The 50,936-nt window shown below is 44.3% G+C and carries 43 protein-coding genes, 1 tRNA gene and 1 riboswitch; of the genes, 29 read left to right on the forward strand and 15 right to left on the reverse strand.

Annotation, left to right across the window (positions count from 1 at the left end; translation table 11 throughout):
- Window positions 1-22 precede the first annotated feature (22 nt).
- The 4 genes from ACUB3H_RS06185 (at window position 23) to ACUB3H_RS06200 (ending at window position 3,690) form a co-directional block, all read left to right on the forward strand.
- The gene (locus ACUB3H_RS06185) at window positions 23-1,300 is read left to right on the forward strand and encodes a Y-family DNA polymerase (protein WP_459129794.1); all 1,278 of its coding nucleotides are present in this window, start codon (window positions 23-25) and stop codon (window positions 1,298-1,300) included.
- Window positions 1,293-1,649 (forward strand): hypothetical protein, encoded by a 357-nt coding sequence (locus ACUB3H_RS06190; protein WP_459129795.1) that lies wholly within the window; start codon window positions 1,293-1,295, stop codon window positions 1,647-1,649. The genes ACUB3H_RS06185 and ACUB3H_RS06190 overlap by 8 nt, the downstream gene beginning before the upstream one ends.
- A 44-nt stretch (window positions 1,650-1,693) precedes the next feature.
- Window positions 1,694-2,902 carry an MFS transporter gene (locus ACUB3H_RS06195; RefSeq protein WP_459129796.1) on the forward strand — a complete coding sequence of 403 codons (1,209 nt, stop codon included), beginning with the start codon at window positions 1,694-1,696 and terminating at the stop codon, window positions 2,900-2,902.
- Window positions 2,903-3,162: 260 nt separating this feature from the next.
- Complete coding sequence (locus ACUB3H_RS06200; protein ID WP_459129797.1) at window positions 3,163-3,690, forward strand: hypothetical protein; 528 nt, start codon at window positions 3,163-3,165, stop codon at window positions 3,688-3,690.
- 25 nt (window positions 3,691-3,715) lie between these two features.
- On the opposite strand, the gene ACUB3H_RS06205 is transcribed toward ACUB3H_RS06200, so the two are convergent.
- The 3 genes from ACUB3H_RS06205 to ACUB3H_RS06215 form a co-directional block, all read right to left on the reverse strand.
- Window positions 3,716-4,093 (reverse strand): FMN-binding protein, encoded by a 378-nt coding sequence (locus ACUB3H_RS06205; RefSeq protein ID WP_459129798.1) that lies wholly within the window; start codon window positions 4,091-4,093, stop codon window positions 3,716-3,718.
- A complete protein-coding gene (locus ACUB3H_RS06210) occupies window positions 4,080-4,532 on the reverse strand; it encodes a MarR family winged helix-turn-helix transcriptional regulator (RefSeq protein WP_459129799.1) in 453 nt (150 codons plus the stop codon). Before ACUB3H_RS06210 ends, ACUB3H_RS06205 begins: the two co-directional genes overlap by 14 nt.
- An 84-nt stretch (window positions 4,533-4,616) precedes the next feature.
- The gene (locus ACUB3H_RS06215) at window positions 4,617-6,197 is read right to left on the reverse strand and encodes a putative polysaccharide biosynthesis protein (protein ID WP_459129800.1); all 1,581 of its coding nucleotides are present in this window, start codon (window positions 6,195-6,197) and stop codon (window positions 4,617-4,619) included.
- Between the two features lie 50 nt (window positions 6,198-6,247).
- Between ACUB3H_RS06215 and ACUB3H_RS06220 the strand changes: the two genes are divergently transcribed.
- From ACUB3H_RS06220 to ACUB3H_RS06240, 5 genes are all read left to right on the forward strand, one after another.
- The gene (locus ACUB3H_RS06220) at window positions 6,248-6,901 is read left to right on the forward strand and encodes a beta-phosphoglucomutase family hydrolase (protein WP_459129801.1); all 654 of its coding nucleotides are present in this window, start codon (window positions 6,248-6,250) and stop codon (window positions 6,899-6,901) included.
- Between the two features lie 126 nt (window positions 6,902-7,027).
- On the forward strand, window positions 7,028-8,167 hold the full coding sequence (locus ACUB3H_RS06225; protein WP_459129802.1) for an acyl-CoA dehydrogenase: 1,140 nt from the start codon (window positions 7,028-7,030) through the stop codon (window positions 8,165-8,167).
- Window positions 8,168-8,175: 8 nt separating this feature from the next.
- On the forward strand, window positions 8,176-8,961 hold the full coding sequence (locus ACUB3H_RS06230) for an electron transfer flavoprotein subunit beta (protein WP_459129803.1): 786 nt from the start codon (window positions 8,176-8,178) through the stop codon (window positions 8,959-8,961).
- A 10-nt stretch (window positions 8,962-8,971) separates the two neighbouring features.
- Window positions 8,972-9,976, forward strand: a complete 1,005-nt coding sequence (locus tag ACUB3H_RS06235; RefSeq protein WP_459129804.1) for an electron transfer flavoprotein subunit alpha/FixB family protein — start codon at window positions 8,972-8,974, stop codon at window positions 9,974-9,976.
- A gap of 41 nt (window positions 9,977-10,017) precedes the next feature.
- Complete coding sequence (locus ACUB3H_RS06240; protein ID WP_459129805.1) at window positions 10,018-10,254, forward strand: thioredoxin family protein; 237 nt, start codon at window positions 10,018-10,020, stop codon at window positions 10,252-10,254.
- A 17-nt stretch (window positions 10,255-10,271) separates the two neighbouring features.
- Here ACUB3H_RS06240 and ACUB3H_RS06245 read toward each other — a convergent pair whose 3' ends face one another.
- Complete coding sequence (locus tag ACUB3H_RS06245) at window positions 10,272-10,661, reverse strand: hypothetical protein (protein WP_459129806.1); 390 nt, start codon at window positions 10,659-10,661, stop codon at window positions 10,272-10,274.
- Between the two features lie 156 nt (window positions 10,662-10,817).
- On the opposite strand from ACUB3H_RS06245, the gene ACUB3H_RS06250 reads away from it, so the two are divergent.
- The 6 genes from ACUB3H_RS06250 to ACUB3H_RS06275 all read left to right on the forward strand — a co-directional run bounded on the left by ACUB3H_RS06250 (window position 10,818) and on the right by ACUB3H_RS06275 (window position 16,488).
- On the forward strand, window positions 10,818-12,044 hold the full coding sequence (locus ACUB3H_RS06250) for a glycosyltransferase family 2 protein (protein WP_459129807.1): 1,227 nt from the start codon (window positions 10,818-10,820) through the stop codon (window positions 12,042-12,044).
- A gap of 8 nt (window positions 12,045-12,052) precedes the next feature.
- Window positions 12,053-12,155: riboswitch (TPP riboswitch) on the forward strand.
- 37 nt (window positions 12,156-12,192) lie between these two features.
- Window positions 12,193-12,666, forward strand: a complete 474-nt coding sequence (gene thiW / locus ACUB3H_RS06255; RefSeq protein ID WP_459129808.1) for an energy coupling factor transporter S component ThiW — start codon at window positions 12,193-12,195, stop codon at window positions 12,664-12,666.
- Window positions 12,667-13,407, forward strand: a complete 741-nt coding sequence (gene thiD / locus ACUB3H_RS06260) for a bifunctional hydroxymethylpyrimidine kinase/phosphomethylpyrimidine kinase (protein WP_459129809.1) — start codon at window positions 12,667-12,669, stop codon at window positions 13,405-13,407.
- On the forward strand, window positions 13,404-14,093 hold the full coding sequence (locus tag ACUB3H_RS06265) for a hydroxyethylthiazole kinase (RefSeq protein WP_459129810.1): 690 nt from the start codon (window positions 13,404-13,406) through the stop codon (window positions 14,091-14,093). The genes thiD and ACUB3H_RS06265 overlap by 4 nt, the downstream gene beginning before the upstream one ends.
- The gene (gene thiC / locus ACUB3H_RS06270; protein WP_459129811.1) at window positions 14,086-15,387 is read left to right on the forward strand and encodes a phosphomethylpyrimidine synthase ThiC; all 1,302 of its coding nucleotides are present in this window, start codon (window positions 14,086-14,088) and stop codon (window positions 15,385-15,387) included. Before ACUB3H_RS06265 ends, thiC begins: the two co-directional genes overlap by 8 nt.
- Before the next feature lie 51 nt (window positions 15,388-15,438).
- Complete coding sequence (locus ACUB3H_RS06275) at window positions 15,439-16,488, forward strand: hypothetical protein (protein WP_459129812.1); 1,050 nt, start codon at window positions 15,439-15,441, stop codon at window positions 16,486-16,488.
- Here ACUB3H_RS06275 and ACUB3H_RS06280 read toward each other — a convergent pair.
- Complete coding sequence (locus ACUB3H_RS06280; protein ID WP_459129813.1) at window positions 16,485-16,874, reverse strand: DUF6892 domain-containing protein; 390 nt, start codon at window positions 16,872-16,874, stop codon at window positions 16,485-16,487. The genes ACUB3H_RS06275 and ACUB3H_RS06280 overlap by 4 nt on opposite strands.
- 45 nt (window positions 16,875-16,919) lie before the next feature.
- Here ACUB3H_RS06280 and ACUB3H_RS06285 point away from each other — a divergent pair, with 45 nt between their 5' ends.
- From ACUB3H_RS06285 to ACUB3H_RS06295, 3 genes are read left to right on the forward strand one after another with little or no spacing between them, the layout of a single operon-like run.
- Window positions 16,920-17,522: an HAD family hydrolase gene (locus ACUB3H_RS06285; protein WP_459129814.1), complete on the forward strand. Its 603-nt coding sequence runs from the start codon at window positions 16,920-16,922 to the stop codon at window positions 17,520-17,522.
- Window positions 17,519-18,262 (forward strand): hypothetical protein, encoded by a 744-nt coding sequence (locus ACUB3H_RS06290; RefSeq protein ID WP_459129815.1) that lies wholly within the window; start codon window positions 17,519-17,521, stop codon window positions 18,260-18,262. The genes ACUB3H_RS06285 and ACUB3H_RS06290 overlap by 4 nt, the downstream gene beginning before the upstream one ends.
- Window positions 18,263-19,069, forward strand: a complete 807-nt coding sequence (locus ACUB3H_RS06295) for an undecaprenyl-diphosphate phosphatase (RefSeq protein WP_459129816.1) — start codon at window positions 18,263-18,265, stop codon at window positions 19,067-19,069.
- A gap of 8 nt (window positions 19,070-19,077) precedes the next feature.
- On the opposite strand, the gene ACUB3H_RS06300 is transcribed toward ACUB3H_RS06295, so the two are convergent.
- Both ACUB3H_RS06300 and ACUB3H_RS06305 read right to left on the reverse strand, forming a co-directional pair.
- Window positions 19,078-19,593, reverse strand: a complete 516-nt coding sequence (locus ACUB3H_RS06300; protein ID WP_459129817.1) for a barstar family protein — start codon at window positions 19,591-19,593, stop codon at window positions 19,078-19,080.
- Window positions 19,590-20,072 (reverse strand): ribonuclease domain-containing protein, encoded by a 483-nt coding sequence (locus ACUB3H_RS06305; protein ID WP_459129818.1) that lies wholly within the window; start codon window positions 20,070-20,072, stop codon window positions 19,590-19,592. Before ACUB3H_RS06305 ends, ACUB3H_RS06300 begins: the two co-directional genes overlap by 4 nt.
- Before the next feature lie 62 nt (window positions 20,073-20,134).
- Here ACUB3H_RS06305 and upp point away from each other — a divergent pair, with 62 nt between their 5' ends.
- Window positions 20,135-20,773, forward strand: coding sequence for a uracil phosphoribosyltransferase (gene upp, locus ACUB3H_RS06310; RefSeq protein ID WP_459129819.1), 639 nt, complete (start codon window positions 20,135-20,137; stop codon window positions 20,771-20,773).
- A gap of 22 nt (window positions 20,774-20,795) precedes the next feature.
- Here the strand turns inward: upp and ACUB3H_RS06315 are convergent, their stop codons facing one another.
- From ACUB3H_RS06315 to ACUB3H_RS06335, 5 genes are all read right to left on the reverse strand, one after another.
- The gene (locus ACUB3H_RS06315; RefSeq protein ID WP_459129820.1) at window positions 20,796-21,260 is read right to left on the reverse strand and encodes a GNAT family N-acetyltransferase; all 465 of its coding nucleotides are present in this window, start codon (window positions 21,258-21,260) and stop codon (window positions 20,796-20,798) included.
- Window positions 21,261-21,364: 104 nt separating this feature from the next.
- A tRNA-Pro gene (locus tag ACUB3H_RS06320) sits at window positions 21,365-21,441 on the reverse strand.
- A 293-nt stretch (window positions 21,442-21,734) separates the two neighbouring features.
- On the reverse strand, window positions 21,735-21,998 hold the full coding sequence (locus ACUB3H_RS06325; RefSeq protein ID WP_459129821.1) for a hypothetical protein: 264 nt from the start codon (window positions 21,996-21,998) through the stop codon (window positions 21,735-21,737).
- 123 nt (window positions 21,999-22,121) lie between these two features.
- Window positions 22,122-22,493, reverse strand: a complete 372-nt coding sequence (locus ACUB3H_RS06330; RefSeq protein ID WP_459129822.1) for a PH domain-containing protein — start codon at window positions 22,491-22,493, stop codon at window positions 22,122-22,124.
- Window positions 22,494-22,500: 7 nt separating this feature from the next.
- Window positions 22,501-23,799: a CCA tRNA nucleotidyltransferase gene (locus tag ACUB3H_RS06335; protein ID WP_459129823.1), complete on the reverse strand. Its 1,299-nt coding sequence runs from the start codon at window positions 23,797-23,799 to the stop codon at window positions 22,501-22,503.
- Between the two features lie 65 nt (window positions 23,800-23,864).
- Between ACUB3H_RS06335 and ACUB3H_RS06340 the strand changes: the two genes are divergently transcribed.
- The 7 genes from ACUB3H_RS06340 (at window position 23,865) to ACUB3H_RS06370 (ending at window position 31,481) form a co-directional block, all read left to right on the forward strand.
- Window positions 23,865-25,481, forward strand: a complete 1,617-nt coding sequence (locus ACUB3H_RS06340; RefSeq protein ID WP_459129824.1) for a putative manganese-dependent inorganic diphosphatase — start codon at window positions 23,865-23,867, stop codon at window positions 25,479-25,481.
- 9 nt (window positions 25,482-25,490) lie between these two features.
- Window positions 25,491-27,266 (forward strand): M3 family oligoendopeptidase, encoded by a 1,776-nt coding sequence (locus ACUB3H_RS06345; RefSeq protein ID WP_459129825.1) that lies wholly within the window; start codon window positions 25,491-25,493, stop codon window positions 27,264-27,266.
- Window positions 27,238-28,038 carry a pyrroline-5-carboxylate reductase gene (gene proC / locus ACUB3H_RS06350; protein ID WP_459129826.1) on the forward strand — a complete coding sequence of 267 codons (801 nt, stop codon included), beginning with the start codon at window positions 27,238-27,240 and terminating at the stop codon, window positions 28,036-28,038. Before ACUB3H_RS06345 ends, proC begins: the two co-directional genes overlap by 29 nt.
- Window positions 28,035-29,054 carry an aldo/keto reductase gene (locus ACUB3H_RS06355; RefSeq protein ID WP_459129827.1) on the forward strand — a complete coding sequence of 340 codons (1,020 nt, stop codon included), beginning with the start codon at window positions 28,035-28,037 and terminating at the stop codon, window positions 29,052-29,054. Before proC ends, ACUB3H_RS06355 begins: the two co-directional genes overlap by 4 nt.
- Complete coding sequence (locus ACUB3H_RS06360) at window positions 29,054-30,031, forward strand: phosphotransferase (protein ID WP_459129828.1); 978 nt, start codon at window positions 29,054-29,056, stop codon at window positions 30,029-30,031. The genes ACUB3H_RS06355 and ACUB3H_RS06360 overlap by 1 nt, the downstream gene beginning before the upstream one ends.
- A 68-nt stretch (window positions 30,032-30,099) precedes the next feature.
- Window positions 30,100-30,603, forward strand: coding sequence for a M15 family metallopeptidase (locus ACUB3H_RS06365; RefSeq protein WP_459129829.1), 504 nt, complete (start codon window positions 30,100-30,102; stop codon window positions 30,601-30,603).
- Between the two features lie 2 nt (window positions 30,604-30,605).
- Window positions 30,606-31,481 carry a C39 family peptidase gene (locus tag ACUB3H_RS06370; RefSeq protein WP_459129830.1) on the forward strand — a complete coding sequence of 292 codons (876 nt, stop codon included), beginning with the start codon at window positions 30,606-30,608 and terminating at the stop codon, window positions 31,479-31,481.
- Between the two features lie 20 nt (window positions 31,482-31,501).
- On the opposite strand, the gene ACUB3H_RS06375 is transcribed toward ACUB3H_RS06370, so the two are convergent.
- The 3 genes from ACUB3H_RS06375 to ACUB3H_RS06385 form a co-directional block, all read right to left on the reverse strand.
- The gene (locus ACUB3H_RS06375; protein ID WP_459129831.1) at window positions 31,502-33,295 is read right to left on the reverse strand and encodes a phosphoenolpyruvate carboxykinase (GTP); all 1,794 of its coding nucleotides are present in this window, start codon (window positions 33,293-33,295) and stop codon (window positions 31,502-31,504) included.
- Window positions 33,296-33,386: 91 nt separating this feature from the next.
- Complete coding sequence (locus ACUB3H_RS06380) at window positions 33,387-34,046, reverse strand: YjjG family noncanonical pyrimidine nucleotidase (RefSeq protein WP_459129832.1); 660 nt, start codon at window positions 34,044-34,046, stop codon at window positions 33,387-33,389.
- Between the two features lie 9 nt (window positions 34,047-34,055).
- Entirely contained in the window at window positions 34,056-35,240 is a 1,185-nt protein-coding gene (locus ACUB3H_RS06385) for a serpin family protein (protein WP_459129833.1), read from the reverse strand.
- Between the two features lie 75 nt (window positions 35,241-35,315).
- Between ACUB3H_RS06385 and ACUB3H_RS06390 the strand changes: the two genes are divergently transcribed.
- The 3 genes from ACUB3H_RS06390 to ACUB3H_RS06400 form a co-directional block, all read left to right on the forward strand.
- Window positions 35,316-36,431, forward strand: coding sequence for an aldo/keto reductase (locus ACUB3H_RS06390; protein ID WP_459129834.1), 1,116 nt, complete (start codon window positions 35,316-35,318; stop codon window positions 36,429-36,431).
- A 676-nt stretch (window positions 36,432-37,107) separates the two neighbouring features.
- A complete protein-coding gene (locus tag ACUB3H_RS06395) occupies window positions 37,108-37,734 on the forward strand; it encodes a TlpA family protein disulfide reductase (protein WP_459129835.1) in 627 nt (208 codons plus the stop codon).
- Between the two features lie 75 nt (window positions 37,735-37,809).
- A partial coding sequence (locus ACUB3H_RS06400; RefSeq protein WP_459129836.1) for an isopeptide-forming domain-containing fimbrial protein occupies window positions 37,810-50,936 on the forward strand: 13,127 nt, incomplete at its 3' end.

Raw genomic sequence — 50,936 nt, forward strand, 5'->3', positions numbered from 1 at the left:
AAATGTTCTATAGGAGGTTTTCATGATCGATTATAATAAGCTCCCCATCCGTTCGATTTTATGCGTCGATGTGAAGAGCTTCTTTGCCTCGATAGAAGCCGCTAGAAGAGGGATTGATCCCTTAGATGCGTACGTCATCGTCGTAAGTGACCTCACACGAAACGGATCGATTGTACTCGCTGCTTCTCCAAAGGTTAAAAGTGAATTTGGCATACGTACGGGAAGCCGCCGCTTTGAAATACCAAATGATAAAAAACTCATGCTCGTAGAGCCGTCTATGGCACTCTACATTAAGGTCAATCGCATGATACATAAGATCTTTCAGTCCTACGCAGCTGATGAAGATATTGTGACCTATAGCATCGATGAGTCACTGATCGATGTCACAGAGACACAGCACCTTTTTGGTGGCCCCTACGAGATGGCTCTTATGATTCGTAATCGCATTCAAAAGGAGCTGGGGTTAGCGGTGACGGTAGGAATCGGTGACAATCCTCTGCTTGCAAAGCTTGCTTTAGACAATGGAGCCAAGCATGCCCCGAATCAGATTGCCTACTGGTCCTATGAGGATATACCGAATACCGTCTGGAAGATCGATCCCATCACGGACTTTTGGGGGATTTCACGCGGCTGGAGAGATCGCTTTCAGAAGATGGGAATCCTTTCCATAAAGGATCTCGCTCAGGCTGATCCTAAGATTCTAGAGCAGCGCTTCGGTATCATGGGTCTACAGCAGTACTACCATGCAAACGGTGTCGATTATACGAGAATTCGAGATCGAGTTCGCGTCAAAGAAAAGAGTTTTAGTAAAGGACAGGTGCTTTTTAAAGATTATGTCGTATCGGAGGAGATTCGCTATGTGTTAGAAGAGATTACAGACGACGTCTGTAAAAGACTTCGAGCCCATGCAATGCACACAGAGGAGGTCTCTCTTATGATCGGCTTTAGCGATCAAGGAGGATTTCATGCATCCAAGCGTATTCGAGCGACCGACAGCACCGACGAGATCTTTCAAACGCTCATGGGACTCTTTCGAGAAAATTGGAGAGGGCAAGCAGTAAGGCAGATTTACGTCGCTTTAGGAAGGTTAAAGTCGAATTCTTTTGAACAACTCGAACTCTTTGATACGCAAGAGGGGGAAAGGAAGCGAAGTTTAGACCGAGCCATCGATTCACTTCGCGACCGCTTTGGAAAGACGGCCGTCTTTCGAGCCTCTGCTAAGCTCGAAGGATCGACCTTCTTTGAACGAGCCGTTACGGTAGGTGGCCACAAGGGCTATAGTGAGGTTGCACATGAATAACTGGAAGAGTCCGAGGGACGTCAAAGTAGGAGAGTGGCTCTATCCTGATCGTGGCATGCTAAAATGGCAAGGATACCTTTTAAGTGAACACAATGAAGCCATCTTCTATGAGGCCTGGGAAGAACTCAATGCACCTTCCTTTTATGACGTATCAGAAGAAGAAAAGGAATCGTGGAACGACTTACTCGTCGTTGGAAATAAGCTCGAAGTCAAGGTCCATCGCTTTTTAGAACCAGATGAAGTCTTTCGCGGTACGCTCGTTCACGTCGACCACGACTTTTTCGTGCTAAGTCAAGGATCGGAGCGAATCGAGATCTATTTTGATGAGGTTTATCAAGTTCGAGGGTGACTTTTTTACGAGATAAGGTACAATAAATAAAGAAAGGAAACCTCATGAAAAAACTTCCAAAGAATCTCCTTTTCTTTTTTATTGCCGCTCTTTCTTTAGGGTTAGGGCAAGCGTTTTTATCGCTCTTTTTAAATTTCTATTTGACCGAGATGGGCATGAGTCAGACGCTCGTAGGCGTCGTCAATGCCTCACCTGCGATCATTGGAGCACTTTTAAGTATTCCTACGGTTCTCTTTACGAGGCGCTTCGGAGACCTCGTAACGCTCCGTGTGGGCTTTCTATTGCTCGTCATAGGTAGCGGTCTTATGGCCATCGCCTCAAATGCACCTGTAGCGCTCGTTTCAAACATGATTACAGGGATTGGTGGCGTATTAATCGGCGTCAGTTCGGCACCTTATCTTTCCGTTTTAACGACGGAAGAAAACCGCACAAAGATCTTTAGCATTCAAGCGGCACTAGGTGTTGGCGTGGGCTTTTTAGGAAATATGATCGGTGGATTCATTCCTAAATGGTACGGTAGTCTCATTCAAATAGATGCGAAAAGTCTTGAAGCACTGAGAAGCGCCATGTTTGTGAGCTTTATTGTCCAAGTGCTCGGATGTATTTTCGTCTTCTTTTTGACGCAACATGAAAAGCACGAAAAGAAGCCCTTCCGTTTAACGGTTGAAAACAAGAAACTCATGGCGCATCTACTCATTCCTAGCGTCATCGTTGGCCTTGGTGCAGGCATGGTCGTTCCCTTCATTAACCTCTTTATCGAAGCCAAGTTTAAGGTTTCCTTTGAAGAACTAGGAGCCATCTTTGCTTGGACGAGTCTCGCTACGATGCTAACCGTTCTCATCCAACCGGCGCTCGTGAAGCGCTTTGGCCACGTGAAGTCGATGGTTATCGTGCAGGCCTTAAGTCTTCCGTTTCTAGCGATTCTAGGGTACTCACCGCTACTATGGCTCGTCATTATCGCTCTCTTTACGAGAGGGGCCCTGATGAATGCTGCAAATCCTGTTCTTTCGGCCTTTGCGATGAATCACTTGAGTGTTAATGACCGCCCAATGTTTTCAGCCCTCAACATGATCTGCTGGAATGGTGCTTGGGCACTCAGTGCGACGGCGAGTGGATGGTTTCGAAGCATGATGGGAAAAGAGCGCGTCGTAGAAGCCTTCCATTACCTCTTTGCTTGGACGCTCGTGATGTATATCATCTACACGGTCCTTACCTATGTACTACTTATAGCATACGAAAAAAGAGAGTCGTAAGACTCTCTTCTTAATTATTTATATCCGAAGGGTTCCGGTTAAAATACCCGGAGTACCCAGGTGGGTGCCTCGCACAAAGCTCAGACCTTCCGTGAAAACGGCATGCTCGTCACTCCATGACGGCAGGCTCCCTATTTAAAAGCTGCGGTTTTAAACTGCGGAACATCCTTCGAACAATGAAATTATATCATAGATGTAACAATAAGACAACAAATCTCTGTTATATTATTATAAAGGCACTTAATAAAATAGGAGGTCCTATGAAAAGGATTCTAAGTTTACTTTTGATCGTAGCTGTTGTTTTCGGTCTCATGGCATGTAATCAAGGCCCAAGTCCAAAAGATACTGTTACAAAGGCTTTTGAAGCAATGAAGGCCATGGATTTTGAAACACTTTCAAAGTATTCTTCTAAAGCACCATTCACGAAAGAAGATATGGAACAGCTTAAAAAATCAGGCATGCTACCTATCGTTCAAAAGATGATGAGTTCCATCGAGTATAAGATTCTCGATGAAAAGGTAGAGGGAGATAAGGCTACCGTCAATGTAGAGCTTTCAATGTACGGTCAAGAAGTTGCTTCTGCTATGACACAAGAACTTCTTCCTGCAATCATGGCAGGTGGAATCACACAAGACAGTACGCCAGAAGACATTGAGAAAAAAGTCGTTGAAGCTTTAGGAAAGATGGATTTCTCAAAGTTCAAGAAGGAAACGACCAAAGATGCTGTTGAACTTAAAAAAGTCGATGGCGAATGGAAGATCGAAAGCAATCTCGATATCAGTAAGTAAGAAGAACCAGCTAGGCTGGTTCTTTTCACTTTCCTTGATTTATTCCATTCTCTATGGACTGTAAAATGGCCTTACTCGAAGCCGTTGCACCGCTAATGACATCGATGTCTAAGCGCTGATTCTTTATGACCTGATCGATGATGGGCTCTGCCTTACCACCTAAGCCTTTGACGTGCTTAATAAGGTCAATTTTTACAATTTTTCCGTCCTTCACTGTCGTTTCCGTGATGACTTCTACAGGCCCAACCTTACTCTCACCTTGGTACGTTCCGTCTTTTACATCAGAGAAGTTCACGTTGTGGATGACGACGGAGTCCATCTCGCGTCTAGCTCCTTGTTGAAAGAGGAGAAAGGCTGCGAAAAGAACGACGAGAATGAGAAGTACGGTTTTAAATTTTTTCATAGATCGCTCCTAAGTTGTTATAGAGTTTATTGAGTGTCTTGTGGACGCTTTCTATTTCTTTCTGATCGATACCTTTGAACATTTCGGAAATAAAATACTGACTGTTTTTTTGATTCCTTTGTTCCCACTCAAAAGCCTTTTCTTTCACGTGAATACGTACAGCCCGTTGATCTTGTTCATCAGGCGTTACCTCGATAAAGCCTTTGTCTTCGAGTCGACTTAAAATCGAACGAATATTTTGATGGGAGTAATCGAGATCCTTTGCAAGTTCTTTGAGTGTCGGTGGATTCTCCATGACCGAAAGAGCAGCGAGGACGAACCATTGCTTGGCTGTGATCTCATCGAGAGACTTATCCATGGTCGATTGCAATTTATTCGAAACGAGAAAGAGGTTGGCAAAAATCGTAAGTCTTTTATCGAATTCTTCGGGTATGAGCATGAAACCTCCTTTAAGTAACTTATTACCTAAATAGCATAGCACGCCTTTTTATATAGTGCAAGAAAAAAACAGGCTGATGCCTGTTTATTCACTGATTCTTCTCTTAATAAAGTTTGGAAGCCTTTGAGCAAGCTTCGGTGAAAACGCTTCGACGTCACTTAAGCTTATAGCCTTTAAGAAGATTAATGCGATGGAGTAGACGCTACCACCGATGAGGATCATGAGGGCGATGAGAGTTAGGTTCGTCATGCGTCCTTGAAGCATGGGATGACCGATACTTAAGAGCATGATGGGATAGAGTGTCGCTCCCATTAAAAGACTTGCATAGAGTGGCTTTCTTACGTAATTCCAGTAGCGAAGCTTAACGGAGTACTCTCGCTGTAGCGCTCTCGAGTTTAATACGAGCGTTACGATCGCACTGATATACGTACTTATAATAGCTCCTAGAATATTTATTGAGGGGATCGCAACTAAGATGTAGTTTGAAATGATCTTAGCAATGAGACCGATCGTAAGAGGAAGGATCGCTTCCCAGTACCTACCGGCCGCCTGTAAAAGAATCGTCTGGATCGTAGCTACAGCCATAAAGGCTACGACGAAAGCACCTACCATGAGGAGTGTCGCGCGCTGTAATGATCCGTCGTAGAGGCCACGACTAAGGGATACCGAGATGGCGCTCAGTCCAAAGGAACAGGGGATGGCCCAGATGCAGGTTGCTCGTAAACCTTGCGTGAGCTTATAATAGAGAGCTTCTTCATCGCCTTTCGCGAAAGCTTGGCTCACTGCGGGTAAGAGGGCTACAGCTAGAGCACCGATACCAACTGTTGGAACATTGATCATCGTTCGAAAGGTACTTAAGTAACTATAGGCAATCTGTGCATTATCTTCAGTGAGGCCACTATCTAAGAGCCTTTGTGAAACGTTAAAGACATCGGCTAATAGTCCTAGTTGCTGAAAGAGCGTTCCTATAACGAGTGGTGTGAGGTATCGAACCATCTTTCGAAAGACTTCGAGATTTTGAATGGGTTCTACGGCTATGTGATACTTTTTAGCGACATAGAGGAAGTATCCGAGAGCTACGACCGCACCTAAAACAGTACCTATCGTTCCACCGGCGATACCCCAACGCAGTCCATAGCGTAGGAGTACATAAGCAAAACCAAGGCTACAGACGGCATTGACGATCTGCTCTATGATTTGACTCATGGCATTCGCACTCATCTGCCTTATACCTTGGAAGTACCCTCGAAAGACGCTTAAAAAGGCTGTGACAGGGATAGCTGTTGCAAGAAAGCGAAGTCCTATGACGGTATCGGGGGCTTCTGACCAGCTTGCTAATTGAGGAGCAAGGATAAAGAGTAGGAGACCTATAGGTATGCTAATAAAGCACATAAAACGAAGTGTATGTCCTACGAGTCCTGCTACGTCATCTTTTTTATCTTGGCCGATCAATTCGCTAATTGACTTTGACAAAGTTCTTGTTACACTATCATTGGTCACGATATAACCGAAGATAAAGATGTCATATGCCTTAGCGTAAATTCCGTGTCCTTTTGGCGTGAGAATTTGAATTAAGAAGGGAATATATAATAAAGAAACAATCTTTACTACGATTCCGGCGGCAGTCAGGACAAAAACGCCGCGCGATGTACTTTGTTCTTTCATGCTTTCGATTATACCATGAAACTGAATGAGCTTTAAGAAAGGAACGGAAAATGGCGTATAGAGCCGTTTTACTAAGTTTAGCAGGGATCCTCGCACATACGCAGGATGCACACTTTATGGCCTGGAAAAAGGTCGCAAAGGAAATTGGATTCGATTTACCACAGAACCTCTATGAACCTTTGAAGGGGGTTCCTCGTTTACGTGCACTAGAAATGGTGCTCGCATCACAAGGGCTCGAAGACTCTTTTAGCCTTGATCAAAAGCACGATCTAGCTTTTAAGAAGAAGATGTACTACCACGAACTCACGAAGGACTTTGGTCCCAAGCAAGTGCTAGATGGAGTAGAGGAGGTTCTTACAAACCTTCAGAATCTTGGTATTAAGACGGGGCTCGTGAGTGGTTCTCAGACAGCACGTCAACTTCTAGAGCAGATGAAGCTCGATCGATTTTTCGATGCTTATCCAGACCTCAGCAAGATCGGTCATGGAAAGCCTGCACCAGATATTTATCTACAAGTGGCTAAAAAATTATACGTCGAACCAGAGGAATGTATCTGTTTTGACGACGGTCAAGTAGGCATTTTAGGTGCAAAAAGTGCTGGAATGTATGCCATTGGCATCGGAGAAAGCCATACATTTCAAAGTGCGGATGCAGTTTTTCCTTCTTTAGATGCATCCAAACACTACCTTTACTCGCTCTTATAGGCCTATCAATAATTATTTAATTGACATTCTTTTTTCAAACGATATACTTTAAATTAGAGGGAACGGCACTCATCAGCTCTGTGCCGTTTATTTTGTCCGATAACGCAAATCTAACAGGAGGAATTAATGGAATTTGGTCTATCAAAAGAACATGCTCTTCTTCGCCAAATGCTTCATGAGTTCAGTGAGACAGAAGTCAAGCCACTCGCAGCAGAAGTAGACGAACAAGAGAGATTTCCATCGGAAACCGTGGAAAAGATGAAGAAAATCGGCTTTTTAGGAATCCCTTTCCCTAAAGAGTACGGTGGATGTGGTGGTGACAACGTTGGTTATGTCATGGCTGTAGAGGAACTCTCCAGATCATGTGCTACAACAGGTGTTATCGTCAGTGCTCATACTTCTCTCGGCGCTAGCCCAATTTACGAATTCGGCACCGAAGAACAAAAACAAAAATATCTCGTTCCCCTTGCTAATGGAACGCACCTCGGTGCTTTCGGTTTAACAGAGCCGAACGCTGGTACAGATGCTTCAGCACAACAAACGACTGCTGTATTGGACGGTGATGAATACGTTCTTAACGGATCGAAGATCTTCATCACAAATGGCGGTGAAGCTGATACATACATCGTCATGGCTATGACAGATAAGAGCCAAGGAACCAAGGGGATTTCCGCTTTCATCGTTGAAAAAGGAACACCTGGTTTCACCTTCGGACCTCACGAAAAGAAGATGGGTATCCGTGGTAGTGCTACATGCGAACTAATCTTTGAAGATTGCCGCATTCCAAAAGAAAACCTACTTGGAAAAGAAGGCATCGGATTCAAGATTGCAATGAAGACTCTTGACGGCGGACGTATTGGTATCGCTGCTCAAGCTCTTGGTATTGCACAAGGCGCTCTCGATGAAGCAGTTCTTTATACAAAAGAAAGAAAGCAATTCGGTCGCCCACTTGCTAACTTCCAAAACACACAATTCACACTAGCTGACATGAAGGCTCGTATCGAAGCAGCACGTCTTCTCGTTTACCGTGCAGCTTGGAATAAAGACCAAGGTCTCCCATACTCTGTAGAAGCAGCTACAGCTAAACTCATGGCTGCTGAAACAGCTATGTACGTTACAACAAAAGCAGTTCAACTTCTCGGTGGATACGGATATATCCGTGACTATCCAGTTGAGCGCATGATGAGAGACGCTAAGATCACTGAAATTTACGAAGGAACTTCAGAGGTACAAAAGATGGTTATCTCTGCAAGTCTCTTAAGATAGGAGGAACCATGAATATTGTTGTTTGTATGAAACAGGTTCCGGATACAACCGAGGTAAAACTCGATCCGAAGACCGGTACACTTATCCGTGAAGGTGTTCCTTCCATCATCAACCCTGATGATAAGAGCGGACTTGAACTTGCACTTCGTCTAAAAGACGAAATCGGCGCAAAAGTTACAGTTCTATCCATGGGACCGCCACAAGCTGACCTCGCATTAAGAGAAGCTATGGCTATGGGTGCTGACAGAGGTATCCTTCTTTCAGACCGTGCTTTCGCTGGTTCTGATACATGGGCTACAAGCTCTGCACTCGCTGGTGCTTTAAGAGAAATTGAGTATGACCTCATTATCGCTGGCCGTCAAGCTATCGACGGTGACACAGCACAAGTTGGTCCTCAAATCGCTGAACATCTACACCTTCCAATGATCACATACGTAGAAGACCTTACGACAGATGGCGACAGCATCACAGTAAAACGTCAATTTGAAGACCGTTACATGATGCTAAAGTGCAAACTTCCATGCCTCATCACAACATTAAAAGAAGCATGTGATCCACGTTACATGAGCGTTAAGGGCATTTACGATGCTTATCGTGAAAACAAGATTGAAGTTTGGAACGTTGACAAGATTACTGTCGATCGTGCTAACCTCGGTCTTGAAGGTTCACCAACCAAAGTTAAAAAATCCTTCACGAAGGGTGCAAAGACTGCTGGTAAAGTATTCGAAGATCTCTCACCGAAGGATGCAGCTCGCTTGATCGTTGAAAAACTCAAAGAAAAGTACATCATCTAGGAGGGTTAGATTGAATATTCAAGATTATAAAGGTGTACTTGTATACCTAGAACAAAGAGATGGCAATGTTCAAAAAGTATCCCTCGAGCTTCTCGGTAAGGGTCGTGAACTTGCTGATAAATTAGGCGAAGAACTCTACGGCGTTGTTATCGGCGCTGACAGCCAAAAGATCGCTGAAGAAGTACTACACTACGGTGCAGAAAAAGCTTTCTTCGTAAGCGATGATCGTTTAGCAAACTACTTAACAGAGCCTTATGCAAAGGCACTTTTCCAAGCAATCAACCAAATCAAACCAAGCATCGTTCTCTACGGTGCAACATCTATCGGTCGTGACCTTGCTCCACGTGTAAGTGCTCGTGTACACACAGGTTTAACAGCTGACTGTACATCACTTGACATCGATCCAGAGACAAGAGATCTTCTCATGACACGTCCTGCATTCGGTGGTAACATCATGGCTACAATCGTCTGCCAAAAGTACCGCCCACAAATGTCAACTGTTCGTCCTGGCGTTATGATCAAACCAGAAAGAACAGAAGCTACACACGGCGTGACAGAAGAAATCAAAGTTGATTACACAGCAGAAGACTTCCACATCGAAGTACTCGAAGTTGTAATGGCTGATAGCAAGCGCAAGAACATCGAAGAAGCAAACGTACTCGTTAGTGCTGGTCGTGGTATGGGTGCTAAGGAAAACCTCGATATGATCTATGACCTTGCTGCTGCTCTTAAGGGTGAAGTTTCTGGTTCCAGAGCAACAATCGACTCAGGTTGGCTCGAAAAAGACCGCCAAGTTGGTCAAACAGGTAAGACCGTTCGTCCAGGTCTTTACATGGCTCTCGGTATCAGCGGTGCTATCCAACACTTAGCTGGTATGGAAGAATCTGAATTCATCGTCGCTGTAAACAAAAACCCATCTGCTCCTATCTTTGAAGTTGCAGACGTTGGTGTTGTAGGTGACGCATTAAAGATCGTTCCACTCATCGAAGAAGAGCTTAAAAAGCTTGAAAAATAGTTAAAAAGGCTTCCTTTGGGAAGCCTTTTTTGGAGTGAAAAATGACCATTAAAATTTTAGGAATGGGCTGTGCGAAGTGCAATGCACTAGAAAAGAATGTAGAGAACGTCTTAAAGAGCACAGGAATTACAGCTGAAGTAGAACACGTTACCGATGTGAAGACGATTGTAGGATATGGTGTCATGAGTACTCCAGCACTCGTCATCGACGAAAAGGTCGTAAGCGTCGGTCGCGTCTTAACAGAAGCTGAACTAGAAAAGCTCATAAAAAATGCGTAAGGGATTTCCCTTACGCATTATTCTTGTACAGAGGAGTAGATCTTCCACTCGCCGTTTATTTTCTTTAACGTGTCTACGCGAGTGCTAACGACATCGAGTTCCTTTTCCGTATCGACGATGTGGGTCTTAATGCGGACACTTGCAACGCCATCTTTTAATGTTAGGATCTTAAATGATTCGATCGTTCCTTTCGCATCCATCTCCTTGTAGATCGACTTCATGTCAGCTTCTACCGTATCGTAGATGGGACTCGAGGGATCGAGAGTTAAGAGATATTCCTGTACCTTTTCTTCGTTAAACGCTTTGAGGTTCGCGTCAATCGTTTCTTTAATCAGTTCTTCATCGCTTTTACCACAGCCTACAGCAAAGAGCATGGTGAAAGCTAAGAGTAGGGCTAGTTTTTTCATACGTCCTCCTTCCTCCTTATTATGCTACGGATTTTCAATTTTATCAATCCATGGTATAATGTTTCTAATTGTATGAAAGACTTTCTTAAGAATCTTTTCATTGTAATCTCACTTAAAAACGAGTAGAGTAAAAGTAGAACAAAAAGAGGAGTGACTATGCTAGTAAAAATACTCATGGGGATACTTGTTGTATTGAGTGTTCTCTTAGGAGTTTATTCCATCTACTATCTCGCGATAGGCGTTCATTGTGTGAAAAAACCAAAGAAGCTTGAAGACGCAGATAAGATCAATAAGTTTGCGATTCTAATAGCTGCAAGAAATGAAGAACCTGTTATTCACACACTTATTGAGACGCTTAAGGAACAAAATTATCCCAAGGATAAGTACGATATCATCGTCATCCCCAATAACTGTACCGATGATACAAAGGGTGCCAGTGAGCGTGCAGGAGCACGTATCTACGAATGCAAAGATCCCGTTAAATCAAAGGGTGAAGTGCTTCACCAAGTGATTAGAGATCTCCTTCTCTATGAGGATCACGATGCCTATATCATCTTTGATGCCGATAACCTCGTAGATAAGAACTTTGTCGCTGAGATGAACCGCGTTGTCGACGCTGGTTACGGTGCAGGACAAGGCTTTAGAGATTCAAAGAACCCGACCGAGACATATATGTCGAGTGCATACTCGATTTTTTATCTACTCGTCAATCTATTCTACAATCAGCCGAGAAGTGCTCTCGGTATGAATAGTCTCATCAGTGGAACAGGCTTTATGGCAACTCGTAGAGTGCTAGAAAAGCTTGGTGGATGGAATACATCGACCCTCACTGAAGATGCCGAATTTACCGTACAAAACTCACTGCTCGGTGAGACGGTTGCTTGGGTTCCAGAGGCTCGTTTCTATGACGAACAGCCTTCTACCTTAGCTCAAAGCTGGCATCAGCGTATTCGCTGGTCTACTGGCTCTCAACAAGGAATGAAAAAGAATGGAACCAAAGCCATTCGAGCCGTCTTTAAGGGCGAAGGAAAGGACATGGTCGACATGTTCGTCATGATGACGGCAACCTATGTCCAAGACTTAAGCTTCTTAGCGACTGTATTAGGCTTAGTGATTGTTGCACTTACGCATCCAGGACCGCTTTTAATCGGAGCGATTGTCGCAACCTTAATCGGAATGGTCATTATGCCAACGATCTTAGCGATTCTCGTACTACGCTTTAATAAGAGGCCACTAAAGCCCATGTGGAAGGGAATTGCCATGTTCTGGTTCTTCCTTATCACTTGGATTCCCATTAACTTCTACGTACTCTTTAAAGACAACGTAGAGTGGAAGCCTATCGTACACACTTCTGATGCCACATTAGAAGAGGTCGAAAAATAACAACTGAATGTAGTAACTAGGGGAGCCCTTAGGGGCTGAGAGTACGTTCGACGTAGACCCTTTAAACCTGAAATGGATCATGCCAGCGTAGGGAAGTTTACCTTTAATTTTGGACGCCATTTTGGCGTCTTTTCTTTTTGGAGGAAACATGAACACAAAAAAGCTTGTTGTCAGCGGATTATTTGTAGCAATCGGAACGCTCTTAGGACATCTCGTCGTCATTCCTGTAGGCGTTGCCAAGTGCTTTCCCATTCAGCATACGATCAATGTATTAAGTGCTGTGCTTTTAGGACCTGTCTATGCAGTCCTTAATGCCGTAGCGATCAGTACACTACGAGTTTTTCTTTCGACAGGAACGCTCCTAGCCTTTCCAGGATCGATCTTTGGTGCTCTCTTAGCAGGCATTGTCTATAAGGCATCAAAAAAGAAGACTTTGGCTGCAGTCGGTGAAGTCTTTGGAACAGGAATTATCGGGGCTATTGCAGCTTTCCCTGTAGCGAAGTTCATCTTAGGAAAGGACGTTACCACCTTCTTCGTACTCGTTCCTTTCCTCGTAAGCACCATTGGTGGTTCGATCATTGCACTCATTATTTTAAGTTTTTTGAAGAAGGAAACGATCTAAATGCAATCACTTCTTACGCTAGCAGGTTTTGATCCAACAGGTGGTGCGGGCATCACAAGAGATATGGCTGTTTTTCGTGACTTTGACTTTTATCCCGTATCTCTCATCACTGCACTCACCGTACAAGATACATCGATGGTCCATAAACTCTACGAAGTCGATGAAGACTATTTTTCTGAATCGCTTGAAGTCATCCTCTCTGACATCTCTTTAAAAGGGATGAAGATAGGACTTCTCACTCAAAAGCATCTAGAAAGGGTCAGCGCTCTTTTAAGAGATACCGACTTACCCTCGGTCGTAGATCCCGTGTTAAGAAGCTCCTCTGGTTACGACTTCCTCACACAAAACGACCATCAATCGTTTACAGAGATCCTCTCACACGCGAGTGTCTCTACACCGAACCTCATCGAAGCAAAGTGCATTCTTTCACTTGACACTTCGCAAGAAGAACTCTTAAAGCGCTGGTACGATCGCTTTCAACGGCCTGTCGTCATAAAAGGTGGGCACAGTGAAGGAGACCTGATCGACATGTGCTTCGATGGGAAGAGGATTTATAAGCTTTCAAAGGAGCGCCTTCCTTACGATGTCCATGGGACGGGCTGTGCCTTTAGTTCAGCACTCTTAGCGGGTCTTGCTAAAGATTGGAGCATCGAAGAAAGCTTTTATCAAGCGAGTCAGTACATGGATAAGAAGATTAGGACGTCTATTCAAGTGGGAGGGGGAAGGAGCGTCATGGTATGAGGGTTCACTTTCAGATGGGACCGATCAGTCTCTTAGCGACAGCCGATGTATCGATGGCACTAGGAGATCAACCGATCATGAGTATTGAAAGGGAAGAGGCTTTAGATATTTCGAATGCGACCGATGTACTCGTTGCAAGCTTTGCCATGATTACTTCGGATCGCTTTAAGGCTCTAAAGGAGTCGTATCGACTGGCTCTCCTGAAAGGGATCCCTATCATCTTAGATCCTGTAGGTGTTCAGACCTCTGCCTTTCGAAGGTCTTTAATAAAAGAACTCCTTACCCTCGGTTCTCCTACCGTCATTAAGGGAAATAGTGACGAGATTCATGCACTTTCTACGGGGATTCCAACCGGAGCAGGAGTCGATAGTACTCTTTCAACGGCCGATGTAGTAAACGATGCCATGGAGCTTCATAAGAGGCTTTCATCGGTCATTGTACTTACCGGTAAAACCGACTATGTCGTAGGAAACGATGTCAATGAGCTCACGCTCGATGCACCGTTTTTAAAGACGATCAGTGGTTCAGGCTGCATGCTCAATGCTCTCATCGCTCATTACATCCATGAGGGCAGTGAAAGTGGCTCTTTGAAGGCACTGAAGCGCTATAAAGAAGCAGTTACTTTGATGCAAAGGAATACACGCGAAGAACTCATACGAGTCTTAAGGGAGGAATGTCATGTATAAGACACAACGTGAAGCAGCTTTAAAGGGAATCATTACTAAAGAGATGGAGGCCGTCGCTAAAAAGGAGAACTTAAGTCCTGAGGTCATTCGTGAAAAGGTCGCGAGAGGAGTCGTCGCGATTCCTGCAAACCGCCTACACAAGAGCTTAAGTCCAGAAGGAGTTGGAGAAGGCCTTCGAACGAAGATCAATGTTAACCTTGGAATCAGTCGAGATCTACCTTGTATTGATCAGGAAATTGATAAGGTCAAAAAGGCCATCGAGATGAAAGCAGAAGCCATCATGGACCTCTCAAGTTTTGGAAAGACCGAGGAGTTTCGCCGAAAGGTCGTAGAGATTTCTCCAGCCATGGTAGGAACGGTTCCTATCTACGATGCGATCGGATTCTATGAAAAGGATCTAAAAGACATCACAAAGGATGAATTCTTAAAGGTCGTTCGAAAGCACGCTGAAGACGGTGTCGACTTCATGACCATTCATGCCGGCATGAACCGTGAAACGATTGAAGTCTTTAAGAGAAATCCACGCCTTACGCAAATTGTAAGCCGTGGTGGAAGTCTACTCTTCGCTTGGATGGAACTCAATAACAGCGAAAATCCATTCTACGAGTACTACGATGAGCTCTTAGATATTCTCTACGAATACGACGTAACGATTAGCTTAGGTGATGCGATGCGTCCAGGATCCCAGCACGATGCCACAGATCCTTCGCAGCTAAAAGAGCTCATGATCATTGGAGAACTCACAAAACGTGCCTGGGCTAAAAATGTACAGGTAATCGTAGAGGGCCCAGGACATATGAGTATCGATCAAATTGAAGCCAACATGAAGCTTCAAAAGAAGCTCTGTTATGGTGCACCTTTCTACGTTCTAGGACCGATCGTAACAGACGTCGCTCCAGGCTATGACCACATCACTTCCGCTATCGGTGGTGCGATTGCTGCAAGCCATGGAGCCGACTTCCTCTGCTATGTAACACCAGCAGAGCACTTAAGACTTCCTGATCTCGAAGACATGAAGGAAGGCATCATTGCTTCAAAAATTGCCGCTCATGCTGCTGATATCGTAAAGATTCCAGGAGCAAGAGATTGGGATGACGAGATGAGTAAAGCGCGCTACGACATGGACTGGAAGAAGCAATTTGAGCTCTCCATGGATCCTGAAAAAGCTAACCGCTACCGCGATTCCAGTAAACCAGCGCACGAAGACAGCTGTACGATGTGTGGTAAGATCTGTGCGATGCGTACGATGCGAAGAGTACTAAGTGGTGAAAAGATCAACTTAGAAGAAGAATAAAAAGTGCCTCATGGCACTTTTTTGTTATAATGTGATTAAAGAGAGGTGTCCATGAGAACGAAAATTATCATTCAACCCGCACTTCGATTAATGAAAATCGATCTTCAGTACGAAAAAAATGAAATCAAAGCTAAAAGCTTTCAATTGAACGCTTCCATCATGATCAACGAATGTAAGGTCGATGGAGAGGTGTATGAGATTGATCGCTTTTCTAAGCGCGAAAACGACGTGAGAGAGTACGAGCTACCGAAGGGTTTGAGTAAGCTCTCGCTTACTTATGATGCGCCACTACTTGGATCTTACGGAAACGTTCAGGTGCTCGATTCATCCGTTCACTGGATTCCTAATTTATCAGAAGACTTCTCGTTAGAACTTCGCGTTCCAGGAAATCAGATTGCTCTTTGTAACCTTGACTTCTTAGGCTTTGAAGAGAACGCTTATCGATTCAGCGGTTCAGGCGATTTAATCCTCGTTATAGGCCCTTACAGAGCCATTCAAAACGAAAGCAATCAATTCTTTGTCTATACGGAAAATCCTTCTGATGTGCTTTTAAGAGCTATGCAAAAGTGCACCTCTTACTTAAAGAGACACTATGGTTATGGCGTCATGGAAGAGGGGATGAACTTTGTGATGGTTCCGAATGGTGCCAAGCTTCAATCGAAAAAAGACATCCTCTTTATCGAAGAGAATGCCTTTCACGACTATTCAAAGCTCGGCGAGGTCATGACAAATTTAGCCCAGCTTAACTATCCTGTAAACTTTGATACGGATTTTAAGATGATGGAAAAATCCATCTACTGCTACATGGCTTATAAGAGTCTTGAGCACTTTTTAAGTCAAAGTGAGCTCGACCGCTTCGTAGAGGGTGAACTTCAAGAGGGTCCCATCTCCGAACTAAAAGAAGCAGGCGTCAATGGGCTTCGCTTCCTCTTAGAACTCGAAGAACAAAGTGGAGTCGATCTCTTTAACGATAAGCTCCAACGAATCTTCGGCTCTTTTAAAGAAAAGCCACTCGGACTTACGCACTTTTATAATCTCTTTGCGAGAGAAAGTGCTCCTAGAGCAGTTCTTGAAAAGTGGCTCTTTGGTTCGAGAGCTTAGATGATCTCGTAACCCATTTTTTCGAGCTTTTCCACCTCTGAAACCTCAACGTTATCGATATATTCGATGAGTTCTACGTTTTTTAAATGTTCGATTCCTGAGATGTCTCTTACGCGAAAGACGTCATCTCTTCCGTCCCACTTTGGGTCGATTAAGACGTAGATTTCATCCTCTGCATCAAAGTGCAATTCTTTGACGGCGTCGAGGTCTTCATCGCTAAGTTCAACGTTTGAAAAAAAATCTAAGAATTCTTCACTCGATGCCCCTGTTTTTACGAGGGCATCGACCTCTTCATAAAAGGAGCAGGAGCCTTTAAGGAGCTCCTCTAACACTACGAGCTTAAAGGAAAAGTCTTTAAAGTAACCTTGCTTGTCAATGTATTCCATTATATCCTCCGCTCTATACATACCCAAAGCGAAGAAAGGAATGAAATGCAAACGGTAATTTTTGATCTAGATGGAACGTTAGTAGATAGTATTCGAGATATAAAAGAAGCAGTCAATGATACCCTTAAAGCCTTTGCTTTTCCACTCATCACCGAGGAACAGGCGAAAAGCTACTTGGGAAAAGGTTCTAGGGTTCTTTTAGAGCGAGCAGCAAAGACTGAAATATCAGAGGAAATGCTCCAATTCTATTTGAATTCTTATGAAAAAAACCTTATAGTATATACGGTGCCCTATGAAGGGATCCAAGAGACGCTACAAGCTCTAAAAGAAACATCGCTTTTGGCGGTGCTATCGAATAAGCCTCACCATCTCACAAAGACCATCATCGATCACTTTTTTCCCGACACCTTCAACCTCGTTTTAGGTGAGCGTGGTATAAGAAAGCCAGATCCCAGCGGTGTCTATGAGATTCTAGACTACTTTAATAGTACAAAGGATGAGACGTACTTAGTAGGTGATAGTGAGACGGACCGCTTAACGGCTCAAAATGCTGGAATTCACCTCATTCAGGTGGGGTACGGATTCCAAGAAAACGACGGGTTAATGGATCCTAAATCCATCCCAGATATCCTAAGGAGAAACAAATGAAAAGAATAGGCTTGTTACTACTCGCAGCACTCGTATTATTTACTGGTTGTGCTAATAAGGGAACACCAAGTTCAGAACCTGTAAAGTCAGGTGAACCGGCAGTCGCTGTTCCAAAAACTGGTGAACCGATTCAACCAGCACAAGTTCAGGAACAAGATAACCTCTTAAGCAAGTACTACGAAAAGACGATCCTTAAGAGTAAGTATCACATTGAACGCGTTGAGACTCAAACAGTTGGCGATATGACCACAACAAACCGCGTTCATGCTTACCGTGATGGAGAAAATGTAGCACTCATTACATCTAGCATGGACGGTGCTGCAGAAAGTCGTTTCGTAAGTAAAGACAACTTCCAATATCTCATTAACGACAAAGATAAGACCTACTATAAGCAACAAAACAGTCAAGTTGTAAAACAAGATGAGATCGCAAAGCAAACGATTCAAAATCTAAGAGCACAACAATTCGTTAAAGGCATGGGTCAATACAAAGGAAAAGATTATGAGACGTTAACGCTTACAATCCAAGCAAACACCATGACCTTCTACTTTGAAAACGGCGACCTAAAATTCACCGTAGCAAAATCTGAGACGGGTGAACAAGTTCAAGAAGTTGTAGCATACAATGAAAACGTTCCAGCGAGCGTCTTTGAAATCCCAGCTGATTACAAAGAAAAAGTCATCGACATGCCAACGCCACCAGTATCGAGTGAACCACAGAGCACAGAAGCTGGTAGATAAATGTTAGAAATCCTAAAGGCGATACTCTTTGGGATTGTTGAAGGCATTACAGAATGGCTCCCCATTAGTTCTACGGGACACATGATCCTACTTGAAGCGATCGTTAAGCTTAAGGTATCGGCTGATTTTTGGAACATGTTCCTCGTTGTGATCCAGTTAGGAGCAATTCTTGCAGTTGTCGTCTTATACTTTCCTAAAATTTGGCCTTTTTCAGAAAAAGGGCTTAAAAAAGACGTACTGACACTTTGGAGTAAGATCCTCGTCGCTTGTATTCCAGCAGGAATTATAGGAATCCTCTTTGACGATAAGATCGAAGAACTCTTTTATAACCCTGTTAGTGTAGCGATTGCACTCATCGTCTTCGGTATCCTCTTTATTCTCGTAGAAAGACGGAATAAGGGGAGAGTTCCTACGATCAAGGCATTAGAAGAGATCGGCTACAAAGAAGCGTTAATCATAGGCTTCTTTCAGCTCTTAGCTGCTGTCTTTCCAGGAACGAGTCGTTCGGGAGCGACGATCTTAGGAGGTATCTTAATCGGTGTATCGAGAAGGACAGCCTCTGATTTTACCTTCCTACTAGCGATTCCCGTCATGTTTGGAGCGAGTCTTTTAAAACTAATGAAGTTTGGACTTGCCTTTACAGGACTCGAAGCTGCAATCCTTGCCGTAGGCTTTATCGTAAGCTTCTTCGTAAGCGTTCTTGCGATTAAGTTCTTACTACAGTACATCAAGAAACACGACTTTACCGTCTTTGGCTGGTACAGAATTGGCCTAGCGATCGTCGTTTTACTATTTTTCTTACTTTAAAAGGGAGATCATTTGATCTCCCTTTCATACATTCTAAAACGATTTTCTATTGGGTTTATCCTAGCTCGGTGAATGAATTCATCATCCCACGTCTCTTCTGTAATGAAGTAAGAACCAAACTCATCGAGAGGGCTTAAGAGCTCATCGATAAGAGAAGCGTCGCTATAAGATAGCTCTTCTACAAAGATACGATCAGCTCCTAGGGGAACAAAGCGAAGAGAAGCTTCATCAAACCCTCTTTTAACATGAATCGTCTTTGTGCGCTGGTCTACTTTTGTGAGCGTGAGAGCGTCGTTTTCGAGTGCGCTTTCTACGAGCGTAAGGACGGTTTCCTCGCTGTATTCTGTGAGGTCTTGGTCAATAGTCAGAACGATGCTTGTAGGCTCTGAAATCGTCGTTAGCATGTCCCAAAGAGCATCTAGATTTTTACCGTAATAGGAAGGAAAGTCAAAGGCTTCCTGAAGAATTTCGTGGGTCGATAGCTTATCCTTAAAACCTTCTGTATGGAGTCTTATGGTCTTCATTTCTGCTCCTTTAGCTCGGAAAAGTGCTCGTAGTGGTCATCGGTGTAAAAGACGAGTCCGTCGTTTGAAAAGACGATTCGTTTCGCATTACGCGGTCCACCGTTGTAGTCGATATCGCACTCAAAGTACTTTCTGCCCTTTTCTGTAGGAAGCTTCTTTTCACGGTTTGAAAAGACGTCTCCACCGATACTCATGCGATCTGTCACTTCCCAGAGATTTCCTTTTTGAGGATCCCAACCGAGCTTTTGTGCTTCCTTTTTCGTGATGAAGTTCTTAGGTAGCTTTCCGTAGGTAAAGAGGTACTGACTTACATCTTCTTTCGAGGTGTAGGAACCATTTTCATCGATCGCTTCATCCGCTTGATGTGATACCTCGAGTGGCGGTGTATTCTCCTCCACGAGAGGGGCATTCGTAAGAAAATGCTTTGCACCAAAGAGAATGAGGACTACAAGAAGAAGCCAGATTAAGTTTTTTCTCATATTTTTACTCCTTTTCTCTGAAGAGTATACCCATTATGTTATAATTTTGAAAGGAGGCGACGATGGAAAAAGATTTTAAAGCTTTTGTGTTCGATCATCCTTTGATTCAGCACAAGGTCAGCATGCTAAGAAGTACAGAAACGGATACAAAAGGATTTCGTGAGCTCGTAGAAGAGCTTTCCATGCTTATGGCTTACGAAGTGACGAGAGATCTTCCTCTAAAGGAAGTTGAAATTGAGACGCCTATGGCAAAGACGAAAGCTTTCATGCTTTCTGACAAAAAGATTACGCTCGTGCCTATTTTACGTGCTGGACTCGGTATGGTCTCTGGAATGCAACACATCATGCCACAAGCCAAAGTAGGTCACATGGGTCTCTACCGCGACCACGATACCTTTGAACCGGTCGAATACTACTTTAAAATGCCAACAAACGTAGCAGAGAGTGAAGTCATTATTTTAGATCCTATGCTTGCCACGGGTGGAAGTGGAGCTGCTTGTATCACACAGCTTAAAGCACGCGGTGTAAAGCACATTCGTTGGGTTTCGATCATTGCATCACTTGAGGGCATCCAGCGCATTAATAAAGAACATCCAGACGTACAGATCTTCTGTGCTGCCATGGATGAAAAGCTAGACGAAAACGCCTATATCATCCCAGGACTTGGAGATGCAGGCGATCGTCTCTTTGGAACAAAATAGGAAATAGCGAGGAAAATCCTCGCTATTTTTTTAGTGATAACGCCATATATTTCATACCATCTCTAGGAGAGATGTAACCTGGACCCGTTTCTTTAAAGCCCAGTTCTTTTGTAAGGTTATTGGCACTGATCATGCTTTCTAGGAAGTTGACGCGGATCTCTTCGTACATGGGTTTTGCTTCCTCGATAATTTTCTTCGAAAGCTCGATTCCTATCTTATGTTTACGGTAACGACTTCTTACATAGAGTCGTTTCATCTCACACGTTTTTTCATTGAGTTCTTTAAGAGCCACACAGCCTGCTAGGAGTCCGTCGACGTAGGCGACATAAAGCCTTCCTCTCGGTGGACCATAACGAAGCGCAAGCTCATCGAGCTCGTGTTCGAAGTCCTCAAAGGCCAAGTCGATGGAAAGACTTTGATAGTATTCACGAAGAAGTTGCTTTACTTCTGGGTACTTTGTGTGCCCATCTACGATTTCGAGTTTCATAGAACCTCCTTACATATATATTGTACTTTTTTCCTTAAGAAGAGTGCAAGAAAAAACAGGAAAAAACTCAATAAAAAAATGACCTTACAACGTAAGGTCATCCATGGTCGGAGTGACAGGATTTGAACCTGCGACCTCGCGGTCCCGAACCGAGCGCTCTACCAAACTGAGCCACACCCCGATGGTTAACAAGAATATTATACAGAATCCATTGTAGTAGTCAAGGGTAAATGAACAAGAGAGAAGTATATTTCACCTTATTCTAACTCCCCAGGCTTCCACTTCTTTCCGCATTTTAGACACGTAATGACGACGTTTTCACTTGTTAATCCACCGATAACAGCACCTAAGGAGCCTGCGATCATGCTACCTACAAGGACTCGCGTTAAGGAGAGCTTTTGATTTCCTGCTAAAAATTCAGTAGATCCATAGTGAGAACAATGGACTCGGTCGTCTTAAACGGTTGTGAGTTTCTTAATCCTCTGAGTCCTTGGCATTATGGGAACTGATCGAGTTTGCCATGGCATTCTCTCGTTCTTCTGGAGATAGAGAAGCCACTCGGTTTTTCTTATAGAGCGATAGGATCGTGATTAGAAGCATGAAGATATTAATGACAGCGAGCACGATCATGAAGTAGGTCAATTCTGTCCATTCACGCTTAATCGTTACAACCAAGAGAATGATCGTAACAATGAGCAGGATGATCTTTGTTAGTCCTTCTTTTAAAAATTCTTTCATGACTCCTCCTTTTTAGAATATTTTGGTTTGAATAGATTTTACTGAATGGCGAATGATTTTGCAATGGTTTAAGGGAAATGAAAAAGGAGTGGCTCTCAGTCTTCTGAGTACCTACTCCTTTATTTATAGAATTCTTTCTGCGATAAAATGCTGAATCTCTGTGATATCGTAACTACCTATAAACTCAAAACGAACTACCCCAAGACCTGAAATCCAGATATGAAGTTCTGTGTCGAGGTCAAAGGTTCCAGATGTTTCAATGCTAAAGGTCTGAATCTTTGAGTAGGGGATAGAGGTGAAGTCCTTCTTCTTTCCTGTGATTCCCTGTACGTTGATCGAAATGATTCGCTTTGAAGTGAATACGACCATGTCACGAATGGATTTAAAGGCTTGAAGTGCCTTTTCATCAGGGAGGAGTAACTCTTTATAAATGGAGTTTTCTGTGTCGTTAACGGGCCTCAATTTCATAAATGAGGCGTTTCTAAAGTCGATCATGTGATTCCTACCTTAATTCTTTTGCTCGCGCTATAAGAGCGCTGTGTTCATTTTCTAATTTTCCTTGCATCACTTCTTTTAAAAGGGTATCTAAGATGAGACCGATTGTCGTTCCCTCGTTAATCCCTTCCTTTATGAGATCTGTTCCATTGATTCGTAAATGGGAGAGTTCAAAAGCCGATTGACCGAAGAGAATCTCATTCGTAAGTCGCTTGAGTTCGAGCACGTGCTCGTACTTTTCTTCTTTGTCGATGGCATCAGCTTCCTTCAGATCAAGTAGGGCAAGGAATAAGTCTTTTCCAAGTTTATTGAGCCACTCTTTGATGGCAAAGGGTTCGTATTCAATCTCAACGCTATGATAGCGTATGAGCTGTGTCACAGTGAAGCTCGTGCGGTAATCGACTCTTAGGTTTAAGAGAATTCTACGAGCCATTTCATCCGAGTACTTTGCATGCTCAGGAAACATCACGACGCCGTTTTCATTCGTCATGACGTGGGGCTTTCCGATGTCGTGAAGAAGGGCGGCGAGTCTAAGAGGTATGGTTGGTTTTACTGCACTCGTGACCCTTACGATGTGGTCGTAGAGGAGTTCACCGCTTGGAAGCTTTACATAGAAGGTGTCTTCTAGTTCTGGTATGAAGCTAGAAAAGACTTCTCTGTACGTGTTGAGTGCTTCGTTTACGTACTTTCCTAAAAGAATTCCTTGAAGCTCTTTAAAGATGCGCTCTTTCGATACGAAGAAGATGAGGTCCTTGTAATCGAGCATGGCTTTTTTCGTGTTGTATTCTACAAACAGGCCAAATCTCGATAAGAAGCGAAGTCCTCGAAGAATTCTTAAGGGATCCTCTTGAAAGCGCTTCTTAGGGTCCCCAACCGTCTGTAGGACGCCGTCCTGCAAGGATCGAATTCCATTAAAGGGGTCGATGATGCCTTTTTCAGGATGATAAGCGATGGCATTGATCGTAAAATCTCTTCGGGCGAGGTCCTCTTTTAGGCTCGTTCCAAAGTGCACCTCACTGGGATGACGGTAATCCTTATAATCACCATCTGTTCTGAAGGTCGTCACCTCATAGGAATTCTTATCGACGACGATCGTAACTGTCCCGTGTTCGATGCCTGTATCGATAACTTTGGCAAAGCGGAACAATTCCTTCAGGTCCTCAGGACGAGCGGATGTTGCAATATCAAAGTCCGTGGGTTCAATATCTAAGAGCATGTCTCGAACCGCCCCACCGACAATGTAGGCTTCAAAGCCATTTGCTTCTATATAGGAAATGAGTTCAAACAATTCTTTTGGAATATTCATACCTACCTCGATATTCTTATTTTACAACGTTAGTGCTAAAATGAAAAGGGAAGAAAGGAGGCTTCATGACGTTAATCTTTGGCCATAAGAACCCCGATACGGATTCGATTGTTTCCGCTACGGCACTGAGTTATCTTAAAAATGTCATCGGTGAAAAGACCAAGGCATGTCGCTTGGGAGCGGTCAATAAAGAGACGGAATTCATCTTTAAGCGCTTTCAGGTGGAACTACCTGAATACATTGAAGATGTAAAAAGTCGTGTGATGGACGTCGATTACTCCAAAGCACCAGCCAGACACCCCAAAGATAGTATCTTTGAAGTGTTCCAGTTTATGTTAGAAAATAAGCTGAGAACGGCTGCTATTACAGACGAAGAAAACACACTCGTCGGTGTCGTCACCATGGAAGATATGGCTATGAGCATGATTCAGGGCGATATCTACACATTGAACACGAACCTTCAAAACTTAGAGAAGGTATTAAACGCTCGTACCATCACAAAAGCGAGTGAACACTTCTCTGGTAGCTTAAACGTTGCGAGCTATTACTCTACAAACGAAAAGCTATTGAGTGTTATGAATAACCCTAGAAATGTCCTTCTCGTCGGTGATCGACTCGACGTCATTGAAAAAGCGATTGAAGGAAGTATGCAGCTCCTCTTACTTACGGGTAATGCAAAGATTTCCGATACGCTCATTGAACGCGCTAAAGAAAAGCACGTGACGATTCTTTCTTGCGACATGGATACCTACACCGCAGCAAAGCGCGTCAGCCAAGCGAACTTTGTAGAATCCATCATGACCACAAAGGACATCAAGTCCTTTGTAGAGACGGCTTACTTAGACGTTGCGATCGAAGAGATTCGAAGGACGAACTTCTCAGGTTATCCTATCGTCGACAAGGATTATAAGTATTTAGGCCTCATTAGTCGTAAACACATTCTTTTTACCAAAGGTAAGAACGTCATCTTAGTCGACCACAATGAGTCGGAGCAGACGGCTGAAGGTATCGAACAAGCGACCATTTTGGAGATCTACGATCACCATAAGATCGGAGACATCTCTACGAAGGCTCCTATTATCTTTAAGAACTACCCTTGGGGATCGACGAGTACGATCATTTACACGCTCTATAAAGAAAAAAACGTGCCCATTCCAAAGGACATGGCAGGTCTCCTCTTTTCAGGAATTATTTCCGATACGCTAAATCTGACGTCTCCCACGGCTACTTTTGTCGATGAGCTCGCGCTCGTGGACCTTGCAGCCATCACGGGACTCGATCGAAAGCAGTATGCCTTAGAGCTCTTTAAGGCAGGCACTCTCATCGGAGACTCGACCATCGAAGAGCTCTTTCACAAGGATTATAAGATCTTTGAAGTGAGTGGAAAGAAGCTCGGAATTGGTCAGATCTATACGTTAGATATTGAATCCTTAAAGGAAAAGAAGGATGAGATTAAAAGCTTCCTCTGTTCACTCAACGAAGAGAGCAAGCAATTTTTAACGATGCTCGTCGTAACCGACATCTACGCGAAAGGCTCCTATGTCTTCTATGTATCAAAGAATGAACGCGTCGTAGAGCGTACGTTTGGTCTCGAAATGGATCAGGGCGTTTTTGTCCCTGGTGTCGTAAGTCGTAAAAAACAGATTGTACCACAGATGATGAATGCCATCATGAATTTATAAGGAGGAACGATGAATCCACTACATTGGGACTTAGATGCACTATATCCTGGCTTTGATTCCGAGGAATTTAAGCGCGACCTCGAAGGAATCGGACAAAAGGCAGAGGACTTTGTCACGTATGCAAAAGAGACCCTTTCAAAAGACCATAAGCCAGAAGAGGTCCTTTTCGACTTTATTAACAAATACGAAGACATTTATAATGCCTTCATCCGCCTCATGAGCTATAGCCACCTTTCACTTGCAGTAAACTCCGACCATCCGGAAGCTAACGATGCGATGAGTAAGCTCTATTCCCATTCATCGAGCTTTGCTTTAATCGAAGTACTCTTATTAAGCTACGTAAAAGACATTGACCTAAAAGAGCTCATTGAAAAAGACAGCCGTCTAAAGGACTTTGAGTTCTTCTTGAGTGAAATAAAGCTTAAGTCCTCGAGAATGCTCTCTGAAAAGGAAGAGGTTCTCTATTCGAAGCTTAGAAGCACTGGTTCAACCGCTTGGTCTAAGCTACAAGAGGAGCTTACGTCCTTCCTTACTGAGACCATTACGCTCGATGGCAAGGAACAAGTTCTAACGCTCACAGAGCTTAGAAACCTCGCTTACGATAAGAATCCTGAGGTTCGTAAGAGCGCTTATGAAGCAGAGCTTAAAGCTCTCCAAAAAATTGAGCGACCCATCCAAAATGCTCTCCTTGCGATTAAGGGAGAAGTCATCGAGATGAGTAAACTACGCGGTTACAGTGAGCCACTCGAGCAGACACTTGAAGAGTCACGCATGGACAGAGAGACACTAGATGCTCTTCTCCAAGCGATGAAAGAGTCACTACCGATGTTCCGCCGCTATCTAAAAGCGAAGGCAAAGTACTTAGGTCATTCGAACGGTCTTCCTTTCTACGACCTCTTTGCACCGATCGGTTCCAGTGATAAGACCTACACCTACGAAGGTGCCATCGAATATCTCGTAAAGAACTTTGAAGAGGTCTCACCACGCCTTTCAAGCTTCATCCAACATGCCTATGATAATAAGTGGCTCGACGTCGAGCCGCGACCAGGTAAGCGCGGAGGAGCCTTCTGCTCTACGATTCATGGACTTAAAGAGAGCCGAATCCTTGCGAACTTCTCAGGAAACTTCTCTTCTGTGACGACACTTGCGCATGAACTCGGTCACGCATACCATAGCTATAACTTAAAAGACGAAAGCCTCTTTAACGCGGATTATTCGATGCCTATTGCAGAGACTGCATCGACCTTTAATGAGACACTTATTACAAAGCTCGCTCTAAAAGATGCATCAGGAGAAGAAGCCATCATGCTTTTAGAGGATTCCATCAGCGGATCTTGCCAAGTCATTGTAGACATCTATTCACGCTTCCTCTTTGAATCGAATGTCTTTAGAGCCCGCACTGATCGCAGTCTTTCCGTCTCAGACCTCAATGAACTCATGCTTCAAGCACAGCGCGATTCTTACGGGGATGGACTTGACCCAGAACTATTGCACCGCTACATGTGGATCGTAAAGGGCCACTATTACTCTGGTGGACTCAGTTTCTACAACTTCCCTTATGCCTTCGGTCAACTCTTTGCTAAGGGCCTCTATGCGATGCTTGAAAAAGAGGGCCCGAGCTTCATGAAGAAATACGATGAGCTACTAAATAATACGGGTAGAATGAGCATCTACGATGCAGCGAAGAGCGTCGGAGTCGACGTTCACGATGTCAACTTCTTTAGAGCGTCCTTAAAGACCATCGAGGAGGAGATCGATGAATTTATCCGACGCACCCAAGCGTAAGATCGGAGTCATTGGCTTTGGAAACATGGGCCAGGCGATCGTTAAGGGGATTCTTAAGAGCGGAAGTTACGAGGTTTCTGTAAGTAACCGCTCAGAAGAAAAGCTGAATTTCGCAAGAGAATGGGGGGCAAAAGTAACGTCAAACCTCGAACTCGCTAAGGAATCAGATGTCCTCTTTTTAGCCGTAAAGCCTTACGTCTATCCTGAAGTCATTGAGGAAATAAAAGAAGGAAGAAATAAAGAAGGAATCGTCGTAAGTATCGCAGGAAACTGGTCCCTCTCGATGCTTGAAGATGCACTTCCAGGTTCTAAGGTCGTTCGGGCGATGCCGAATACTCCGTCTCTCATCGGTAAAGGCATGACTGCACTTGTAGCCAACGAACGAATGAGTGAAGCGGAATACGAGATGGTAGAGGATCTCTTTCAGACCTTCTCTACCGTCATTCGCCTCGACGAAGAGCTATTCCCGGGCTTTACCGCGGTCTCTGGAGCACTCCCAGCAACAATATTTTTAATGATGGAAGCGCTAGCTGATGCAGCCCTAAAAGAAGGTCTTCCACGAGATATCGCCTTTTATAGCATGGCTCATGCCATAAAAGGAAGTGCAGAGCTCTACTTAGAGACCAAGAAGCATCCGATGATTCTTAAGGATATGGTCACAACCCCCAGAGGATCTACAATCGAAGGTCTTTTACAGCTTGAAAAGGGTGGCTTTAAGAGTGCCATACACGAGGCTGTAAAAGCAGTCAGTGAGAAATCGAGGGAAGTATGATAGAAAAAAGAAAATTAGGTCAAACAGGCTTACTCATCAGTGCCTTGAGTATCGGAGGCATTCCCTTTCAGCGCGTCGATGCGAAGGTTACAACGGAGATCTTAGCGAGAGCCAAAGATCTCGGTATCAACTTTATCGATACGGCGCGAGGATATACGACGAGTGAAGAATTTATCGGTGAAGCGCTCCAAAAGGTAGGTAGGGACAATTTCTACCTAGCTACAAAAAGCATGAAAAGAGACAGCTCCATCTTAGAGGATCTAGAGACGAGTCTAAGAAATCTAAAGACCGATCACATCGATCTCTACCAATTTCATAACATCTCGAAAAAAGAAGACTTTGATCGCATTTTCGAGAAAGACGGTGCCTATGAATGCATCCTCCAAAAAAAGAAGGAGGGTGTCATCGGTCACATCGGCTTTACCAGTCACAGTGTCGACCTTTTAAAAGAAGCGATCCACTCTGGTAAGTTTGAAACCGTCCAGTTTCCCTATAATGCCGTAGAAAGTCAAGGTCAAGCGCTCTTAGAAGAAGCCCACCAAAAGGGCTTAGGTGTTCTCATTATGAAGCCCTTTGCCGGAGGTGCCATTCAGAATAAGTCGCTTGCACTTCGCTACCTCATGGAAAAAGACTTCATCAGTGCCATGATTCCAGGAATCGACTCGATCGAAGAACTTGAAGAAAACGTGAAGAGCGTCGATCCTTACATTCCGCTTTCTAATGAAGAGCGAATGACGCTCGAAGAAGAAACGACGGAACTCGGCGAGCACTTCTGTAGAAGATGTGGTTACTGCATGCCCTGTACGGCTGGAATCAACATTCCTCAGATCTTTCTCTTTGAAGGGTACTATACACGCTACGACCTAAAAGAATGGACGCTAGAGCGTTTAAAGGGCCTACAAAAGACACAGGACGACTGTATCGAATGCGGCGTCTGTGAAACGCGTTGTCCCTACCAGTTACCGATTCGTGAAATGATGAAAAACGCACAGAAAACGTTTCGTGGAGCGAAGTAATGTACAGGCGAGTACTACAAAACTTTGCTAGAGATCGTCTCGTCGCAACGGGCGAATTTAAAAGAGAATCCTTAACGGTGATCTTTCTATCTAAAGCAGACGATTACTACTACTATCTCGTAAAGGCAGTGGGCCATCCGCCGTACCTTTTAAAAACGTGTGAGGATTCAAAGCTTGAAGGACCTCTCTTAAAAGAAGGAGAGGTTCTTAAGATGCTCTCCCTCTCGACACATACGCCAAACATATACATGAGTTTGCCATCGAGTGAGCTCTTTAAGCATCCCATCCTTCTCATGGAATACGCTCCTGGCCGTGAGCTCCAATATGAAAAGGACTACCTAAAGGTCGGTCAGATGTTCGGTGGAATTCACCGCTTCAGTAGGGACATTCTTGACCTGGAACATAAAAACCCTATCATATCGAGCCTAAATGAAAGCAAGGAAGCTTTAAAGGATGCCTTGGCAAGTGGCGTCTTTTCTGTAGAGCATCTCTACTTCTTTGAAGGCTTTTTAGAATGGGCCGAGGAAGAAGCAGAAGAGAGAGCGTCGCTCTTTGACCCTGAAGAAGACGTCATTACGCATGGCGTTTTAAAGGAAACAAACTTTTCTGTCGATCACAACGCCATGCTCTTTGACTGGACCGATGCCCATTACTCGCATCCTGCGAAGGACATCGCGCACTTCTTTTCAAAGACGACGAGCCTTTGGAACTCGAACTTCTCCGTCCGAGCGATCGATAAAGAAGACTTCTACTATCTCTACGGAAAGGCGAGAGGAACCTCAATAAACGAACTCGATAACTTTGTACGGGCCTACATGCCTTATCACTACCTAAAGGTCTTTAGCGCCTTCGCGCACTACTTCTACGAGGTCAGAGATCCTCAAACGCCGATCATGAATCCGACGTTTCATAAGAAGGTGTTGACCTTTCTCGAGGTCGATACGATGCAGCGCATCGTAAGAGACTGTTTTTATTAAGAAAAGTAAGGAAATCTTAAGAAAGGTTTCCTTTTTTCTTTAGTACAATGAATAGGAAAGGAGGAAAGATGAATAAGAAAAGATGGATCATCCTAGGTATCGCTCTCTTCTTAACCGTTTTTGTCCTCCTACCGCGCGTTGGTCTCTATACGGCGCTCTTTGATAGAGGTGACTACGACGAACAAAACATTCGAAGCTTGAAGCGAATTGATAGTCTAGACGAATTAACCCCACATACAAAAGCGAAAGCTCTTGAGTTCTTAGAGCGCTGTAGAGAAGAGGGGTTAGACGTTGTGATCACTGAGACCTACCGCTCAGACGAGCGTCAGCGTGTCCTCTATGCGAAAGGGAGAACGACCGAGGGAAGCATCGTAACCTACACACTCCATAGTAACCATACATCGAGGCGTGCCTTCGACATCTGTAAGGGGGGAGATGATCCCTATGGTGATGATGCGTTCTTTGAACAGTGTGCAAGGATCGGAAAAGAGGTTGGATTAGACTGTGGTTTCTACTGGAAGGGATTTCAGGACAGACCGCATTATGAACTAAATGAATGGTGGATGAAGTGAAGATGATAAAAAAGTTAGTCGGAGTAGTTATACTTGCACTCCTCGTTGTGGGAGGATATAAGGCGGTAGAGATGAATGGGCCCATAACAGAGCGCATTCAGTCGATACGTGAGCCGAAGATACTAGGGAAGTATACAGAAATGCAGTATGCAGAACAGATTGGAAAACTCAAAGAGAAATACAAGTACCCTGAAGATGGAAACATCGACACCGAACTTGAGAAGGTCGTAAAGCTCTTTCCCGAAGCCAACTACTTAATCGAACATCGAGAGGAGATTCCGGATCAGGTGATCGAAGTCTTTCTAAAGTATCCAGAAAACTTCCTTTATGCGAGAAATTACCTTGAAAGAGAACAACTTGGAAAGGACAAGAGCCTTACAAAGGAAGAAAAAGAAGCTGATGTACCGCTTCTTTTTCAGACCGATCCGAGATGGGGTTATGAAAAGCTAGGACCAAGCCTTTTTGCTAGAGGTGGCTGTGGACAGACGTCACTCAGTATGGTCCTCATCGCTAAGACCAAGGATACCTCTCTTACACCGCTAAAGCTTAGAGATATTGCAGAAGAGGGAGGATATTACAAGAAAAAAGAGGGAACGAGCTGGACCTTTATGTCAGATGTCCCTAAAAAGTACGACTTGAATTCAAGGATCATAAAGATCTCTGAAAAGGGCATGAAAAAAGAGCTCGATAACGGAGCACTACTCATCGTAAGTGTGAAAAAAGGCGATTTTAGCTATGGTGGTCACTTTATGGTCATCGTAGGTTACAACGACGAAGGTTTTTTAATCCATGACCCCAATAGCTTTTATAACAGTCAAAAAGCCTGGAGTTTTAAGCGATTACAACCGCAGTTAAGAAATGCTTGGAGCATAAAGTAAGAGGTGGCATTAGCCACCTCTTATGCTTTATTTAATCTTTCTTCTAGCTTGTCGAGCTCTTCATAGAGTTCTTTTGGCATCTTTTCGCCGTACTTCTTGAAGTGCTCACGAATGCTTACAGCTTCGTTTTTCCATTCTTCTACATCGACGTGGAGGAGTTCTTCCATCGTCTCACGATCGATGTCTAGGCCTGTCGTATCAATGTCTTCTGGTCTTGGCATGTATCCGATAGGTGTTAGAACGGCATCGCGTTTACCGCTAATGCGCTCGCTGACCCACTTTAGGACACGGCTGTTGTCGCCGAAGCCTGGCCATAGGAAGTGATCGTTTTCATCTCTTCTGAACCAGTTGACATAGAACAGTTTAGGAAGTTTTGCGCCTTCCTTTTTACCGATTTCTAACCAGTGATTTAAATAATCACCGACGTGATAACCGATGAATGGCAGCATTGCGAAGGGGTCTCTACGTACAGAACCGATCTTATCACTGATGACAGCTGCTGTGATCTCACTACCCATGATAGAACCCATGAAGATTCCATGGTTCCAGTCGATGGATTCGTGAACAAGCGGAACGGTCGTCTTTCTTCTTCCGCCTACGAGGATCGCATCGATCGGAACACCCATTGGATCTTCCCAGTCTGGAGCGATCGCAGGACATTGTTTTGCAGGGGCTGTGAAGCGTGAGTTTGGATGGGCTGCTTTTACACCACTGTCTTTGAACCAGTCATTACCCTTCCAGTCGATGAGATGTTCAGGAACTTCTCCGTCCATTCCTTCCCACCATGGTTCGCCGTTATCTTTAAGAGCGACGTTTGTAAAGATCGTGTTCTTCTTGAGGGATTCCATTGCGTTGGGGTTGGACTTGGAGCTCGTACCAGGAGCGACGCCAAAGAAGCCAGCTTCTGGGTTAATAGCATAGAGTCTGCCGTCTTTACCAAAGTGCATCCAAGCGATGTCATCGCCTACGGTCTCTACCTTCCAGCCAGGAAGTGTAGGAACGAGCATTGCGAGGTTTGTCTTACCGCAAGCGCTTGGGAAAGCACCGCAGACGTGGAAGACTTCACCTTCGGGATTTGTTAGCTTTAAGATGAGCATATGTTCAGCAAGCCAGCCCTCTTCACGAGCCATGCTCGATGCGATACGAAGGGCTAAGCATTTCTTACCAAGGAGAGCATTTCCACCGTAGCCACTACCGTAGCTCCAGATCGTGCGTTCTTCTGGGAAGTGCGAAATGTATTTCTTTTCCATGGGAGCACAAGGCCAGCTTGTGTCTTTTTCACCGGGAGCGAGTGGCTTACCTACAGAGTGTAAGCAAGGAACAAAGTCTCCGTTATCTCCAAGAACATCAAGTGCTTGTTGACCCATTCTCGTCATGATACGCATGTTGCAGACGACGTACGGGCTATCGGTAATTTCTACGCCGATCTTTGAGAAGGGGGAGCCAATGGGACCCATGCTGAAGGGAACGACGTACATCGTACGGCCTTGCATTGATCCATCATAGAGTGCAGTCATGGTTTTCTTTAATTCGACAGGATCAGTCCAGTTGTTGGTAGGACCTGCATCTTCTTCCTTCTTTGATGCGATAAAGGTGCGCTCTTCTACACGCGCAACGTCGGAGCTATCGGAATGAAAGAGTGTACAGCCTGGATACGACTCCTGATTGAGGCGTACGGCCATTCCACTTTGAACAATTTCGTCCATCAATTGATCGTACTCTTCCTGACTTCCGTTACACCAGTACACGCGCTCAGGCTTTAAGAGTGCTTTCATCTCCTCGACCCAAGCATTCAATTTCTTATTATTTGTCATGATAACCTCCATACATAACGTACCATTCTAGTGATAATTGTCAATGTTTTTACGGGAAATGAAAGATGAAAGAAAAAACTTGCAGGAAATCCTAAAGTTTTAGGATTTCTAGCAAGTTTTTTACGTGGTAATCAGCCACAGCTGAGTACCTCTCTTCGGGATCGAAGAGACACGTTTTAATGCCTAATGCCTTTGCCCCAGGAATATCGACCTTGGGGTTATCGCCTACCATAAGAGTCTCTTCTGGCTCTAACTTAAACTTCTTTATAATGTACTCAAAGAACCTAGAATCAGGCTTTTGGAAGCCTGCGTCCTCGTCTAAAACGACAGCGTCTACGAAGCTCGAAAGACCAGAAGAATCGAGTTTTCTCTGCTGGGTTTCTTTTGCCCCGTTAGATGCGATCACAATGAAGTGTCCCTTTAGACCCTCCAAAAGTTCCTTTGCATGAGGTATAAGGTAAGGCTTTTCAGAAAGCTTCAATAAGTAATACTCATTTAAGCTTCTTGCATCGAGGTCGAGACCTAGTTCACAGAGCAGGTCCGAAAAGCGTCCCACGAGGAGATCTTCTTTTTTTACTTCGCTTCGTTCAAAGCGTTCCCAGTAGCTTTTATTGATCGCAAGATATCGTGATCTTGTATGCTCTGAATGAGGCACTTCAAAGCGCAGAAATGCTTCTTTGAGCGCTTCTTCCTCTGCTCGGTTAAAGTCAAAGAGTGTGTGATCGAGATCGATGAGATAAGTCTTAAACATGTTTTTCCTTTACTTTACAAATGATCCTATAAAGAGTACCACACCTTGGTCGCTTTCGATTGAAAAGAGGAACGGCTTATCGAGCTTTAATTCGACAATCTCGCTCCTAGGGGCACTGCCGCCATTCTTTTCGAGAATAGTCACTCCTGCAGCCACTGCTCCTTTTTCGTTCGTTTCAAGCTTTGTCTCTTGGATGACATTTGAAACCATCAGTTTTTTATCGGAAATTCCACTGAAGTCAGCGTTTTCTGAAAAGACAGTAGGAGTCTTCTCTTTCAATACATCAGCTAAATGATACTCCGACTCAATTTTTACCTTAGGAAGCGTCAGATCGAGGTCAACCATTAAGTAGTCCTCAGATTTTAATCCTTGAAGGGCTTCGAGCGCACCATCTAAAGCGTTTCCTTCCTTTGCTGTGATAAAATGCATATTGCATTTATTTTGAAACATGATCGATGCTCCCTTGAAGTCTCCCGTTTCAAAGTATCTTGCTTTCCTAAAGGAGTGCATCATAGGAACTTCTTTAACAGCGCCATCAAGCGAATGGAAGGGGAGATTTTTCGTCTCGGAATCGTCGAATTCTAGTCCCCAAGCACCTTTAAAGAGTGTCGTGTTCATGAGAACCATGAGTGTATCTTTCTGAATGGAAAGCGCTGGTTTTATCATCCCATCGGTTTTTTCAGAGACCCAAGCTTTCATTTTCTCTTTTGTTTCATTGTTAAAAGGAACTTCAAAGAGGTCTCCATAGAAAGAAGTCGTGATGATATCGGCAAACGTCTTCTTGTAAGGGAATCCAACTTGAGTCCAGAGAGAGTTTGAAAAACTGATTATTTGCCCATTGGACTTCATGCTGAGTTTTTCCTGCGTTTCCTGGACAAGAGCCTTTAAAGTGTCCTTGCCTCCCGTGAAGCCTAGGTAGTCCTTTAGTTCCTCAAACGTCTTCCCTTCGGCGCCTTCTGTGATCATCGACAGGGCTAGAAAGAGGCTCATAGGGGAGTAGGTTTCATTATCTCCGGTGAAAAAGTCCTTTGCCGTTTTATAAGCAAAGTCTCGGTGAACCTTTACGGTCTCGTCTCTAAGTCGGTCAGGAAACTCCTGAAATGTAAGGGTTTTACTTCGATACTCCAAAGCACTTGAAACGGTGCAAGAACAGAGAACCGTAACGAGTAGTAAGAGAGCTATCATCTTTTTCATAGTACCTCCTTTACAACATCATACAAAGATAGAACTCCTTTTGTCCATTTGTTATACTAACTTTAGGAGGAAAAGATGATTGAGCGAAAAATAGGAACGAATGGACCTCTGGCTACGCCACTGGGCTTTGGCTCGATGAGGATGCCTTCAAAGGAAATGGATGGAGAAAAGGTACTCTTAGAACAAGAAGCAGTCGAACTCATTCGCTATGCAATCGATCAAGGGATCACCTACATAGACACAGCCTACCCCTATCACAACAAGATGAGTGAAGTAGCTGTCGGTAAAGCGCTAAAGGATGGCTACAGAGAACGCGTCGTGCTAGCGACGAAGTCACCTGTGTGGCTCATTGAAAAGACAGAAGAGTTCAGTACATATCTCGATGAACAGTTAGAAAAGCTTCAAACAGAATACGTAGACATGTACCTCTTTCATGCCTTAAACCGAGAACGCTGGGAAAAGATCCAAGATCTCGAACTCCTAAAGGAAGCCCTAAAGGAGAAGGAGCGAGGACGTATCCGAAATATCGGCTTTAGCTTCCACGACGAATACGACGTATTTATGGAAATCCTCGATGGCTTCGACTGGGACTTCTGTCAGTTACAGATGAATTACGTTGATGAAGCATATCAGCAGACGATTGAAGGCTTCTACGAAGCTAAACGAAGAGGCTTAGGCGTCATCGTGATGGAACCACTAAGAGGTGGAAAGCTAGTAAATCCACCGAAAAGCGTTCAAGAAACGATCCCAGAAGGAATGTCTCCTGTCGAGTGGGCACTACATTACCTCTTTAGCACCGAGGGCGTCGATGTCGTCTTAAGTGGTATGGGAACGAAGGAAGAAGTCGATCAGAATATTAAGATCGCTATGATGGATCACCACTTTAAGGAAAGTGAAGCAGAGCTTTACAGGAAGGGAAGAGAAGCCTTCACTACCATGGGTCTCGTCGCTTGTACTGCTTGCGAATACTGCCTTCCTTGCCCTATGAACATAAATATCCCAAAGGTTTTTGAAAGCTATAACCTATCCTTCAGCCGCTCCAAGGAGCTCGCGAAGGAGCACTACGAACGACTCGAAAAGAATGCTTCCAATTGTGTCGCATGTAGAAGCTGTGAGAAGGTCTGTCCACAGCACATTGTCGTCAGTGAAGAAATGAAACGAATCCACCCGTTCTTCCAAGAAGCCGAGTAAAGACTCGGCTTTTTTTTGTTTTTCTGAATTTTGTGTACAAAAACGTCTTTTATAAATAATATGTTTTTGTAATAAATAAGACTAACCCTCTATATATTAAGGATAATTTATGACATGGCCTCTGGAATGTGCTTGCACCCAGAGGTTTTTCTTTTTGATATGTGTCAATAAATTTAAAAAATATACGAAATACTTATAAGCAATATCTATCACTACATTCATAGCCCACCCCTTATAATGGGTATTATTATATGTACCACCAAATGCCGTAAAGCGTGGAAATTAATGCATCTAACGGCAATGCAATTATAAATATAGACCTTTAAATGTTTTAGCAGAACAGATCCTAGAGTGCCAAAAGGTCTCGAAATGGCCATCGAGTTTGTATAACTAGTGCTCATACCGATTATGTATTACACATCTGTACCAATTTACACTCAATTCACAAAACGATAATACGCACTTTATAACTAGGGACTCGGGTTTTTATTTCACCTTTGTAAAGTGTGTTACAAAATTGGTGTTTGCCATAAAGAAAACAGGAATTATTTCACGATGTCGATTACGTAAAAACCTTGAAATTTTACGAAAAAATGCAAGCTTATTATTTGCTTAAAACGCTTCAAACATGGTAAAATGACACATACGTATTTCCTAGACTTAGGAGGGAAGAACAATGAACACAAAAACAAAAAGGAAGGTAGCAGCGGTACTTTGTGCAGGGGCACTTCTCATAACAAGCTGTGCAGGCACTCCAAAGACCAATGAACCGGCACTCAATCCGGCCCCGAGTAATGAATCTCAAGCGTCAGGTGAACCGAGGGTAGCCGAGCTACCTGCAGGGGAGCCAAAGAATGAATCAGGTCTTGTGTTTTCGGTCACTGATCCTGTGACAAAAGAACAAAAGGGCCAACCAGAGATTCTTTCGAAAGACATTAATATCGTCATCATCTGGCAGACGACTTGCCCACCGTGTCGGCAAGAAAGTGCTGTCATCGAAAAGGTATATAAAGAATTTCCTGATATCAACATCGTAGGTATCGGCTTAGCCCAAAATGAGGACGAGCTGCAAAAGGCCATAAACGAGTGGGGCCTCACCTACAAAAACTATTTTGCCACCGATCAATTCATAACAAGTTTAGCAGGAAAGGTGACGAACACTCCGACAGTGCTGTTTTTAGATAAAGTCGGACGTGAGATCGCACCAAAGCAAGAAGGTTATAGGTACGACGCAGAACAGAAAGACGCTGCCCTGGAGCAGTTTCGACAGACGCTAAAGGAGCTTTCAAATGCAAAAAAATGAGAGCTCATAGACCCCGCTTACGCAGATAATGCATCCGATAAATCAAAAGAAACAAAAATGTAGAAAGGAAAACACATGAAAGATTTTGCCAAACGACTGCTTAGTGTGACACTAGCGCTCTTAATGGTCGTAAGTAACATCCCGACGGATGGGCTCTTTAGTACTACGACCGCATATGCAGCAAACTCTACTGTCACCTCATCCTCAGTCGGCGAAGTTAAAAATGTCAGGGCTCAAATCTTTGATGCCACGAAAGCAGGCGAGCTATGTAACCGCTTGCTCGAAGGCCGCATAGATTTCACCTGGCCAGACAGCCGACAATTCGTCGACTTAGTCATTATCCAAGACATGTCAGGAAGCTTTAAAAACACGATCGTAGATGTAGGTAACTCCATCTATAAGATCGTCGACAGCTTGAACATGGGAAATGACGTTGACGGAAAATCGCCAATGGACCGTGCAATGCTTGTAACCTATAAGGGCTCTCCTGGTACTTTTACAGTAGATTCGAGTCGTTATACAAGCTATACGAACTCGTCGGGCACTTGGCCATACAAGGTTCAAGTAGAAAGTGTGACGGGAGGAAACCTCTCCTCGAATAAGACGAACTTCTTATCGATGATCACGAACGTCTATCAAGCGAAAAACGCTTGGGGTGGAACACCTACCATCGACGGTATGAGAGAGGCTCAAAGACAGTATCAAACGCTTACCAGTGGGACTGCGGTCTACAACAACACCGATTACACCATCAACGGGGCAAAGCGTACGAGAAAAACGATTTATCTCTTGATCTCTGATGGTGCGGCAAACGTTGTAACATATAACAACATTCCTGAAAGTTCGAGACAATACTTCTTTACCCCTAAAAGTTTATCAACAGCTTATTACTTCGATGACTGGTACTCAAATAGCACAGCTGGTGAAGGATGGTATTTAGCTACTGATGGCTACTACTATCCAAGATATCGTTTTCCGTACTTATCTCACCTTTATGCGATGTATGAAATTGGTCAAGAGTTGAAAGCAACGGGTGGCCTAGACTCGAGCTCGGCATCTGTTGTGACAGGTTTCTGGGAGGACCCAAGTAGCGTATCGGGCTTGCCGAGTACTGGTGCATATTATGCAAGCTGGCCAACCATGAGACCCGATATTCTCTATTATTTTGAATATATCGCGTCACAAAAAGATTATTTTACGACATCTGATAAGATTGAGTCCTTCACGGAATCCTTGATTAAGACGTTCCAAACGGCAAATACAAAGACACTCGACCGCGTGGACATCAATCTCGTTCCCTCCATTGGGGCTACGAGCTATGAGCTATGGAGGAAAGGTGACAACCCCGCAACCGTCGCGGTTGAAACGGAATATCAAATTTCCGCGGGACCGTATTCAAAGGTAAGTGGTTCTAGTATCACTGTAGATATGACAAACTACCCTGCTGCCAATTACTTCATTAAGTACAAAGCAAGTGAGCTTGAATATCAGCCAACCACATACAATCCGCTTCCTCAGATTGACTTTACCTATTCGGATATCACGCAGTCTTTAAACACGACCGCGTTAACGATTGACGGTAACACTCGAACCGACTGTTCGATCGACGTCAGAAAGTATGTCGCTAGCGACCAAGCAGACTTTGCGAATAAAAACGATTATAAGCAACTTGATAATCGTCGCCAATCGTTCTATTTCGATAGCGTCTACACGTTTACAGGCCAAGTTTACGAGATTAACAATTCGATGGTTCTTCAAGACTCCATCGATCAGCGTCTTGACATCTTAGACGTCTATCTCGTTACGAACAGTGCAAACCGCATTATTTCGAGCAATGCTCCAAACGGCTATTATGACGTATTGAGTGGAGCATCGACCAATAATACGTTAGTCGCTGAAATGAAGGGTGGCGTATCGGGAGACCTTACCGGTGTTCCAGCTATCTCTGTCGATAAAGCGACGAACATGATAAGCTATAACCTTCCGAAGCAGCCGACGGTGATTAACGGGGTAACCTATCCGTTTGGTGGCTACGATAAGAAGGAATACATTCTCGTCGTTAAAGCACAGATTAAAGACAGTGTAACGGACGATGAAATTGATCATATGATCAACACCATCGTAGATGGTAGACCTGCAGGTATCCCGAACACCTCGAAAATCACGACAGATGGAAAGTTATTGACATCGAATACAGTACGCGTTGTACCACCGGAACTTACTTCTCCAGACTTAAAGAAGTATATTTCCACGATTGCAGAAGGAACACAGTTCGATCCGCTCTATTGGATGGCGCCTTACGCATACCTCTATAGACCGAACGAACCCTATTTACAAAAGCTCGAATTCACGATGCCTACTGATATGACGGGTTATGACACCTTAGTACTTACAGACCCAGTCGATCCTTTCTTAACGATTGATCCAATGAGCATCAGAACGTACATCCTAAAAAAGGATAGAACGAAAATTCCGATCACAGTTCCAAATCCTAACTACATGTACGGAGTCGATTCGAATAACGTTCTTACCATGACGTTTGCAGAGAACGCGCCTACAGAACAATTCTTTGAACAAATGTCTGACGGAAAGCTCGTCGTAGAATTTAAGGTAACGCTAAAAGATGGCGTCGACCTAACACAGCGTTACCACGCTGCAACGAATACGTATCGTTACAACAACACCGCAAGCTATAAGTTGAACGGAAACGATCCGAAGTATTCAAACCAAACGACAGCTATCGCTCCAACCATTTCAGTTCGACTCAAAAAGTTAGCTCCTGATGGCTCTGTCCTCCAGGGTGCAGTGTTTGAACTTCGTGATAAAACGACAACAAACACAGAGTCTCCAGAGTCTTATACAACCGATGACAACGGTTTGCTAATTACTAAGAACCTAACTCCAGGTAAAACGTATGAACTCCAGGAAATTCAAGCTCCTGACGGATATACGCTCGTTGACAACACACCTTGGACGATCGTCGTAAATAAGGACAACACCGTTACGATTACGGGTGGTCCGACAATGACTGGTATGAACAATACCATCAATGCGAACGCAATCGAAATTACCAACTTGTCTCCGAAGGCTCCAACACCAGAAAAGTGGTTACATGGTGCACTTGATGCTGACAAGACCTTTAAACAGCCGACCGTTGCTGCACCGTATTTACTACAGCAAAACGGAGAGGTTGTAACGTATCAAATCCGCATTCCGATCACGGATGTCAACGGATTCTCATCGTTGGAAATCAACGATAAATTTGATAAGTATCTGAACTACATTCCTCAAACAGCTAAATCGTTTGTCTTAAACGAAACGGATCCATTTGACATTTCAGCGGTCGTCGGTGGAAGTTTCTCGATTGATGACACAACGAAGACCCTAAAGTGGATCAAGACTGCAAACTTCAACGAAATCGTCAACAAGACGCTTGTCATTCAATTTCAAGCAACAGTCGATGGCCCAGTCGATAAGATCTTCTCAGATGCGAGCCAAACATATTATTCAAATGGTATCGTTCCTAACTCTGCAGAAGTCGTCTTAAATACGACATCTAAAGCGACGACGAATGAAGTCGCTGTTCAAGTGACAAAGGCTGAAGTTACCCTTTCAAAGCAAGTGATACCAAAGGGAACATCGACACCCATTCCTCAGCCTGATGGAAGTGAAACAACATTCACGCTCTATAAGCTGAGAGATGGTGCGACAGATCCAGATCCAGGTAAGGACTCTCCAATTGGTTCCTATAGTGTGAAGGGATCTGAGCAAGTAAAGGTACCGTTACTTGATAGCGGTAAGTACTACTTCGTGGAAACCTCAGCACCAGCTGGCTACCAAGGCGTTTCAGGGCCGATTCTTCCGTTAATTACAGTGCCAGCAGGTTCTACAGGAAACGTTGCATCGATTAGCCCTGTGAACCCTGAGGTCGAAACACCTACTATCAGCAAGAAGATCCGTTCTTATAAAGAAGACGGAACAGTTGTTGATAAGCCATTTACAAAGGATCTTTTACAGATCGGATTTGGTTGGCAGTGGCAATATGCTATCGATATCCCATTCCCGGCAGCTACTGACCTCACAAAGACCTACACCATTGCCGATATGATTCCTGCACCATTCGAGATTTTAAACCTCGTTGTTCAGGAAGGTGATGGCACGACCTTTACAGATAGCACACAACTTACACAAGAACTCAATAAGAACATGAACTGGACCAACAGGAATGACTTAAAGCTCATCCTCACGGGTCAACAGATTACAGACTTCGGTCTATCAGGAAAAACAGTTCGTATTCTAGTAACAGTTCACGTAAAACCAGGAACAAACCTCTTGGAATCAGGCTATCTCCAGCGCGGCGTTATTCCTAATACCGCAACGCTTACCTACGAAGGCGGAAACTTCTCCTCAACCGTTGACGTTCAACCAAAGATCGTTCGTAACTTTGAATTCACGAAGATGCTTGGTGGAACGCCACTACCGGGTGCTACTTTCACGCTTTATCCGTTCGATCCTACAACGAGAACGGTAAGCCCGGACCCGGCAGTTGATCCGTTCACAGGAATGCCATTAAAGGCCACTTCAACCGACATGGGTATTGTAGCCTTCAAGAACGTACCTGCAGGTCAATACATCATGAGAGAGGCTGCACCTTCAGGAACGTACCCTTACTACGAATCGATCCGTGTCGTTGTAAGTGATTCAGCTATTCCAACGACAGATCCTAATGCTATTCGTTTCTATACTAAAGGCGGTATCGAGATTATCGATAGCGAGGTTTACAACAACGAATCTGTTGTGATTTCCGGCCAAAAATACTGGGATGACCTCGATAATACGTACTCGAGACCACTAAGCATTCATATTCGACTTTATAGAACAGTCGAAGGAACGACGACGAGAGAGCTCGTAGAAGAAAGAGATATCTCTGCACCTTGGACCTATGAGTTTAAAGACACTGAAGTCAATGGTGTCATGACTCAGAAGTATCCAAAGTATGACGTTCACGGGAAACTCTACATTTACACAGTAGAAGAAGATCCAGTACCTGGTTATAAGCGAGTAACTGACGGTGTAACAGGATATGACCTAAAGAACGTTGTAGACAAAGTTCCTGTGTCCTTTATCAAATACAACGACGCAGGAGCTATTGTTCCAGGACGTAAGTTCATTCTTCAAAATGAACTAGGTGAGTACAGAGAGTACACGACAGATCAGTTCGGCGCCTTTACGATCCCGGATCTACACAAAAACTCAACGTATGTATTGACTGAAGTATTCGTTCAAAACGATCCGTTTGTCAATACGCATGAAGTCTATTACATCAACGTTGATACAGCAGGAAAAATATTCATTGAGGGATTGGAACTCATTTCAGCAGATCTCGATGGAAATCCTGACACGCAAGAATATGCTTACAAGATCACGAACGTCCAGAAGACGATACCAAAGAAGAGCGTTTCGCTTTCGGATAATGATCCAAACACTGTTCCAACGACGGACGCTATTTCTGAGGTTCTTCCGGACCTAAACAAGAATATCACTTATGTCATCGACCAACCGAAAATGGATTGGAGTCGAATGAGTGAGATCTTCTTTATCGACACCGTGGACCCAGCACTTGCTATCGTTCCAAACTCACTAAGAGTCTATGCGATCGATGATACAGGCGTTCAAACGGATGTCACTTCGATCTTTACGAAGGAACTCACGAACCAAGCACGAACGATTACAGCGATGGTCGCTTCGAACTACACAGACTACGACAAGCTCGCTGGTAAATCACTGAAATTTGTCTTTGATGCGTATGTAGCAGTAACCCCATCGGATCTCGTGGCAATGCACCCCGATAAGAAGATCCCGAATACTGCAGCCATGGTATTTAACCATGATCCAAACACGCTTGTTAAGACAAACCCTGTAGAGGTCACTTTTGACGTCGTAGGTGTTCAATTTGAAAAGTTCGTTGAAACACTTGACGCAAGTGGAAATAAGATTTCAAAACCTCTACCACAAGGCCTCAGTGCAACCTTTGAACTTTACAACACTGAGACCAATGCATTCATTGGCGAATTCACAACGAACGCCAATGGAATGGTAACCTTTACAAATCTAGGAGTAGGTAAGTACTACTTTAAAGAAACCATTGCCCCACAAGGCTACGGTTTAGTGCCGGATGTTTACTTTGACGTTCGAAAGGACGACACCTCAGGTCAGCTCGTCATCGATGCACTCGATGGAAAAGATGGAGCAGTTCTTGCTACCTTTGCAAACCGAGATGCGATCACAGGATTCATTACGGATGCAAACCTCAGAGTCATTGACCCGATGCCAGAGCTACCTACGGTCAACAAACAAGTTAAGCCGAAGGATCAAGAGCTTCAAGCAGGAGATCCGGCTACGACCAACAAAGATTACGTCCTACCGCTCATGCGATCAGCATTCGACTACGTGATTGACCTCAAGATTCCAACGGAAACGAAGAATCTCTCAGTGATTGATCTCTTTGACGCATTCCCGAAGGAAATCGAAATCGTCGGAGTCGTAAACGATTATCCACCGGTTGTAGGATCGGGCGAAGGAAGTACCTTTGTACCAGCCACTTCACAAGCTGGATACATCTTTAACTACGCGGGCGGACTCGATACGTCAACAGAACGTTACAATGTATTCTTAAATACAAACGATCGCCAGACCATCGATGCCCTTGCAGGAAAAACTGTACGAATCACCTTACCTGCGAAGATCAAGGATAGCTACACGTCCTCAGAGACGATGAATCTCGTTGCCGGTAAGCTACCGAATACGACGACGGTTGTTGTCAATAACGAGTACACGATTGATTCTTCTGCAACCGTCACACCACCTACAACACTAGGCGTCACCTTTAAGAAGATCGGTGACATCGGAAGTCCACTCGAAAACTACGGACTCTACGATGCCCAGTTCGAACTTTCTCATTACGACGTCAACGGTGTCCAAGGTCCAGATCTACCGATGGCTATGACCACGACCTTTACATCAAATGGCCAAGGTATCTTCCGTATCCCAGCTGAATTACTCCCTGGTAAGTATGTCTTAACAGAGATATATGTTCCAATGGGTTATATCAACGAGTTTGGTGAAAAGTACTCGACGAACTTCAAGACAGCATTTGACACTTATGTCATTGAAGTCGGTGCAACACTTGCTGATGGTTCAAAGGGAACGAAGATCTACTCACTCGTAGATAACGGCGATGAAACCTTCACTGAAACCTTCTTAACAGAGAGTGCTGGCACAGCCGAGCTTCCTGTGAAGATTGAAAACAAGATGACGATCGCTGTTCCAGTGAACAAAGTATGGGTTGATAACAACGACAGTGCCAACATGAGACCTCAGTCAGTCACGATGACCATTCAACGTGCTACTGTTGTAGGTGAACCAGACGTTGTCGATCCAGTTACAGGACTTCTCGTTCCAGAGGCTGGAGATCAGGCCGATATTCCGGATACAACCTTTAATGATATGGCGAATGCAGATACAACCAACACACTGAAGGTTGAGATCGATATTAGGCAATTCCCAGGTCAGTTCTACTCGGAATACCTCACGCGTTACGATGAATCTGGAAAACTCTTAAACTACTATGTTATTGAGTCTCCGGTTCCAGGCTATACGCCATCCTACGGCATCGTGACCACAGTAGAGGATGGATACGACGACTTCTTAACAGATGAGATTGTCGTAACGAACACCTTGAATGTGGCAGAGATTATTCTAAAGAAAGTGGATAACTCTGACCCGGCACAACCAGTTGAAGGAGCAGAATTCAACCTCTCCTACACAGATGAAACGGGTGCTCAGCTTGTAAGAACACTTACAACCGATGCAAAGGGTGAATTAGACTTAAGAGGTCTTCTCCCATCGACCACCTTCACACTCGTTGAGACCAAGGCACCGCAAGGTTACTTGAAGAACACGACCGTTTATACGATCGTAGTCGACGCACAAGGAAATCCGACAGTCTACGAGAAATACGTTGCTCCAGGAGATGCAGGAAACTTCGAAGTAACACTTGGTGAAGAAACGAGAACCGTTCCAGCCCCAACGGATACGGATTCAAACGCAACCAAGCAAGTAACGGTCAAGACACTAACAGTCGTCGACGAAAAGACGAAGACACCTCCACCAGAAAAGACGGTCAATAACGCTCAAAGCTATACACTTGAATCTCTAACAAAAGACTTCGAATATGCTGTAAGCGTTCCTGTCAAGACAGTAGAGGGTTACGAGACCTTTACACTGACAGATACCGTAAACAAACTTCTAACGATCGTCGATGGAACAACTACTGTAACAGCAGATGGTAAGGACATCTCAACACTCGGAACGATCACCATTGATCCGAACAAGCAGACGATCAGCTTTACGATCGATCAGAATGGAGCGACACCAGAGGCTGCTAAAGCAGTCTTCGATCAAATTGCCAATAGAACGGTTAAACTCGCGTTCAAGGCAAAAGTCAAAGACGGCATAGCAGTTGAACAATTAAAGGATTACGTTACATCACCAGGAAATGAATCTGGTATCCCGAACGAAGCAACACTAACGATTAACGACACTCCAGCGAAGTCCAACACGGTTTACGTCGTACCGGAAACACCTCCGACCCCGACGATTAAGAAAACCGTCAATGACGTTACGGACTATGTACTCAAGGCGATGGACGAGATCTTCACTTATAAGGTTGAAGTTCCAGTTCCAACAAACGTCCTAGGTTATGCTTCCCTCTCGATCGAAGATACTCTTTCGAAACTCCTCGAAGTGAGCGGCGACGTGAAACTAACGACGGTTGATGCAGCCCGAGTCATTGCTCCACTTAATGCTGGACCCGACTACACACTGACGAACACGACAGATACGGATCCAAATGCAGCAACAGATGGAAAGATCAAAGCGACGTTCGTCGACGGATATGATTACACGAAGCTCGCCGGCAAAACCGTTGTTATGGAATTCAAGGCGAAGCTAAAGACAGGCGTTACACCAGATCAGATTAAGGCCTATACGAACAGCAAAGTTCCGAATACGGCAAACTTCATTCTGAATGGAACGCCAGGAACAGAATCGACCGTTGTCGTAACTCCTCCAGAGAACCCGACCGTCGATAAGAAAGTGAACGGCGAAGACAAGACGATCCTCACAGATCTCACAAAACCTGTTCAGTACACGATCACAGCAACTGTTCCGGTAAACCCGACAGATTACACCAAGTACGTCATCAGCGATCAGCTAAAAGATGTCTTCGACTTTACGGAGACGACAGCAACCGTTACTGTTGACGGAATTACAGACACAGCAGACATCACTCCAGTCGTATCGGCTACAGGTCTTGTAACATCAACCATGAGTTCAGCTGATGTCGTAGCAAAATATGCTGGAAAGACGATTGTCTTAAAGATCAATGCACCATTTGACCCGACGAAGGATCTCACGAATTACCTCGTAGCTGGAGAACTTCCGAATACGGTAGATGTCATCGTAAACGACCAACCAAAGGTCAAAGATGATGCACCCGCTACCGTACCTCAAGGCGAAGTAACACTCACAAAGACAGCCGATGGTAATCCGCTACCAGCTGGAACGGCAGCTAGCTTCAAGCTTTACAAACAGCTTCTAGGAGCACCTTACCAAACCAAGGATCAACTCATCGGGGAATACACGACGATTAACGGAACACTTACCGTGAAGGGACTAGAGCCAGGAACCTACTACTTCGTAGAGACCCAGGCACCTGCAGGTTACGAACTCAACGATCTACCGAGAATCTTCACAGTAGATACACAGGGTAAGACGACAGCAGGCGAAAACTTTACAAACTTCACAGTAAATAACATTAAGAAGGATGTACCAGGACCGAAGAAGAACGTATCAGATGCAGATCAGAAGAACTTAGAAAATGTCGACCTATCCGCTCTCACTGAACCTGTAACATATGAAGTAACTGTTCCAGTTCAGACAGTAGCCGGTTGGACTGAGTTTAAGATCACTGATCCAGTCGACAAGGCACTTACAGTCGACCAAGCTACGATCAAGGTAGAAATTAAGAATCAAGATGGAACGGTTCAAACGACCTTCGATCTAAATGATCACCTAACCTTCGAGACTGCTACAAACACCATTACCTTTGTACTTGCACAGACAGAACTTACTCAGCTAGAAGGAAAGAACGTCGTTCTAACCTTTAACGCATCGATCGCGATGACGGCAGCAGAGTTTATCAAAGCTCACCCGGATGCAATCGTTGGTAACACAGCTGAGATTAACATTGGAAACCAAGCTATCCCAACTAATACAGTCACGGTGACACCTCCAGGAGAGGTTCCAACACCAGTGAAGTCGATCAATGGTGACAGTAGTGAGACACCACTCAAACTCGGTAAGAAGGATCAACACTTCTTCTACGATGTAAGAATGGTTATTCCTACAAACACCGCGGGATATGAAAGCTTGACACTCACAGACACGTTGGAATCTGTACTCGAGACCGACATTGCAAAGATTCATGTCTATGTCAATGACATTCTCGATGCGAACTTAGAGAAATATATCTCTTATGACCCAGCAACAAACCTCGTCAAATTCGAAATCGACAACAACACCATCGATTCAGACTTTGACTTCAAGACACTCGCAGGAAAAACCATTCGCTTAGCAATCGAAGCAAACTTCAAGAGTACGGTTACCGATGCAGACCTCAAAACCTACATCGTAGATCCTTCGACCGAAGTCATCGTACCGAACGAAGCAACGCTCAAGATCAACAACGAGTCGAAGACGTCCAACACGGTCAATGTCACACCTCCTGGTGATGAACCAACTATTGAAAAAACCGTAACGACAAAGACAATTGCTGACGCTAAAGCGAAAGCACTGCTAGAAGCAAAGAATGAAACCTTCACTTATAAGGTGAACGTGACTGTCCCAAGTAACGTAGAAGGCTACACCAAGATTCAACTTGACGATACCTTAGACTCAGCACTTGAAGTCGTAGGTAAACCAGTTGTAACTCTCTCTGATGGAACGACCTACCAAGGTCCAGCTCCACAAGTTACAGGTAACAAGATTCAAGTATTGATCACGGATAACTTTGCAGCTTATGCAGGTAAGACCATTACACTAACCATTCAGGCGAAGATCTTAGATACCATTACGATGGATCAGATTGCACACAACTACGGCAACTCGGCAATCCCGAATAAGGCAACCTTGACCTTCAACAACACCTCGAAAGATTCGAATGAAGTCACGGTAACGCCACCAGGAGAAACGCCGAAACCAACGAAGGATGTCAATGCACAGCCTGAAATCACATTGAAGACATTACAAGAAGAATTCGTCTACAACGTGAGATACACGGTCCCGACAAACGTCACAGGAATCAATAAGCTCACACTTACAGACCAACTCAAGGATGTTCTCGTAACATCACAAGATAAGATCACAGTCTATGTAGATGAAGTCAAAGACGACGCACTTACTCAAAAGGCCGTTCTAGATACGACTAACCTCGTAACGTTCGTACTCGCACAGGGAGACACATCAACCCTACACGGTACAGTGTTCGAGAACTTAGCTGGAAAGACCATTCGAGTAGAAATTAAGGCAAGCATCAAGGACGGAGCAGATCTTTCAGCTTATCCGAACAGAAGAGTACCAAACGATGCAACGCTAAAACTCAATGACGACCCAACAGGAATCACAACACCTCCTGTCTATGTCAATCCTCCACTTGGAGCAGTGACACTTACAAAGGTCGTCGATGGTAACCCACTTTCAGGAACACAAACGGCAACGTTCAACTTGTACAAACAACTCGGAGATACACCGGACACTGCAACGGATACACCAGTATTAAATGGAACGAGTGCAGACTATGTAGTCAATGCAGCATCGAATAAGATTTCGATCGAAAAACTTGAACCAGGAAAATACTACTTTGTAGAAACCGCAGCTCCAGATGGTTATGTACTAAAGAATGAGCCAATTCCATTTGAGATCACGGCAAACCAAACGATGCCAATTACACTCATCTGGAACAACACCACACCTGGAAAGACAGTACCAGTTAAGACGGTAAACGATAAAGAACACCTCGACCTAGCAAATGTAACTGATAGCTTTACTTATAAGGTAGAAGTTCCAGTTGATAAGGTTGACGGATGGACGAAGTTTGAACTCACAGACCCAGTCGATAAAGAACTTACAATCGATGAAGCTTCTGTTAAGGTCGTGATCGGTGGAACGACGTACACCCTTGCAAATACGCAAGATGCAGACGTCTTCACCGTAGCCAATAATCTCATCACCTTCAGCTTCACACAAGGCGATAAGATTAAGGCTCTCGTAGGACAAACGGTTATCTTAACCTTTGATGCGAAGATCACTGATCTCAACCAGTATCTCGTAGCTCATCCGAATGCGATCGTTGGTAACACCGCTAGCCTAGACGTAGGTAACGGCGGAACCTCATCGAATGAAGTAACAGTAACTCCTCCAGGAGATAATCCGAAGTTAGATAAGAAGGTTAATGGCGAAAAGGAACTCAAGATCACCAACCTTACGGATAAACTAAGTTACACGATGGACATCGACGTCCCACTCAACACGAGAGACATTACGAAGATTCAGATGATTGACGACTTCCCGGGAATCTTTAAGCTAGAAACCCCGGCAACCGTCACAGTTCTAAACGCTGATGGCACACCAGATAACGCATTGACCGCAACGATCAATGGACTACCGAATGTCATCACAGTGAATGGTCAGAAAGTAGAACTCCTCGTACAAGATGCTGATGCAGATCAATTTGCTGGAAAGAGAATTCACGTTCAGATTAATGCAACAATCGATGAAACGAAGAATGTAGCAGATTACCTCGTAGAAGGTAGCATCCCGAACGAAGCGAGACTCGCATTCACGAACGACCCAACGAAAGACATCAAAGACAAGGCAACGGTAACTCCTCCAGGAGAAGACCCGAAACCGAAGAAGGATGTCAATGGTAAACCAAGCCTAAGCCTTGGAACACTTTCACAGGTCTTCACCTACCACGTAGGTGCAACGGTACCATCAGACATTACAGGCTTCACGAAGTACGTACTCGTCGATAACTTAGAGGATGTCTTAGAGACAGACTTAAGCCGCATCACGGTACGCGT

The sequence above is a fragment of the Guggenheimella bovis genome, assembly GCF_054492335.1.

Excerpts from the sequence above, each read along its gene's own strand:
- ACUB3H_RS06185 (WP_459129794.1), top strand. The coding sequence starts at position 23 with ATGATCGATTATAATAAGCTCCCCATCCGTTCGATTTTATGCGTCGAT.
- ACUB3H_RS06190 (WP_459129795.1), top strand. The coding sequence starts at position 1,293 with ATGAATAACTGGAAGAGTCCGAGGGACGTCAAAGTAGGAGAGTGGCTC.
- ACUB3H_RS06195 (WP_459129796.1), top strand. The coding sequence starts at position 1,694 with ATGAAAAAACTTCCAAAGAATCTCCTTTTCTTTTTTATTGCCGCTCTT.
- ACUB3H_RS06200 (WP_459129797.1), top strand. The coding sequence starts at position 3,163 with ATGAAAAGGATTCTAAGTTTACTTTTGATCGTAGCTGTTGTTTTCGGT.
- ACUB3H_RS06205 (WP_459129798.1), bottom strand. The coding sequence starts at position 4,093 with ATGAAAAAATTTAAAACCGTACTTCTCATTCTCGTCGTTCTTTTCGCA.
- ACUB3H_RS06210 (WP_459129799.1), bottom strand. The coding sequence starts at position 4,532 with ATGCTCATACCCGAAGAATTCGATAAAAGACTTACGATTTTTGCCAAC.
- ACUB3H_RS06215 (WP_459129800.1), bottom strand. The coding sequence starts at position 6,197 with ATGAAAGAACAAAGTACATCGCGCGGCGTTTTTGTCCTGACTGCCGCC.
- ACUB3H_RS06220 (WP_459129801.1), top strand. The coding sequence starts at position 6,248 with ATGGCGTATAGAGCCGTTTTACTAAGTTTAGCAGGGATCCTCGCACAT.
- ACUB3H_RS06225 (WP_459129802.1), top strand. The coding sequence starts at position 7,028 with ATGGAATTTGGTCTATCAAAAGAACATGCTCTTCTTCGCCAAATGCTT.
- ACUB3H_RS06230 (WP_459129803.1), top strand. The coding sequence starts at position 8,176 with ATGAATATTGTTGTTTGTATGAAACAGGTTCCGGATACAACCGAGGTA.
- ACUB3H_RS06240 (WP_459129805.1), top strand. The coding sequence starts at position 10,018 with ATGACCATTAAAATTTTAGGAATGGGCTGTGCGAAGTGCAATGCACTA.
- ACUB3H_RS06245 (WP_459129806.1), bottom strand. The coding sequence starts at position 10,661 with ATGAAAAAACTAGCCCTACTCTTAGCTTTCACCATGCTCTTTGCTGTA.
- ACUB3H_RS06250 (WP_459129807.1), top strand. The coding sequence starts at position 10,818 with ATGCTAGTAAAAATACTCATGGGGATACTTGTTGTATTGAGTGTTCTC.
- thiW (WP_459129808.1), top strand. The coding sequence starts at position 12,193 with ATGAACACAAAAAAGCTTGTTGTCAGCGGATTATTTGTAGCAATCGGA.
- thiD (WP_459129809.1), top strand. The coding sequence starts at position 12,667 with ATGCAATCACTTCTTACGCTAGCAGGTTTTGATCCAACAGGTGGTGCG.
- ACUB3H_RS06265 (WP_459129810.1), top strand. The coding sequence starts at position 13,404 with ATGAGGGTTCACTTTCAGATGGGACCGATCAGTCTCTTAGCGACAGCC.
- thiC (WP_459129811.1), top strand. The coding sequence starts at position 14,086 with ATGTATAAGACACAACGTGAAGCAGCTTTAAAGGGAATCATTACTAAA.
- ACUB3H_RS06275 (WP_459129812.1), top strand. The coding sequence starts at position 15,439 with ATGAGAACGAAAATTATCATTCAACCCGCACTTCGATTAATGAAAATC.
- ACUB3H_RS06280 (WP_459129813.1), bottom strand. The coding sequence starts at position 16,874 with ATGGAATACATTGACAAGCAAGGTTACTTTAAAGACTTTTCCTTTAAG.
- ACUB3H_RS06285 (WP_459129814.1), top strand. The coding sequence starts at position 16,920 with ATGCAAACGGTAATTTTTGATCTAGATGGAACGTTAGTAGATAGTATT.
- ACUB3H_RS06290 (WP_459129815.1), top strand. The coding sequence starts at position 17,519 with ATGAAAAGAATAGGCTTGTTACTACTCGCAGCACTCGTATTATTTACT.
- ACUB3H_RS06295 (WP_459129816.1), top strand. The coding sequence starts at position 18,263 with ATGTTAGAAATCCTAAAGGCGATACTCTTTGGGATTGTTGAAGGCATT.
- ACUB3H_RS06300 (WP_459129817.1), bottom strand. The coding sequence starts at position 19,593 with ATGAAGACCATAAGACTCCATACAGAAGGTTTTAAGGATAAGCTATCG.
- ACUB3H_RS06305 (WP_459129818.1), bottom strand. The coding sequence starts at position 20,072 with ATGAGAAAAAACTTAATCTGGCTTCTTCTTGTAGTCCTCATTCTCTTT.
- upp (WP_459129819.1), top strand. The coding sequence starts at position 20,135 with ATGGAAAAAGATTTTAAAGCTTTTGTGTTCGATCATCCTTTGATTCAG.
- ACUB3H_RS06315 (WP_459129820.1), bottom strand. The coding sequence starts at position 21,260 with ATGAAACTCGAAATCGTAGATGGGCACACAAAGTACCCAGAAGTAAAG.
- ACUB3H_RS06325 (WP_459129821.1), bottom strand. The coding sequence starts at position 21,998 with ATGAAAGAATTTTTAAAAGAAGGACTAACAAAGATCATCCTGCTCATT.
- ACUB3H_RS06330 (WP_459129822.1), bottom strand. The coding sequence starts at position 22,493 with ATGATCGACTTTAGAAACGCCTCATTTATGAAATTGAGGCCCGTTAAC.
- ACUB3H_RS06335 (WP_459129823.1), bottom strand. The coding sequence starts at position 23,799 with ATGAATATTCCAAAAGAATTGTTTGAACTCATTTCCTATATAGAAGCA.
- ACUB3H_RS06340 (WP_459129824.1), top strand. The coding sequence starts at position 23,865 with ATGACGTTAATCTTTGGCCATAAGAACCCCGATACGGATTCGATTGTT.
- ACUB3H_RS06345 (WP_459129825.1), top strand. The coding sequence starts at position 25,491 with ATGAATCCACTACATTGGGACTTAGATGCACTATATCCTGGCTTTGAT.
- proC (WP_459129826.1), top strand. The coding sequence starts at position 27,238 with ATGAATTTATCCGACGCACCCAAGCGTAAGATCGGAGTCATTGGCTTT.
- ACUB3H_RS06355 (WP_459129827.1), top strand. The coding sequence starts at position 28,035 with ATGATAGAAAAAAGAAAATTAGGTCAAACAGGCTTACTCATCAGTGCC.
- ACUB3H_RS06360 (WP_459129828.1), top strand. The coding sequence starts at position 29,054 with ATGTACAGGCGAGTACTACAAAACTTTGCTAGAGATCGTCTCGTCGCA.
- ACUB3H_RS06365 (WP_459129829.1), top strand. The coding sequence starts at position 30,100 with ATGAATAAGAAAAGATGGATCATCCTAGGTATCGCTCTCTTCTTAACC.
- ACUB3H_RS06370 (WP_459129830.1), top strand. The coding sequence starts at position 30,606 with ATGATAAAAAAGTTAGTCGGAGTAGTTATACTTGCACTCCTCGTTGTG.
- ACUB3H_RS06375 (WP_459129831.1), bottom strand. The coding sequence starts at position 33,295 with ATGACAAATAATAAGAAATTGAATGCTTGGGTCGAGGAGATGAAAGCA.
- ACUB3H_RS06380 (WP_459129832.1), bottom strand. The coding sequence starts at position 34,046 with ATGTTTAAGACTTATCTCATCGATCTCGATCACACACTCTTTGACTTT.
- ACUB3H_RS06385 (WP_459129833.1), bottom strand. The coding sequence starts at position 35,240 with ATGAAAAAGATGATAGCTCTCTTACTACTCGTTACGGTTCTCTGTTCT.
- ACUB3H_RS06390 (WP_459129834.1), top strand. The coding sequence starts at position 35,316 with ATGATTGAGCGAAAAATAGGAACGAATGGACCTCTGGCTACGCCACTG.
- ACUB3H_RS06395 (WP_459129835.1), top strand. The coding sequence starts at position 37,108 with ATGAACACAAAAACAAAAAGGAAGGTAGCAGCGGTACTTTGTGCAGGG.